The sequence below is a fragment of the Pseudomonas sp. 3B-A001-10F genome (genome assembly GCF_056313565.1).
The window spans coordinates 115344-173014 of record NZ_JBQYFW010000003.1; the positions used below are offsets into that span (position 1 = coordinate 115344).

The window sequence follows — 57671 nt, forward strand, 5'->3', positions numbered from 1 at the left end:
TCGCACAACCAGTTCCTCGACTACAACGTCGACCGCCAGGGCCTGGTGCTGAACAACGCCTTGCAGGCCGGGCAATCGCAACTGGCCGGGCAACTGGCGGCTAACCCGCAATTGCAAGGCCAGGCGGCGAGCGTGATCCTCAACGAAGTGATCAGTCGCAACCCGTCCGCGATCAACGGTGCGCAGGAAATCTTCGGCCGCGCAGCCGATTATGTGCTGGCCAACCCCAACGGCATCTCGGTCAATGGCGGCAGTTTCATCAACACGCCGAACGCTAATCTGGTGGTCGGTCGCCCGGAATTGAATGACGGCAAACTGCAAAGTCTGAGCACACGCGACGCCAGCGGTCAGTTGCAGATTCAGGGCGGTGGCCTGCGCAACGGCGAGGGCTCGATCAACCTCATCGCGCCGCGTATCGACAGTCAGGGCGCGATCACTGCACGCGATCAGTTGAATCTCACGGTGGGACGCAATCAGGTGGATTACGCCAGCGGCCAGGTGAAAACTGTTGATCCGGCGGGCAACACCGGCGATCAACGCATCGACGCCAGCCTGTTCGGCGCGATGCAGGCCGGGCGCATCAATATTGTCAGCACCGCCGAAGGCGCGGGCGTGCGGGTGGGCGCGGTGCAAGTCGCCGGGCGTGACGGCGTGCAGATTCGCTCGGCCGGTGACTTGAGTGTCAGCGGTGAAGCCGTGGCCAACAGCCTCGACGTGACCCGCGCCGGTATCCGCAGTAGTCAGGGCGACGTCGGTTTGCACAGCGGCAAGGATCTGACGTTGGCTGCTACCGATGTCGGCGGTCGCGACGTCACGCTCGACGCCAAACGCAACCTGTCTCTGTCGACGGTCGAAAGCCGCAAGCTTCAGGAAAAGCGCGAAAACTGGAACAACAGCACCATCGGCATCACCTGGGAAACCTACGACCGTACCCAGACCGATAGCGAATCCCGTCAGCACGGCAGCCAGATCATTGCCAGCCGCGACGTCAAACTTGCCTCCGGCAAAGACACCGAACTGAAAGCCGCCAAGGTCGAAGCCGCGAATAATCTGAGCGTGCAAAGCGCTGGCGATCTGCGCCTGACTGCCGCTACCGAAAGCCACACGCAAACCGATAAAGGCAACCACCGCAAACACCTGTGGAAAGCCGACTGGAACAGCAGCAACGAAGAACAGCGCAGCGTCACCAGCCAGTTGAAGGCCGGCAACATCGCCCTGCAAACCGCCGCATTATTGCGCTCCGAAGGCGCCGAATTGACCAGCGCCGGCGACTTGCAATTGGCCGGCAAACAAGTGGAAATCAGCACCGCCACACGGACCAATCGCAGCAGCGACAATAGTTACTCCGGTGACCTGGTCGGCGGTGGTTTCTTTGGCAAGACCGGCGATGCCGACAAGGGCAAAACCCAGCATCAGGGCAGCAAGGTCAACGCCAGCGGCAAACTGATCGTCAAGGCTGACGACGTGCGCATCAGCGGCAGCCAGGTGCGTGGCGGCACCGACGCCAGCGTAATTAGCGACAAGGGTTCGCTGGTGATCGACGGCGTGCAGGACACCTCGCACAGCAACAACCACGACAAGGACAGCAAATTCTTCGGCATTACCAAGGACGAGTCGCGGCAGAACAGTAAAGACAGCAGCACCGTGCACAGCGAACTGGTGTCCGATAGCAACCTCAAGCTCAAGAGCGCCAAGGACATCGAGGTGGCTGGCTCGACGGTCAAGGCTCACGGTGCGCTGACGGCCGACGCGGCAGGCAACGTCAATGTGCATTCCGCGCAGAATACTCACGACAGCAGCGACACCACGCAAACCCGTGGCTTCGATGCGTACGCCAAAGAGCAAACGCCAGAGCAGTATCGCGCCGGGATTCATTACGAGGACAAACAGCAAACGGTTACTCGCAACGACGTCACCCAGCAGGGCTCCAGCCTCAGTGGTGGCAGCGTGCAGGTGAAGGCGGGCGGTGACGTTACGCTCAAAGGCGCAGAGGTGAAATCCACCGCTGGCGACACGACATTGAGCGGCCAAAACGTGTCGTTGCTGGCCGAAGCTGACAGCCACAAAACCTCCACCGACACCTCCAGCACCGGCGGTGGTTTCTACTACACCGGCGGTCTCGACCGTGCTGGCAGCGGCGTCGATTTCGCCCACAGCACGGCGCAGGATTCCACCAGCAAAACCACCGCGCAAACCACCAGTGTGCAGAGCAGCGGCGGCTTGACCATCAATGCCGACAAACTCGCTACCGAAGGCGCACAACTCAAGGCCGGCAATGGTCTGAGCGTCGCCGCCAACGAGATCGACAACCGTGCCGCCAGCAACACTGACAGCAGCACGCACAATGACAGCAACTGGTCGGCGGACATCGGTGCCAACGTCGAGTACAAGGACATCGCCCGACCGATCGCCGGCGTGGTCAAGGATGTGCTCAACGGCAAGGTGCCGGACAAGGACTCGCTGGCCAATCTCGGTCAGCCGAATGTCGGAATCGACGTTGCGGTCGGTCACGGCAACGCCAGCAAAACCGAGCAGAGCAGCAACGCCGTGGTCAGCCGTTTTGATGGCGGCACCGTCGATGTGAAAACCACTGGCACGCTGCATGACCAAGGCACGCAATACAACGCCAGCGCCGGCCAAGTGAACATCAGCGCTGACAAACTGCTTGCCGACGCTGCGAGCAACACGCACAACAGCAGTGCCAGCGCGGTGGATGCCAAGGTCGACGTGCGCGTCTACACCAAGACCGGTGAAGACGTGAACGTCGCTGGCAGCGGCGCGGGTGGTCGCAGTGCGTCGAGCAAGGACAATTCCACCGCCGTCGTCGGCGCTTATGCCGGCAGCCAGGGTGTGAACATCAAGGTCGGTGGCGATGCGCAGTTCGAAGGCAGCCGTTTCGATGGCGGGCAGGGCGGTGTGAACATCAACACCGGTGGTGATCTGGCGCTGAATCAGGCTAACGACCGCCAGAGCAGCAACGACAGCAGCCTGCGCGGCAATGGCTCCCTGACGGTCGGCACCTTGCCGGGCACCGATGGCACCAACGTCGATCTCGGCGCCGGCTTCCAGCTCGATCACACTGGCAAGCAAAGCACTGACACCCAGGCTCACGTTGCGAGCATCAGCGGCAACGGCCCGGTGCAGTTGAGCAGCGGCGGCAATCAGTTGCAGCAAGGCATGAAAATCGACAGCGCGGGCGGCATCGATCTGCACGCCGATGGCAAACTTGATCTGCAAGCAGCCACCGACACCTACACCGCCAGCGGCAGTAATCTCGGCGGTGGTTTGAAGGGCGGCGGCAGCAAAACCAGCAGCGAGAAGAGTCGTGATCAGGGCGGCAATCTGAGTGGTAATTTCAATATCGGTCGGGTCAACGAGGATTCGAAAACCCTCAGCGGTGGCCAGATCAACAGCCAGAACGGCATCGTGTTGAGCGGTGATTCGATCCACCTGCAAGGCACTCAGGTCAGTGCATCGAACGTCAGCATCGACGCGCAGAAGGGTGGCTATGTCCAGGAATCGGCGCAGTCCACCGACCACCGCAATAACTGGAATGTCGCGCTCAACGCCGGCGGCAACCTGAGCAGCAAAACCCCGACTGCCGAGGATGAGAAGGCCAGCAGCGATCACGGCTTCAACGCCGGGGCCAAAGTCGGCGTGGATTACTTGCAGGGCAGCACGCAGCAGAACAGCCAGATCAAGGCTGACAGCGTGGTGTTGAACAGCGCCGGTGATGCACTGCTGGCGGGTGCGCGGATTGACGCGAAAACTGTCAGCGGCAAGGTCGCGGGTGATTTGACCGTCGAGAGCCGTCAAGACTCGAGCAACCACGCCAAGGTCGATGTCGATCTGGGCCTGACCGCGAAGAAAAACCCACCGAGTGACAAGGAGAAACTTGCCGGTACCGATTACAAGCCGACATTGAAAGCGCAGGGCGAGTATGCGCATAAGGACGGCGTGGCGCAGGCCTCCGGGATCAGTGCCAACCAAAGCGTGAATCTCGCGGTCGGCGGCGCCACGCAACTGACCGGCGCGCGGATTTCGGCGCCGCAAGGGAAGGTCGATCTGGGTGGTTCGAAGGTCAGCAGCACGGATCTGAGTAACCGTGACTACGGCGTGAAAGCGGGCCTGGATCTGCCGCATAAAGCTGAGGAAAACGCACCGAAGGTTTCCCTGGAAAACGGCAACCTGAAAGTCGGCCCGGTTACCCTTAGCGGGCATCTGGACACCCAGACCCTGCAAGCCGGGATCGACGAAAAAGGCTAAAACAGACGGTAGTGGATGTGCCAAATCTGCCATCCACCACCGAACAATGTGGGAGCGAGCTTGCTCGCGAAAGCGTCCATTCAGTCAATGCAGTAAGTGACTGGTGAACCGCATTCGCGAGCAAGCTCGCTCCCACATTGTTTTGCGCCAGACGTTAAATCTCGCGCATCATGCGCGACCTTAAAGACGCCAGGGAGGCAAACAATGAAAACAGCATTCGTCGCTGTACTCGGGGCTTTGTTGATCGCCCAACCATCCGTGTCCTTCGCGGATAACAGCAACGGCAAAAACCTCTATGTGCAGCGCTGCGCTGTGTGCCACGGCGCCGATATAAATGGCACCGGGCCGCTGGCGCACAAAAGCAATCCGCCCACACCTGACCTGACAACGTCCGCGTTCAAAAAACGCCTGAATGAATATCCGGGGGTGATTGTGTCGTCGATCATCCTTCGCCCGAACGGCAACCTGATACCGAAAACGCTGAAGGAAAACGGGGTAAAAATACCGCCGCATGCCTGGAGCGTTAAGGATCTGCGCGATCTGCATGAATACATGAGTGGTGTGATTTCGATAAAACGCTGAGCTGCACAGGTGACCCGGACGGTCGGTCGAGGAATCCATTGCTTCGCCTTAATAGGAAGCATTACTATTCACGCCCCTTTCCTCAGCACGCCGCCAAAACCCCCATGCGTCCCCGCAGACCCGGCTTTTTCGAGCACTACGAAGAGTTGATCGGCACCTGGACTCGTCGCCTGCGCAATCGCGCGCAGGCCGAGGATCTGGCGCACGACACCTTTGTGCGGGTGCTTGAGTCCGATTCGGCGGCGGTGCAGCAGCCACGGGCGTATTTGCACCAGACCGCGCGCAATATCGCGGTCGACGGTTATCGGCGTGAGGATCGGCGCGGCGCTATGGAGTCGCAGGACATCGATCACAGTGAGTCGTCAAGCGGCGACCCTGAGCATTACATGCATGCGATCCAGCTGGCCGATTCCATCGAACGGGCGCTCAGCGAGTTACCGATCAATTGCCGGAAGATTTTTGTCTGGCAGAAGATCGAAGGCCTGACTCAGGCGGAAATCGCCGAACGCCTGGGGCTGTCCAAGAACATGGTCGAAAAGTATATGATCCGCACCCTGCGCCATCTGCGCGATCGCCTCGACGGGTTGCAGTCATGAGCCGCTGCTCCCTTTCATCTTCAGCCCAACAGGACATTCCATGATGGAGACGCGTGCTTGCGCGTGCGGGCAAACAACGGTGCGCGATGACGCGGCCCGCTGGTTTGTGCGTTTGCAGGAGCCGGCCATTGAGGCCGACGAGCAGCAGCGCTTCGACGCCTGGCTGAATGAACATCCGCAGCATCGTGACGAATTTCAGTTGCTGCAGGGCTTGTGGTCAGCCGCCGATTTGCTTTCGGCGCCGCGCCTCAAAGCCCTCGCTGAAACCCCGCCGAACCGTCGCCAACGTCGTCCGTTGTTGCGTTATGCCGTGGCTGCGAGTGTGCTGGCGGTGGCGCTCGGGCTGGGCTTGTTCAGTGGTTTGAATCATCCGGGCGGTTACCGCGCCGAGTTCGCCACGGCGTTGGGCGAGCGTAAACATGTGGCGCTGCCGGACGGTTCGGTGATCGATTTGAACAGCCGCAGTCGCTTGCAGGTGCGCTTTGAACAGGATCGGCGGCTGATCGAGTTAAGTGAAGGTGAGGCGATGTTCAGCGTTGCGCACGACACTTCACGACCGTTCGTGGTCGAGGCCGGCAGCGGCAAGGTCACGGTCACCGGCACGCGTTTCGATGTGCGCCGCGATGTGGCGCAGACCCGCGTGGCGGTGGAGCAGGGCACGGTGAAAGTGCAGGGCCGTGATGCGTCGGATAATCAATTTATCAGCCTGACCGCCGGCCTCGGCACCCACGTCGATGCCCAAGGCCAGGTCGCCGCCGCCTATGCGGTCAACCCGGCAGAACTGACGGCATGGCGAGGCGGCAAACTGGTGTTCAACAGCGCCAGCCTCAGCGAAGTCGCGGCCGAAGTGTCGCGTTATCGTGAAAAGCCGTTGACCGTGACCAATCCGGCCGTGGCCAGTCTGCGCCTGACCAGCGTGTTCAAATCCGACAACACCGATGCCTTGCTCAAAGCCTTGCCGAGCATCTTGCCGGTGGCCGTTCGCACCCTTGCCGATGGCAGTCAGGAAATAATCGCAAAATAAAATTCAGGTTTTTTTCGAGTTCAACGTCTTCCTGTTCAACTGCAACTGGTTTGCATTAACAGCCGCACACTCTTGCGATCCACAGGACTACGTACGACGTGAAAAACACCCCTGCCAACAACAAAAAATTCCCTTGGCTGCCGCTGGCTCTTGCGCTGGCGGTCAACGCTGGCATGCCGCTGGCGTTCGCCGGTGAAGCCATCCATATCCGTGCGCAGCCACTGGGCCAGGCCCTGAGCGAACTGGGCCAGCAGACATCGCTGCAAGTGTTTTTCAGCCCGGATCTGGTCGCCGGCAAACAGGCCCCGGCGGTCGACGGCGACATCTCCCCGGAGCAGGCGTTAAGCCAATTGCTGCAGGGCAGTGGTCTGGATTATCAGATCAACGAAGGTTCGGTGACGCTGTCGCCTGCCGCAACCTCCACCGCCAGCAACGGCCCGTTGGAACTGGGCGTGACCGACATCAAAGTGGTCGGTGACTGGCTCGGCGATGCCAATGCCGCTGTGGTGCAAAACCACCCCGGCGCGCGCACGGTGATCCGCCGCGAAGCGATGGTTGAACAGGGCGCAATGAACGTCAGTGACGTGCTCAAGCGCGTACCGGGCGTGCAGGTGCAGGATTCCAACGGCACCGGCGGCAGTGACATTTCCCTCAACGTCGGTGTACGCGGCCTGACCTCGCGTCTGTCGCCGCGCTCCACAGTGTTGATCGATGGCGTGCCGGCGGCGTTTGCCCCTTACGGCCAGCCGCAACTGTCGATGGCGCCGATCTCCTCGGGCAACCTCGACAGCATCGACGTGGTACGCGGCGCCGGTTCGGTGCGTTATGGGCCGCAAAACGTCGGCGGGGTGATCAACTTCGTCACCCGGGCGATTCCGGAAAAAGCCACTGGCGAAATCGGCACCACCCTAGAAACCACTCAGTACGGTGGCTGGAAACACATCGACACCGCGTTCCTCGGCGGCACCGCCGACAATGGCATGGGCGTGGCGTTGCTGTATTCCGGCGTCAACGGTAACGGTTACCGCGAGCGCAACAACGGCAACGACATCGACGACGTGTTGCTCAAGACGCACTGGGCGCCGACCGATCAGGACGATTTCAGCCTCAACTTCCACTACTACGACGCCACGGCCGATATGCCCGGCGGTCTGACGCAGAAGCAGTACGACGCCAAACCGTACGACTCGGTGCGGGACTACGACCAATTCACCGGTCGGCGCAAAGACGTGTCGTTCAAGTGGATCCGCCAGATCGACGAACGCACCCAGGCGGAAATTCTCACCTATTACACCGACAGTTTCCGTGGCAGCACCATCGCCGCCCGCGACCAGAAAACCCTCAGCTCGTACCCGCGTTCGTATTACACGCTGGGCATCGAGCCACGGGTGTCGCGGGTTTTCGATGTCGGCCCGACCACGCAGGAAGTCAGCGTCGGTTATCGCTACCTGAAAGAGGCGATGCACGAATCGTCGAGCCGCGTGGCATTGGTCAACAATCAGCCGGTGCTCACACCGACCTCCGACGGCCATGTGTTCCAGGACCGCACGGGTGGCACCGAAGCCAACTCGGTCTACATTGACAACAAAATCGATGTCGGCAACTGGACCATCACCCCCGGCATTCGCTTCGAACACATCAGCACCGACTGGCATGACCGCGCCGTGCTCGACACCGCCGGCAGACCGGTACAGGCGAAAAACCGCAGCATCGAGAGCAACGAGCCGTTGCCGGCGCTGAGCGTGATGTATCACCTGTCTGATGCGTGGAAGCTGTTCGCCAACTACGAAACCTCGTTCGGCAGCTTGCAGTATTTCCAGCTCGGCCAGGGCGGCTCGGGTGATCAGACTGCCAATGGTCTGGAGCCGGAAAAGGCCAAGACCTACGAGATCGGCACGCGCTACAACGATGACGTGTGGGGCGGCGAAGTGACGCTGTTCTACATCGACTTCGACGACGAGCTGCAATACATCAGCAATGACGTGGGCTGGACCAACCTCGGCGCAACCAAGCACCAGGGCATCGAAGCCTCGGTGCACTACGACATGGCGGCGCTGGATCCGCGCCTCGACGGCCTGACCGCCAACGCGGGTTTCACTTACACCCGCGCTACTTATGAAGGTGAGATTCCGGGCTTCAAGGGCCGTGATCTGCCGTTCTATTCGCGGCAGGTGGCGACCGTCGGGTTGCGTTACGACATCAACCGCTGGACTTACAACATCGACGGTTTTGCCCAGTCGAAACAGCGCTCGCCGGGCACCGGTGTCAACGCCGACGGCAGTTTCAACGGCAACTACATCACCGATGGCACGGCAGATGGGCAATATGGCGACATCCCGGGTTACGTGACCTGGAACGTGCGTGGCGGCTATGACTTCGGACCGCAGGTGTCGAACCTCAAGCTTGGCGCCGGGGTGAAGAACGTCTTCGACAAGCAGTACTTCACCCGCTCCAGCGACAACAACTCGGGGATGTATGTCGGCGCGCCGCGCACGTTCTTTGTGCAGGCCAGTGTCGGTTTCTGATAGACCGCATCAGCTTCTTCGCGAGCAGGCTCGCTCCCACATGGATCACTGAAATCCTGTGGGAGCGAGCCTGCTCGCGAAGCTTTTAGACTTTAAGAACTTTCCCGCCAATGGCCACCGCGACCAACAGCACCGCCATCAAGCCAAAGGCAAAACTCAAACTGCTGGCATGGGCGACAAAGCCGATCACCGCCGGCCCCGCCAGAATCCCTGCATAACCCAGCGTGGTAATGGCCGGCACCGCGATGCTCTCCGGCATCACCGTTTGCTTGCCCACTGCCGTGTACAGCACCGGCACGATGTTCGAGCAACCAGCGCCGACCAGCGCGTAACCGACCAGCGCCGCTTCCCAGCTTGGCGCGAATGTCGCCAGAAACAGGCCGGCCGCTGCCAACAGACCACCAAACAAAATGATCCGTGTTGCACCGACCATCCGCACAATCCGGTCACCCATCAAACGTCCGGCCGTCATGGTCAATGCAAACGCCGCATAACCCAGCCCTGCGTACGCCGTGTCGATCCCGCGTTCCTGCGCCAGAAACACCGCACTCCAGTCCAGCGCCGCGCCTTCAGTCAGGAACACGATGAAGCACATTCCGCCGATAAACAGCACGATGCCATGAGGGATGGCGAATGCCGGTCCGGAACTTTCACTGCCGTAGGGCAGCATGTGCGGCACGCATTTGAACAATGCCGCGATCAGCACGACAACTACCACCAGCATGGCGGCCAGTGGCGTCAAACCCAGGCCGAGCAAGGCACTGACACCCGCCGCGCCGACAATCCCGCCGAGACTGAACAAGCCGTGAAAACCCGACATCATGTTCTTGCCGCTGGCACGCTCGACGATCACCGCTTGCAGGTTCACCGTCGAATCCACCGTGCCCAGGCCAGCGCCGAACATGAACAGCGTGGCGATCAGCGCCGGTATCGACGACACCGTGGCCAGTAACGGCAGCGCCGCGCAGATCAACAAGGTGCCGCCGGTAGCGACGCGCCGACAGCCAAACCGTGTGGCCAGAATCCCGGCCAGCGGCATCGCCAGAATCGAACCGACCCCGAGGCACAACAAAAGTAACCCCAGCGTGCCTTCATCCAGTCCGGCGCGCGCCTTGGCGTAAGGCACCAAGGGCGCCCACGCGGCGATGCCGAGCCCGGCGATGAAAAAGGCGATGCGCGTGGACATCTGTTGCAGGCGTCCGGGGACGAAGGTGTCTTGGGGGTTGAGGCTGGTCATATCGATCCTTGGCAAAAAACATCGCGTCCCCGAAGGACAGTGATTCAGCGACGAGGTTCGATCGCCGGCCATTCGGGGAAGTACAGGCAACATCCTAACCTGTGGGAGCGAGCTTGCTCGCGAAGGCGGTGCGTCGGATAAAGAAAATATCGGCTGACACACTGCATTCGCGAGCAGGCTCGCTCCCACAAGGGATTGCGTTTTACAGTGGCCTTCTTCGGCGACAGGGGCAAACACTGATGACGCAATTCTACGATGCACGGGGCAATATCTATGGCGTGATTTCGCCCACCGAATTACGCGAGGCGGGCATCGATTTGCCATCCGGCGCCACCGAATGCGCCTCGTCGCGTCAGTCCTGGAGCGAAGCAGCAATCAAACTCTGCTGTGACTGGCCCGAAGGCCAACGCCCGGCGAACAGCAAATCCCACCGTAGCGACGGCCTGCTGATCGGCCCGTTCCAGACATCGCCGCCATTCGACGTGTTGATCGTCAACACCGACGGCACTCTCGCCGAGCGCAGCGGCAATGGCCTGACGATTTTCTCGCAAGCGCTGACCGAGCAAGGCTTGATGCCGGAGGAGGGCGCGTTGTTGCGCGTGCATCACGACAAGGGTGACGCCGTGGAGACCTCGGTGAAACCGGCCGAAGTCGAAGGCGTTGAAGGTTTCTGGCTTGATCTCGGTCAACCGCGATTCGGACCGGATGCGGTCGCTGCGCAGACTGTTCAAGGCATTGAGTTCAATGCTCGGGACGTGAGCCACGTCCAGTCCTTGGCCCAACTTGATCCCGACTGGGCACACAGCCAATTCGTGCGCATTGGCAATCCGCATTGCGTCACGCTGCTCGGTGACGCCGCGGCGTTGCCAAGCAATGAGCTGATGCGTGAATCGCCGCTGAGCGAAGGCCTGACCCAGGTTGCCTACGCCATGCCTGTCGGCGCTGGTGATCCATGCGCGGCGGGCGTCAATCTGCAATGGGCGGTGCTAGAGTCGTCGCAAACAATCCTTGCCCGTGTGTTCGAACGTGGCGAAGGGCCGACGGCCTCATCCGGCACCAGCGCGAGTGCGGTAGCGTGCGCGGCATGGCGGGTGGGTTGGGTTGCCGCAGGAGAAGTGCAAGTGGTCATGCCCGGAGGTACGGCGCCGATTTTGCTCGAAGAAGCGCACGGAGAATTGCTGCGTGTCAGACTGTTCGGTACGGCGCGGTTGATGGACTGAATTCAAAACCGCCATCGCTGGCAAGCCAGACTCCCACAGGGTTTTGTGGTGAACACAAATAGTATGTTCAAACACATAACCCTGTAGGAGTGAGCCTGCTCGCGAAAGCGGTCTGTCTGACGCGATGATGCCGAATGTGCCGACCTCTTCGCGAGCAGGCTCGCTCCCACATTGGATTCAGGTGGGCACGAATAATGTGTTCACACAAAACCCTGTGGGAGCCTGGCTTACCAGCGATGAGGCCCTCAGAGTTAGCCCGTCAGTGAGCCTTGAACAAAGTCACCGACATCACCTGATCACCCTGTACCGTCAACCGCAGCAGTGCCAGTGGCGACGGTTCATCCTCAAAGCATTCAACCAGCACTGATTGCCGGGGCGCGCATGCAAATGCCCGTAAACCACACCCACTGCCAACTCGCCCAGGGCGGGCACGGTGTGAAACAGCGCATCTAGTCGAGCGCCGCCATCGGGTACAAGTTCGGTAAAGATAGGTCGGCCTTCGTGGTACAGCGTGGCCATGGGCGAAGGTTTGTTGTTCATGAAAAATCCTCAAGCAAATGAGGATGGCGGCTGATCAACTACGCACGAACTTCAGCATGAAAAAGCGTACATCCGGGAGGGGGGCGGCCCGTTGCGATGGCGGCCTTCACACCTTAGCTCAATGTTTGCGGGCGCGAACCTGTTAGTTCTTACAGTTTACGGATGCCTCAATCGCAAAGACTCCAGCTGTGTCGATGCCCGATCAGTATTCGGAGGCGAGTACCTTGCCAGCGTGTGCAGGGTGAGCGCCGACAAGTCTTAATCAAAAACGTCCGGCTGTGTCGCTGACATCGCCGCTGGTGAACGAATTGTTCGGGCCGGGTTGCCAGTAGACCGGCGAACCATTCCGTCCGCGCACAACGCATTTCCATTCGAGCGCCTGCTGCCCTGGTACTTCGATGTTCGTGCTCCAGCGATTGCCGGCGGAAGTCAGCGCAACCCCGTGCAGCGGATCCCACGCCCCCAGCTCCAGTGATGAGCCAACGGCGTAAACCCCTTCACCGGATTGGGGGTTAGCATTGTCGCAATGAAGGCTAATGTTGACTGCTGCAGACTGCACGGGTGTGCTCCAGATGCGAATATCACCGTTGTCCCAGGTCAGCGTCGGTACCCCCATGCCTTCGGGCAATCGTTGCAGGTCGGATTTGAGCGCTATCACCAGCGTGCCACGCGCTCCTGAAGTGGTCCCCACCATCCCCGAATACTGGGTGTTGAAGCGGATAGGCGAGTCGGCCCGGATAGCAGCATGTTTGCGAAGTTTGATGAGTTGCCGGATCAGCTGGTCGCGCTGCCAATCGTACATATGCGGCCAATAGACCGTCGGCGTTCCGGGGCTGCTGAGGATATAGGCGTAAGCCAGATTGACCAGCGGATCGGGCAGCGCCCAATGATGTTGGCCGCCATTGGCGCCGGGCGAATAGCCGGTGTCATGATTGTCAACGAACGTTACCGCAATCGCACGCCAGGCAGGGTCCGGATTGCCATTCAGGCCGTGGCGCCATTGGGCGATTGAGCCATTTTGCATGCGTTCCTTGAGAGCAAAATCGAACACCGCGCAGTGCGAACGATCAGACCAGTCCTTGAGTACATCCTGCCAACTGGCTGAACGGCGCCAGTCACCTTGCGGATATTCGTCGGGGCCTTTCCAGTTTTCCCCGACGCAGAACTGCTGGCTGCCAAAAGCGTTCATCCAGCGGTCGATTGTCTCCGGGGCGTAACCTCGAACGAAATCGAAGCGCAGGCCCTGGGCACCATAGTTGTCACGCAAATTGATGAATTCGTTCTTGAACGCATTGAAAACCTTGGGGTCGGCGGTATTCAGGTCTGCCGCGCCATCCATGAATGCATCGCCCTCATCACACTGGAGGCAATCATGGCGCCATTCATTGCGCCCTCGGGGAAACATGGACTGGTTGACCCTATCGTCATTCATGTGATTGGGCACCACGTCGTACACGACTTTAACACCGGCAGTGTTGAGTGCCGCCGCGGCCTGTTTGAGTTGTTGATCGCTGCCATAACGGCTGTTTTTGTCGAAGCTGCTCCAAAAATAGCCCTCGCCACCACCGGATTTGCCAGTCGGTTCGCTCCAACTGGAGGTGTCGGTCCAGACGGGTGGCAACCAGATCAGCGTGAACCCGTCGCCGCTGATCGTGGACGCGTGTTGTGCAAGAACGGAGTACCACGCTACGGCATTACGGCTGGAATTCCAGTGAAAGCCCTGGAGCATGATTTCTTCGCCGCTGCCATTTCGCATCGTGGCGTTCGTCGTGAAGGTCACACTTAGCGTCAGGCAAAGCCATAAAACCTGGGTGAACAGTAAAAGGCGTTTCATGGTTGTCCTCCTGAATCTGTTGATTCCAGAGGACACTGTGAGTCTGTTCGTAGCGTGTGTCGCCTGTCAGATCTGACAGGTTTGCTCGATTATTTGGCGATAAAAGTCTCGCCAACCATAACCTTGCACACGATCGATCAAGTGTTCTTTATTGAAGAGTGCCAGTCGGCGCCCGAGGGACGCCGATGCCGGGACCTCAGGCAAACTCCACCACCGGCATCTGCCGCTTCATCAACACCTTGCCGCCACGAATCGAATACAGCGGCAAGCCCTGACTGCGGATCACCTCGTAATCGCTGTCCGCCGACAGAATCAACAGATTCGCCGGCCGCCCCTGTTCCAGACCATAACGCTCGCCCAAGTGCATGGCTTTGGCACTGTTATCGGTGACCAGATCCAGCGCACTTTGCAGGTTGCGATAACCGAGCATGTGGCAAATATGCAGCCCCGCCTCAAGCACTCGCAGAATGTTGCCGTTGCCCAGTGGATACCACGGGTCGACGATGGAGTCCTGACCGAAACACACGTTCATGCCGGCTTCGAGTAGCTCATTCACGCGGGTCACGCCACGGCGTTTGGGAAAGTTGTCGAAGCGCCCTTGCAGGTGAATGCTCTCGGTCGGGCAGGAGACAAAACTGATCCCGGAGTGGCCGAGTAAACGGAACAGTTTCGCGCAGTAGGCGTTGTCGTAGGAGCCCATCGCCGTGGTGTGGCTAGCGGTGACCAGCGCGCCCATGTCGCGACTGCGCGCCTCTTCGGCGAGCACTTCAAGGAAGCGCGAATGCGGGTCGTCGGTTTCGTCGCAATGCACGTCGACCAGACAACCGGTGCGCTCGGCCAGGTCCATCAGAAACTTCACCGAACTGACGCCCTGATCGCGGGTGTACTCGAAATGCGGAATGCCGCCGACCACGTCAGCGCCCATGCGGATTGCTTCTTCCATCAGCTCGCGGCCATTGCGGAACGACTCGATGCCTTCCTGCGGGAACGCGACGATTTGCAGGTCGATGAGGTGGCTGCTTTCCTCACGCACTTCGAGCATGGCTTTCAGTGCGGTGAGTTGCGGGTCGGTGACGTCGACGTGAGTGCGCACATGCTGAATGCCGTGTGCCGCCAGCGTCTGAATGGTCTTCTTGGCGCGGGTTTTGGTGTCTTCTTCGGTGATGGTGACCTTGCGCTCGCCCCAGCATTCGATGCCTTCGAACAGTGTGCCGCTCATGTTCCAGCGTGGCTCGCCAGCGGTCAGCGTGGCATCGAGGTGGATGTGTGGTTCGACGAAGGGTGGCACCACCAGATTGCCGCCGGCATCGAGGTCATTCGGGCCAAGGGTCGGTGCTTCGGTCTGCCGGGCGATGCTGCGGATCAGACCGTCTTCAAGGTGCAATTCGTGCAAACCTTCCTGGTTGCGCAAACGGGCGTTGATGATGTGCATCAGGCGAATCCTTTTTTATAGGTCTTGTAGTGGCGCGGTCGCGCTGCGAGCGCCGAGCACGCCAGTGACGATGACATACGTTAGCGCGGCAGCGGCGATCCCTACCAGCGGCGCGACCCACGGCGAGCTGAACGCGGCAACGGTACCCACCGCATAGGCCCCGAGTCCCGGCCAGTTGAACGCCGGCAACCGTGCGTCGGCCAGGCGCGGATAACGCCCGCGCCAACGGAAGAAGAAGTCCGCCATGATCACCCCGCCAATCGGCGGAATCACCGTGCCGAGCAGAATCAGATACGGCACCAGCATGTCGTACATGCCCAGCAGAGCGAGCAGGGTGCCGATCACCGCACCGGCGAGGGTCACGGTTTTACGTCGGCCGGTGCGCAGCAGATTGCAACCAGCGACGGCGAAGTTGTAGATGGTGTTGTCCTGGGTGCTCCAGATGTTCAGCAACAGCATGGCCATTGCGGCCATGGCGAAACCTTGCAACAGCAGCACTTCAACCACGTCCGGTTGTTGGTAGACGATGGCGCCATACGCACCGATCAGCACCATCAGGCCGTTGCCGATGAAGAATCCGATCAGGCTGGCCAGCACCGCCACCCGCGCCGAGCGCGAGAAGCGTGTCCAGTTGGTCGCCTGCGTGGCGCCGCTGACGAAGGTGCCGAACACCAGAGTAATCGCCGTCGACCAGTCCAGCGAGCCCGTCGGCACTACGCTGAGCAAGCCTTCGAACCCGCCAACTTTCACCGTCGCCACCCACATCGACAGCAGGAGCAACAACATCATCGCCGGCACGGCGATGTACGAGAGGATTTCCAGCCCGCGATAACCGACGTAGGCCGTGGCGCAGAACAGCAGACCGAACAGCACCATCAGGCCGAGTACCGTGCTTTCGTCGAGATTGAAATATTTACCGATCACCACGGCAGCCGTCGCCGTGCCCCAGGCGTACCAGCCGATCTGGGTGAAACCGAGGATCAGGTCGCTGAGCTTGCTGCCTACTTCGCCGAAGCAGAAGCGGCCCATCAGCACTGAGTTGAGGCCGCTTTTGAAGGCGATATAACCAAGGCCCGCCGCATACAGGCCGAGCAGCAGGTTGCCGACGACGATCACCGCCATCATCTCGGCGAAACTGAACGCCACGCCGAGCTTGCCGCCGGCAAACATGGTTGCGGTGAAAAACGTGAAACCGAGCAGCACCATCGCCGTCGAGGCCAGGCCTTTGCGTGCATGCATGGGGACTTCGCTGAGGGGGTAATCGTTGCCGATATCGTTCTGCGTCATGGGGCGGTCCTTGCTGGAAAGGGAAGACGCGGGGGAGGGTTGCAGTGGTCGTGCCAAATGCCGGATGGCGCGGGTTATGTATAGACGAGTCGCGCGGATTGGCGCGAAAGCGGTGCACCTGAATACACCCAAGCCCAATGTGGGAGCGAGCCTGCTCGCGAAGGCGGCGTGTCAGGCGACATCTGCAGTGGCTGATATTCCGCTTTCGCGAGCAGGATCGCTCCCACAAGGGATAGGTGTTGGCTCAGAGGAAGCGCTGCAGGGCGGCGACGATGGCTTCGGGGGCGTCTTCCTGGACGAGGTGTCCGGCGTTGGCAATCGGGTGGAATCGTGACCCCGGGATCATTTGATGTAACGCTCGGCCACGCTCGATGGGAATCCACTGGTCTTCTTCGCCCCAGAGTATCTGCACCGGGCAACGGATTGTCGGGTACAGGCTTTCTGCTTCTCGGGTATAGCGCTCATCCATCTGCGCAATCTGCCGATAGAACGCCGCTTGCCCCGGATCGCCAAGCCACGGCTGCACGTAGGGTGCGAGTTCGTCGTCGGGGATATCCCGGTGAATCGCCCCGCGAATATAGGTCGGCACGATGGCGCGTTGAATGTAGTCGGGGATGCCACTAAACGCTGCTTCATGCTGACGCACATGCTGCACGAACGGCGAACCCCAAGGCGTCAGCGCGACCGGATCAATCAGGGTCAGGCTGCGGTAATCCTTGCCGTCGAGCAGATGTGCGCGCAGCACGGTGGCGCCGCCGAAGTCGTGGGCGACGACGTCCGGGCGTTGCAGATTCCAGTGATCGAGCAGTTGCGTCAGCAGGTGATTTTGCACGCCGAGGGAGACATCGGCGTCCGGTTGCTCGGAGCGCCCGTAGCCCAGCAGATCGAAGTAATGCACCCGATGCGTGGCGAAAAAGTGCGGCGCAATCCGATGCCACACGTACGACGAAAACGGCGTGCCATGCACCAACACCAGCGGCGGGCCATCGCCGCGCACGGCGTAGCGGACCTGTCGGCCGTTGAAGTCAAAGACCTGATCCAGCAGCCAGTCTGTCATGGGCCTGTCCTCTTGGCGGGTGGGAGCCAAAAAGCATAGGCGTAAAAAAACAGCCGTGAAGGCTGTTTATTCATTCACTGACACGCCGCTTATCCCTGTGGGAGCGAGCTTGCTCGCGAAGGCATTGTGTCAGTCAATATTTATTTCACTGGCAAACCGCATTCGTCGGAACGCCGCCCGGAGCAAGCTCGCTCCCACAGGGTTATGCAGTGATTTCTGGATCGGATTACTCACCGCGATAGATGCAACCGCTGGTGCACGTTTCGTGGATACGGATCGCGCTCAGTTCCGGCAGCAGTGGTTTCATTTCATTCCAGATGAATTTGGCCAGCACTTCACTGGTCGGGTTTTCCAGGCCGGGAATGTCGTTCAGGTAGTTGTGGTCGAGACGCTCGTACAGCGGTTTGAAAATCGCTTTGATCTCGGAGAAATCGCGGATCCAGCCGGTGTGCGGATCGAGATCGCCGCTGAGGTGAAGCGCCACTTTGAACGAGTGACCGTGCAGACGCCCGCACTTGTGGCCGTCCGGGACGTGCGGCAGGCGGTGGGCGGATTCGAAAGTAAACTCTTTGAAGATTTCCACGGTATTTTCGGCTCTGTTCAGATGGCGTTCGCCGCAGCGATTCGGGCAGGCGGCGAGTTTATCAGCTTGTGTTTGAGCGTGCTGACTAAAGGGTCAGCAAGCGCTCGGCGAGGCGACCATTGGCAGTCAGTTCAAGGAATTCATCGCCCAAGCGGCGGCTCTCGTCCATCGCTGCGTGCCAGTATTTCTGCCGGCTCGGTGCATCGCCCATAAAGCGCTTGAAGTCGTTGCGGTCAGGCAATTTGCCGTAGGGCAGGCGCGCCAGATATTCCTTCGACGGCGCGAGCAGCAGCACGTCCTGCAAGCGCTCCACCGAGGCCTTGCGCCATGGCAGGGTCTTGTCGAACCAGCCGGGAATCACCCGATCAGTGAAGTGCGGATAGAGCACAATGCCGTCGCCGCTGTAGGGCAGGTCGAGGTGATAATCGAGCAGACCACCATCGCGGAAAGTGCCAGCACCGGCGCCCGGCAAATCCCGTACACCTTCCATGACCATCGGGATCGAACCCGAGGCGAGCAGGGCCTGACGCAGATTGCTGGTATTCAGGGCGACGAAGCGCGACGGGAAGTCGTTCAGCGCATTCACCGGCGGGGCCAGGCGTGGGTCGTGGATGATCAAGCGTTCGAAGTGTCGCGACAGACGCGCGCGGCCGCGCAAGTTGTCGGCGATCACCGAACCCAGCGCCAGACCCAGGCGACCGCGATGGTCATCAGCCAGGCGCCCCTGACTTTTCACCACCATGATGTTCAGGCGGTAATGCGCGTTGTCGAGGATGCTCGCGTCGCGGCCGTCGAGCAGGTCATGGAGCATGCGCTGCGAGCTCTGACTGATCTCGGCCATGGTCACGCCTTTGTTGAAGTTCTGCTCGGCGTACAGATGACCGAGGCGCCGGATACCTTCGGCGGCGTCCGGCAGGCAAGCGCTGGCGAAACGCCAGGAACCGACCGAGGCGCCGATCAGCGAACGCTCGCGCGGCGCGCTGGGCAGCCATTCACCGAACAGCGCCAGATCCAGCCCCTGAATTCCCAACGCCTTCGGTCCACCGGCGGCGCCGGGCAGGGTGCCGACGTCGGCAGCGTTCAGGCCTTGCGCACGAATCCGCCCCATGGCCCGTGGGCCAGCCTTGAGGGTGAGGGCGGGGAATTTGATGTGGATGGCGGTCATACCGGTCTCGATCGTTAGCAAGCGAAGGATTATAGAACGATGATGTCCCCTGTGGGAGCGAGCTTGCTCGCGAAAGCGTAGGGTCAGTCAACGATGATGTGTCTGATACACCGCATTCGCGAGCAAGCTCGCTCCCACAGGGGGGCATATGTTGAGCTGGGGCAATGATGGCAATTCAGTTTCAGTTAAGTTCATCCCGCTAAGGTGCCCACCGTATGCAACACATAAAAATATGGAGACACCATGAAAACCCTGACTGCCCTGTCCATTGCCTCGATTATCGGTTTCACTGCCAGCCTCGCCCATGCCCGCGATCTCGGCCCTGACGAAGCCCTGCGTCTGCGCGACGCTGGTACTATCGTCTCCTTCGAGAAGCTCAACGCCACCGCGTTGGCCAAACACCCGGGTTCGACGATCACTGAAACCGAGCTGGAAGAAGAGTACGGCAAGTACAGCTACCAGATCGAAATGCGCGATCCGCAGGGCGTCGATTGGGATCTGGAATTAGACGCGGTGACTGGGCAGGTTCTCAAGGATCATCAGGATAAGTAATGAAGGTTAATGTTCGCGCCACCAGCCGTACGGCATTGGCGCTGGTGATTTTCTGCTCGGCCGCGATGGCGCGTGACCTCGATCAGGACGAAGCCCTGAGTCTGCGTGAGAAGGGCGTGATCCTGCCGCTGGAGCAAGTGCTGCAGCAGGCGCTGGATCGCTATCCCGGCGCAAAACTGCTGGAAGTCGAGCTGGAAGAAAAACACGACGTCTACATTTATGAAGTCGAGTTGCTCACCCTTGAAGGTGTCGCCCGTGAGCTGCACTTGAAGGCCGATACCGGCGAACTTGTGAAAGACAAGGAAGATTGATCGATGCGTTTGCTTTTGGTGGAAGACCACGTACCGCTGGCCGACGAATTGCTCGCCGGCCTGCAACGGCAAGGTTACGCGGTCGATTGGCTGGCGGACGGTCGTGATGCGTTGTATCAGGGCAGTAGCGAGCCCTATGACCTGATCATTCTCGACCTCGGCCTGCCCGGCGTGCCGGGGCTTGAGGTGCTGGCGCAGTGGCGCGCCGGCGGTCTGGCGATTCCGGTGCTGATTCTCACGGCGCGCGATTCCTGGGCCGAGCGCATCGAAGGCCTGAAGGCCGGTGCCGACGATTACCTGACCAAACCGTTCCACCCCGAAGAGCTGCAACTGCGCATTCAATCGCTGCTGCGCCGCTCCAAAGGCCAGGCCAATCAGCCGACATTGCAGGCGGCCGGCCTGCATCTGGACGAGGGTCGGCAATGCGTGGTTCGCGACGGCGCCGATATTCAACTGACCGCCGCCGAGTTCCGTCTGCTGCGTTATTTCATGCTGCACCCGGAGCAGATCCTCTCCAAAAGCCACCTCGCCGAACACCTCTACGACGGTGAAACCGAGCGCGATTCCAACGTCCTCGAAGTGCACGTCAACCACCTGCGGCGCAAGCTCGGCAAAAGCGTGATCGAAACCCGTCGCGGCCAGGGTTACCTGTTCGGCGGGCAGGCTTCGTGAGGTCGATCCAGCGCCGCTTGAGCCTGGGTCTGATCAGCGTGATGGTGGTCGTCGGTGTGGTGGTGGCGCAAACCAGTCTGTGGTTGTTCGAAGTGGGTTTGCAGCGCTACCTCGAAGCCGGCCTGCGCAACGACAGCGAGAGCCTGTTGGTGGCGCTGGTCCGTGGCCCGCAAGGGCTGCAACTGGATGAAAGACATCTGTCCCCAGCCTATCAGCGGCCGTTTTCCGGGCACTACTTCCGTATCGATTTTGCCGACAGCCATTGGCGTTCGCGCTCGTTGTGGGATCAGGACCTGCCGCTGCTCGACCATCCCGGGCTGCACAGCAATCTGCAACTGGGGCCGGACGGTCAGCAGTTGCTGGTGCTGCGCTCGGATTATCGGCGCCTGGGCCAATCGATTTCGATCAGCGTCGCGCAGGATTACACCCCCGTGCGCGAGAGCTTTCAGCGCATGCGCCAGATCGGCCTCGGCCTTGGTCTGGCGGCATTGTTGCTGATTCTGTTCTTGCAGCGATTGACCGTGCGCCGCGCGCTGAAACCGCTGGAAAGGGCTCGTGAGCAGATCGCGCAATTGCAGCAAGGCCAGCGTTCGCAACTCGATGATCAGGTGCCGGTGGAACTGGAACCGCTGGTGGCGCAGATCAACCATTTGCTCGCGCACACCGAAGACAGCCTCAAGCGCTCGCGCAATGCCTTGGGTAATCTCGGGCATGCATTGAAAACGCCTTTGGCGGTGTTGTTGAGCCTGGCTTCCAGCGAAAAACTCGATGCGCATCCCGAGTTACGCAAGGTGCTCAAGGAGCAGCTGGAGCAAGTGCAGCAGCGGCTCAACCGCGAACTGAACCGTGCGCGGCTGTCCGGTGATGCGCTGCCGGGGGCGCTGTTTGATTGTGATGCGGAACTGCCGGGGTTGTTGGCGACGTTGAACATGATTCATGGCGAGCATTTGGCGCTGAGTTATGTCGCGCCGGCGGGGTTGCAACTGCCGTGGGATCGCGAGGATTTGCTCGAACTGTTGGGGAATCTTCTGGATAACGCCTGCAAGTGGGCGGACGCCGAGGTGCGTCTGAGTGTGATCGAACGTTCGGACGGTTTTGCACTGAGCGTGGAAGATGACGGCCCGGGGATTCCCCAAGAACAGCGCGCTCAGGTATTCAGTCGCGGTACGCGGCTGGATGAGCAGACCCACGGGCATGGGTTGGGGCTGGGGATTGTGCGCGACATCGTCGATACGTGGGGCGGGTTGCTGGTGTTGGGCGAGAGTGAGTGGGGCGGGTTGAAAGTGGTGATTGAGTTGCCTCGGCGGTGAGCCTCTAAAAGCCCCTCACCCTAGCCCTCTCCCAGAGGGAGAGGGGACTGACCGAGGTGTTTGTTCGAGATACACCGACCTGAGATATCGTGCCGAACTCAGGTTTTGAAAGCTTTCCCGTGACCTGAAATATCGAGACGGACTCAAGTTTTGAATGGCACGAAGATCGGCTCCCTTTCCCCCTCGCCCCCTTGGGGGAGAGGGCTGGGGTGAGGGGGTAAGGATCTACCTGACACCCCACAACCTTCAAATCAAACGCGAAACTGATCCATCAAACTCTGCTGCTGATTCGCCAGGCTATTGAGCGACTGGCTCACCCGCGCCGACTCATTCGCCTGCCCGGACAACGACTCTGTCACATCGCGGATCGTCGCCACGTTGTTATTGATCTCCTCGGCCACCGCACTCTGCTCCTCAGCGGCGCTGGCAATCTGCAGGTTCATGTCGCTGATCACCGTCACCGCATCGCCAATCTGGCGCAGCGCAGTCACAGCCTGGCCCACCTGCTCGACACTGCCCTGAGCCTGACGATGGCTGTTGCCCATCGAACCGACCACATCCTGCGTACCGCTCTGCAACTGCTCAATCACCTGGCGGGTTTCTTCCACCGACTCTTGCGTGCGGCGGGCGAGGTTGCGGACTTCATCGGCGACCACGGCAAATCCACGTCCGGCTTCACCAGCACGCGCCGCTTCGATCGCGGCGTTGAGCGCGAGCAGGTTGGTCTGCTCGGCGATGGCGCGAATGGTTTCCAGCACCGCGCCGATCTTCTCGCTGTTGGCCGCCAGCCCTTCGACTTGCACCATCGCCGCACTCATGTCGGCGGCGAGGGTGTCGATGCTCGCCGTGGTGCGATCGATCACGGTCAGGCCCTGACGGGTAGCGCGATCAGCATCCTTGGCAGCCTCGGCAGCCTGCGCAGCGCTACGGGCGACGTCTTGCGCAGTGGCGCTCATCTCGTGGGACGCGGTGGCGACCTGATCGACCTGACGGTATTGCTGTTCCATGCCAGCACTAGTCTGGGTGGCGATGGCCGAGGACTGGTCGGCGGTGTTGCGCGCGTCCTGCACCGAGCGTTTCACCTCGGCAATGATCGGCTGCAACTTGTCGAGGAACTTGTTGAACCAACCGGCCAATTGACCGAGTTCGTCCTTTTTGTCATAGGCCAGACGGCGGGTCAGATCACCTTCGCCACTGGCGATGTCTTCAAGCATGTGCGCCACACCGAGGATCGGTTTGGTCACGCTGCGTGCCATCAGCCACACCAGCAGCAGGCCGATCAACGCGGCCAGCACGCCGAGGCTCAGTTCGATCAACGTGCCGGAATTATTGCTCGCGTCCAGCTGTTGCTTGAGCGCTTCGGCGCGGCTGACCAGGACTTTTTCCGGCACATCCAGCAGCACGCCCCACGACGGGCCGCCGGGAATCGGCTGGAACGGCGACAGCACTTTCAGCTGGCCGTTGCTGTGCAGGCTGCTGACGCTGGTGCTGGAAGCCAGTTTGCTCAGCAGTTCGGCGCCGCTGATCTTGTCCACGGCATCCAGACGCTGGCTGAGTTTGCCGGCATCCCGGCTGTAACCGGCGAGGAGGCCGGCGGGGCTGATGATGCTCACGGCGGTCTGGCCGTCATAGAGCTTTTTGCTCGCGGCCTGACTGATCGCTTGCAGGCTGTTGAGGTTGATGTCGACCGACAGCGAGGCGATGACTTTGCCGTTGACCATCAGCGGGAAGACGATGCTGGTCATCAGCACGTTTTGCCCGTCGATCACGTAGAAGTACGGTTCGATTACACACGGCTTGAGTGTGGCGCGCGGGCAGGTGAACCAGGCGTTGGCCGCTTGACCGCTGGGGCCGGTGCTGGTGTCGGCCATGTCGCTTTCCGGCAGGGCCATCGAGGTGACTTTGCCCGGGGTCGGTTGCGACCAGTACAGGGCGAAACGGCCCTTGTCGTTGCTGCCGAGTTCAGCCTGACCGGCAAACAGTTCGTCCTTGCCGTCCAGCGCGTTGGCTTCGAATACCAGCGACAGGCCGAGCAGGTCAGGGTTGGCTTGCAGCGCGGATTTGACCTGACGGGTCATGTCTTCGCGCAGGTCGAAGGCATCGAGGAAACGCTTCTCGGCCTGCTCGCGCAGAAACAGTACCTGCCGCGAGAAGCCGTGACCGTACTGATAGGCGTCCATGAACTGCTGGCGAATGCCGGCCGCCTGCACTTCCCCTTGCGATTCGATGCGCGCCTGCGCCGACTCGGTGAGCATTTCCATGCTCGAAGCTTTCACCAGTTCAGAACTGTGCTCCATGCGATACAGCGAAAGACCTACCAACAGGGTCACGATACCGGCCAGGCAGAGGCCGGCGAGCAGGGTGATTTTCCATTGGATGGAAAGTTGTCTGAGCGACATGGAGACGTCCTTATTCGATAAATATCTGAGACTTTGCACTGTAACGGCCGCGTTTCGGCTTTCTTTATCGTTGAAACACAATATGGCGGATTGACGCACCCGGGAGCGCTCGCTTTGACACCGCCGCCACTCTGCGGCACAGTGCGCGCCCTTCTAATAAGACCCTCTTTGCAAATCCGCCGGTTAAGCTTTGGCGGACTCATTCTGTCTGGCGGTCGGTTTTCCACCGCAGTGTTTTTCGAGGAAGTGAAATGAATGCAGTCATAGCGGCGGTCGGCGTCATGCTGGTGCTCAGCCTGTCCCGCGTGCATGTGGTGATCGCTCTGATCGTTGGGGCGCTGGTCGGCGGCCTGACCGGTGGTCTGGGCATCGACGCCACGCTCAAGGCGTTCAACAGCGGCTTGGGCGGCGGCGCGACCGTGGCGTTGTCCTACGCCTTGCTCGGCGCTTTCGCCGTGGCGATTGCCAAGTCCGGTCTGGCTCATGCGCTGGCCGACAAGGCGCTGGCAATGGTTGATCGCCAGCACTCGACCGGCGGTGGCAGCGTCAAATGGCTGCTGATTGGCCTGTTGTGGGTGGTGGCGATTGCCTCGCAGAACATTCTGCCGATCCACATTGCGTTCATTCCGCTCTTGGTGCCGCCGCTGCTCTATGTGCTGACCAAGCTGCAACTCGACCGCCGCTTGATCGCCTGTGTCATGACATTCGGTCTGATCACGCCGTACATGTTCCTGCCGGTGGGCTTCGGCAACATCTTCCTCAATGAAATCCTGCTGGCCAACGTTGCCCGTAGCGGTGTCGACATCAGCGGTATCAATGTCACCCACGCCATGGGCATTCCGGCGTTGGGCATGGTCTTCGGCCTGGCGATGGCGTTCATCACCTATCGCAAGCGGCGCGTATACGACCTGGCGAAGATCGAGCAGGTCGAGCAAGTGGCGGTGCAGTACAACCCGCTGAGCCTGATGATTGCCGGTGTGGCGATTGCTGCTGCGTTCATCGTGCAACTGCTGCTGGACTCGATGATTATCGGGGCGCTGGTCGGTTTCCTGATCTTCTCGGTGTCGGGCATTGTGAAATGGCGCGAGACCGATGACCTCTTCACCGAGGGCATGAAGATGATGGCGATGATCGGCTTCATCATGATCGCCGCCTCCGGGTTTGCCGAGGTGATGAAGGCCACCGGTGAGGTACAGACCCTGGTCGAGTCGTCGGCGTCGTGGATCAATCACAGCAAGGGCGTCGGCGCGTTGCTGATGCTGCTGGTCGGGTTGCTGGTAACCATGGGCATCGGTTCGTCGTTTTCCACGGTGCCGATTCTGGCGGCGATCTTCGTGCCGCTGTGCGTGCAACTGGGCTTCAGCCCGATCGCCATTGTCTGCATCGTCGGCACCGCCGGTGCGTTGGGCGACGCCGGTTCGCCAGCGTCGGATTCGACCCTCGGCCCGACCTCCGGCCTGAACATCGACGGCCAGCATCACCATATCTGGGACACCGTCGTGCCGACGTTCCTGCACTACAACCTGCCGTTGCTGGCGTTCGGCTGGGTGGCCGCGATGGTCCTCTGAACCCTCTCCGGTGTCGTTCCCACGCTCTGCGTGGGAATGCCTCTTGTGACGCTCTGCGTCACGTTGTTGGACGCGGAGCGTCCGGGGCTGCATTCCCACGCAGAGCGTGGGAACGATCCTCAACGATCCTCATACCGAAGCTCAACTTTTGCTTGCGCGTGCCGTTAAAGCCTTTAACCACGCCAATAAAACCAAAAGAGTGAGCCCCCACAATGCGCCTGAGCCTCAAGGCTAAAGTCCTCTCCCTCGCCGTTCTCCCGGTGTTGCTCTTTGCCCTGGTCATCAGCCTGACCACGCTGTTCATCCTCCAGGAGCAAGCGCACAAAGAGGTCGACCAGACCCGCGAGCGTCTGCTCGGCGATGCCAAAGCCACTCTGCAAAGCTACGTCGCCGTGGCCATGACCACGATCAAGCCGCTGTACGACGCGGCCGCGCCGGGTGACGTTGAGGCGCGGGCGCAGGCGATCAAATTGCTCTCGGGCATTCGCTACGGCAAGGACGGCTACTTCTTCGGCTACGACTCCGAGACCGTGCGCCTGTTCAAAGCCAACGACCCCGAAGGCGTGGGCAAAAGTTTCAAGGACAACCGCGACCCGAACGGCGTCTACGTCAATCGTGGTCTGGTGAGTGTGGCGAAGGACGGCACCCACTATCTGCAATACAGCTCGCCACTGCCGGGCAACGCCAACGTGCTGGTGCCAAAGCTCGGTTACACCGAATACCTGGCGAAGTGGGACATGGCGGTCGGTACGTCGGTCAACCTCGACGGCATCGAAGCGCAAGTGGCGCTGGTCGAAGCGCAGGTGCAGGAACGTATGCAAGGCGTGGTGCTGAGCATCGTCGGCGTCGCGGTGGTGGTGCTGTTGGTCATCGCGGCGGCGGGGATGCTGTTGGCCAATACCATTTTGCGTCCGTTGACCCTGATGAAAGCCAACCTCGACGACATTGCAGCGGGTGAGGGCGACCTTACGCGTCGCCTGAACATCACCAGCCAGGATGAACTTGGCGAACTGGCGGGCTCGTTCAACCGTTTCGTCGACAAGATTCATGGCCTGGTGCGGCAGATCACCGAGATGACCACGCAACTGACCGGTCTGGTGACGCAAGTGTCCGATCAGGCCCAGCGTTCGGATCAGGCGATGGAGCGTCAGCGCCACGAGACCGATCAGGTTGCCACGGCGATCAACGAGATGTCTGCCGCCGCGCAGGAAGTGGCCAAAAGCGCACAGAACGCCGCCGTCGCCGCTCAGCAGACCGACGAAGAAGGCCAGAGCGCCAAACGCGTGGTGGCCGGCAGCATCAAGCAGATTCATGCGCTGGTCGATGACATCCGCAGCAGCGGCGTGTCGCTGGACAGCCTGCAGCAAGACGTGACGTCGATTGTCGGCGTGCTCGGGGTGATTCGTTCGATCGCCGAGCAGACCAACCTGCTGGCGCTCAACGCCGCAATTGAAGCGGCGCGGGCCGGTGAGGCCGGACGTGGTTTTGCCGTGGTGGCGGATGAGGTGCGGGCGCTGGCCAGCCGTACGCAGATCAGCACGCAGGAAATTCAGGGGATGATCGATCGTTTGCAGGCGGGTACGCAGCAAGCGGTTGAAGCCATGCGTCGTTCCAGTGAGGCGGGCGACGGCACTTCACAGCAGGCCAATCAGGCCGGGGCTTCGCTGGATGCCATGGCCGAGTTGATCGCGACGATCAACTCGATGAACGCGCAGATTGCCAGTGCGGCGGAAGAGCAGACGGCGGTGGCGGAGGAGATCAACCGCAGCGTGCATCAGATTGCGGTGGCGGTGGACAGCGTGGCCGATGAGACGCAGTTGGGTGCGCAGACTTCGCGTAGTTTGGCGGAGCTGGGGCAGCGCCTGGGCAAACTGGTTGGGCAGTTCCGGATCTGACAGCCTGAAAAGCCCCTCACCCTAGCCCTCCCGAAACGTCGGACCGCCCATAGGGAGAGGGGACTGACCGAGTTGTCTTGCGTCATACGTCGACCTGAAAGATTCAGTCGATTTTGGATTCGGTAAAGCTGTTTCAGGTCGGCGTAATTCCATAGCATCCCCCAATCAGTTCCCTCTCCCTCAGGGAGAGGGCTAGGGTGAGGGGCTTTTGATTTTCAGTTTTCAGGGACGATCCCAATAGGGCACTTCACCAAAGCACTCGACGAAGAAATCAATCACCGTCCGCACCTTCACCGACAACCTGCGGCTCCCCGGCCACAACACCGCAATCTGCTGCGGCTCCAGGCTGTTCGACACCTGATACTTCCCCAGCACCGGCACCAGCGTGCCGTCGCGCACCGCTTCGCCAATCAGCCATGACGGAAACATCACCAGCCCCAGGCCTTGCTCGGCGGCTTGGGTGAGGGTGTCGGCGTGGTTGCCGGTGATCGGGCCTTTCACCGAGTACGGCGTCCAGTCCTCACCATCACGACGGAAAAACCAGCGCTGCTGGCCGGCCGCGCCTTTGTAGGCGAGGCAATGGTGTTGCGCCAGATCTTCAGGTTTCTGCGGCGTGCCGTGGCGCTTGAGATACGCCGGGCTGGCCGCGACCTGAAAGCGGTGCGGCGCCAGAATCCGTGCCTGCATACTCGAATCGTGCAGCGGGCCGATGCGAAACAGCAGGTCGGCGCCTTCTTGCAGCGGGTCGACGTAATGGTCGGTCTGCTGGATATCCAGTTGCAGCTTCGGATAACGCGCGCACAACTTCCCCAACCACGGCGTCAGATGCCGCTGACCGAATACTACCGGGGCGTTGATGCGCACCAGGCCGGTGGGTTCGCTTTGCTGTTCCTGCAGCGCCTGTTCGGCTTCCTCCAGTTGCACCAGCACCAGCCGCGCATGGTGACCGAGCATGCGCCCGGCTTCGGTTGGCGTCACCGCTCGGGTGTGGCGATAGAGCAATTGCTGATTGAGCGCCTGCTCCATCAACTGGATCTGCCGGGAGATCGAGGAGGGTGCCACGCCTTCCCGGCGGGCGACTTCGGAAAAGCTGCCGTGATCGAGCACCGCCACAAACAGCCTTAGCGCTTTGAATCCGAGTTCGTTAAGCCCGTGCATATCATCCTGCTGTGCGAATTACGCAAAAGTGTTGTCCGGATGCTCCCATTTATCGCACAGCTTCGCCAGCCGATAATCCGCGCCATCGTTTACTTGAGTGGAATGTTGTTTATGCAGACGTTGGATGAGGTGAGTGTCAGCGCTCCGGCGACGAAATCAGGGTTGCGCTTGTTGCTGCTGCCGCTGGTGATTCTCGCGGGCATGGGGTTGTCGGTGGAGGCGGGGTTGCTCGGTCCTTTGGGTGTGCAGGTCGGGCATCTGTGGGCGACTTTGAGCATCTTTGGCGTCGGCTCGGCGATTCTGTTTTTACTGCTGTTGTTCGCCGGTCCGCAAAAAGGCCCGGCACTGACGGATCTGCCGCGTTGGCAGTTGATTGGCGGTTTTCTGGGGCCGATGTATGTGGTGGTGCTGACGTTGGCCACGCCGCACATCGGTATCGCCATGACGATGATTGCGATTCTGTCCGGGCAGGTTGGCAAGAGTGTGTTGATCGACCATTTCGGCTGGTTCGGCGCGACGCGCAAGAAGGTCAATGCTGAGCGGTGGCTGGCGTTGGGGTTGATTGTGGCGGCACTTGTTTTGATTGCGCGGGGGTGAGTGATGAGTCTGGTTATTTTGTTGGCGGTGGTGGTGTTGGCCGGTGCGGTGTTGAGTGTGCAGGCGGCGATCAACGGGCGTTTGGGTGAGAGCGTCGGGGTGTTGCGCAGTAGTTTGCTGACATTCGTTGTCGGTGCGGTGTCGACCGGGTTGTTGATTTTGTTTTTTGAGCCGGCGCATGCGGTGAGTCTTTTGGATGTGCCGAAGTGGCAGTTGACCGGGGCGCTGTTTGGTGTGGTCTACATGATGGTGATGGTCGGGGCGGTGCCGGTGGTGGGGACGGCTGTGGCGACGGTGGCGGTGATTGTCGGGCAGCTGGGCATGGGGATGTTGATTGATAATTTTGGCTGGCTGGGGAATCCGGCGATTGAGCTTTCTTCCAGTCGGATTTTGGCGATGGGGTGTTTGGGGTTGGCTTTGGTGTTTATGTATCGGAGTTCGCGTCAGGCTGGGTGACCTGGGTTGCGTACATATCCATTGCTGCGGTTAAGCCCACTTAGGATTTCGCCCTTACGGCGACTCACTTTTTTTACAAACGCCTAAAAAAAGTAAGCAAAAAAACGCTTGCTCCTACGTGCGGCCCGCTCGCTGGGGCTCGGGGTTCCTTCGCTGCGGGATCGATCCGGGCGCAGCGTCTCCGGTTTGCTTCGCTGCACCTACTCCCGCTGTGTTTGGCTGCGCCAAACGGTCGCTGCGCTTCCACGCCCGGATCAATCCCTCCACTCAGCCTTCCGACGTCGCTTTACAGATCAAAAGCTGCAGCCGAGCTAACGCTCATCCTGTTGAGTGGTGAGGAGCAACAGCGTGTTCGGCTTTGGATTGGTGTTGGATTCACCCCTCACCCCAGCCCTCTCCCGAGGGAGAGGGAGCCGATTTGTGGGCTTTTCAAAATCTGAGTTCGACTCGGTATTTCACTTCGATGTAGCTCTCCCAAACATCTCAGTCAGTCCCCTCTTTCTCGGAGGGTGAGAGGCTGATTTCTTTGCTTTTTAGAGCCTGAGTTCAGCGCGGTATCGCACGTCGGCGTAGCTCGCCCAATCACCTCGATTAGTCCCCTTTTCCTCATGGCGAGGGGCTGATTTTTTTGCTTTTTAGAGCCAGAGTTCAACACGGCAATCGCACGTCGGCGTAACTCTCCCAAACACCACGGTCAGTCCCCTCTCCCTCTGGGAGAGGGCTAGGGTGAGGGGCTCTTGATCTGGCTCTTGATCTGGCTCTTGATCTGGCTCTTGATCTGGCTTTTGATCTTGCTTCGGCTTTTAATCTTTTGCCCCATCGGCAGGCCGAGCGGAGGTGTTCATCCGGGGGTTAGGCGCGCAGCGCCGTGCGGCGTAGCCGCATACATCGAGAGGAGGTGCAGCGAAGCAAACCGTAGGCGATGCCCCCGGATGGACACCGTAGCGAGGGAACACTGAGCCTCAGCGAAGTGCCGTACGCCGGGGCAAAGCCTTTTGCTTACTTTTCGGCGTCTGGAAAAGTGAGTCGCTGTAAGAGCGAAACCGCCAGCGGCAACACCCGCAGCAACGGATATGCCCCCAATCCCAATCCCAATCCCAATCCCCCAAACACAAAAAAAGGCGCGATCCTCTCGAATCGCGCCTTTCTCAAGTACCGCTATCTATCAACTACCCAACGCCTTCGACGCCAGCCAGAACAACCCGGCCGACAGCGCAACCGTCGCCGGCAAGGTCAACACCCAAGCCAACAGAATGGTGCGAACCGTGCCGCCCTGCAGGCCGCTCTTGTTAGCAACCATGGTGCCCGCCACGCCCGAAGACAGAACGTGAGTGGTCGATACCGGCAGGCTGAAGATATTGGCCATGCCGATCAAACTGGCAGTGGTGATCTGCGCCGACATGCCCTGGGAATAGGTCATGCCCTGCTTGCCGATCTTCTCACCGATGGTCAGTACCACGCGTTTCCAGCCAACCATGGTGCCCAGGCCCAAGGCCAGTGCAACCGCCAGAATCACCCAGAACGGCGCGTATTCGGTGGTGGTGGTCAGGTCTTTGCGCAGCTTGTCGAGGTCAGCCTTTTCACGGGCTTCCAGGCCAGGCAGCTTGCCAACCTTCTTCGCGGTGTCGTCCAGGCAGAGCAGGTAACGACGCACTTCGATGCGGCTGTCGGACGACAGCGAATGGTAGTCCGCTACGCCTTTAAGCGTGTGCAGCAGGGCGCTGATGGTCGGTTCGGTCTGCTGCGGGTTGCAGCGGAATTTCTCCGGCAGGTCGCCTTCCACGCTTTTGCCCAAGGCCAGGAATTCACCCAGTGAATCGGCGTTGCGCTGGTAGAACTGACTCAAGTGCAGGGTCGCATCGCGAGTGCGTTCGATCTGGTACGTGGTGCTGTTCAGGTCGAGAACGAACTGTGCAGGCACGATACCGATCAGTACCAGCATGATCAGGCCGATGCCTTTCTGGCCATCGTTGGAACCGTGTACGAAGCTCACGGCCATGGCCGAGATCACCAGAACGAGACGGTTCCAGAACGGCGGGTGCTTCTTGTCGTCGATCTTGCGGCGTTGTTCCGGTGTCTTGTGCATCTTCGACAGCGGACGCCACCACTTCAGGCCAATCAGGATCAGCGCGGCGATCAGGAAGCCGGCCATTGGCGAGAACACCAGCGAGGCGCCGATGTCGATCGCTTTTTGCCAGTTCACGCCGTCGGCCAACGGAATGTCGTTGATCAGGGCGTTGGCCAGGCCGACACCGAGGATCGAGCCGATCAGGGTGTGCGAGCTGGAAGCCGGGATACCGAAGTACCAGGTGCCCAGGTTCCAGGCGATTGCCGCGGCGAGCAACGAGAACACCATCGCCAGGCCATGGCCGGTGTTCACATTGATCAGCAGCTCAACCGGCAGCAAATGGACAATGGCATACGCCACGCCAACGCCGCCCAGCAGCACGCCGAGGAAATTGAACACACCGGAGAAGAACACCGCCAGGTGGGGCGGCATGGCTTTGGTGTAGATAACAGTGGCTACCGCGTTAGCGGTGTCATGAAATCCATTGATGAACTCGAAGGCGAGGACAAACGTCAGGGCGAGCAAGAGGCTCACAAGCACCCAAGCATCCAGTCCGCTGAATAAATCGATCATGAAGGTTTTCTGACCCGGTCGTAAGGGGGCGCGATTATGCCAGAAAAGACTGGGAATCGATCCCCTCCCTGCTCATCGGTTACACACTTCTTCGATTTAATTTGTTGCAACGCATGAAAACCAAGCGTGCTGCAGGGTTTTTCAAGTGCTTGATTTACTTGATAAAAAGCTTGTTTTGCAAGCGAATTTACCGATGCGCGAACGTCTCAAACGCTTGTCTGAAATATCTCTGAAACCTGTAGGACGCCCGTTCTCAGTCAGTCAGACCGGATGATGGCCGCTGCCCGCGGGTAGCGGGCGCGCAAGGCATCGTCGTTCCACCGCGCTTGTAACCGGTGTGGACGCAAACCTTCAGAAAATCCGAAAACCGTGGCTCAAGGCTCTTCGGCTTTGAGTTCCTTTTCGATCTTTTCGATTTCTTGCTTGAAGACCTGATCCTGAACGGTAGGGCGTTTACGCCATGCTTTGCGTTCCGGTTCGGGCTGAGCGGCGTAGGTGGTGACTTCCCCGCCGTAAACTTCCTTGTAACGTTGTTCCTGGCGCTCAAGTTCCGCGCGCAGTTCGTCTTTCGTCACAGTGCTACCTGTATGAGTTGAGTTAAGTGTCTGGTGAAACGCACTGCAACGAATCGGTTGAACGGAGCCACCGCGAGTTCAACGCCCGGACAGGCATTGGTGTAAACGGTGGGGCGATCAAGACTTCCGTGTTACAGGCGGCTACGGCACCAGATAAAAACTGACGCAGCATCAGTTTCCTGTTTCAGCGAGCGCAGGCGTTGCATGAGTGATTCGCGTCAGGCGCTGGCCGGGCTGTTGGCGATGGACATCGCCGCAGCGGGTGACGACCTCCGCGATTAAAAACGAGGTGCCACTGAGCTGCATTATAGCGGTCGATTCAGGAATGACTATCTTTGCCAAGTTAAAAACGGTTCCGGATGTGTGATTGTTTTGTGACTCGCAACTTTTGTTACTAGTTGAAGTGCGTGTTGGCCCTTATTGGGTGGGTGATCTGTTTTTGGCGCCATTTAGTCGGACAACTAAAGCTGTGATTCTGATAATCGCAAAGTTTGGCTTGCCCTATAAATAGCTAGACGCCATCCCAACAGTTGATTGCGATTATCGGTCGACGGTTCGATAATCGCCCAATCTTGCAGCCCGACGCTTGTGCATTTGTCGGCGAGCCGCTTGTATAGCCCATTGATCCGTGCCGGATAAAAGGACAAGAAATGAACGATCAAATGCGCAACTCCTTCACCTCTGTGGCGCCGCCGATCGTCGCCTCGCCGGCCAAACGTATCCAGGCGCTGACCGGTGATCCGGACTTCATGACTTCGCTGGCTCGTGGTCTGGCGGTGGTGCAGGCGTTTCAGGAGCGCAAGCGCCATCTGACTATCGCCCAAATCAGCCACCGCACCGAGATTCCCCGCGCCGCCGTGCGTCGTTGCCTGCATACGCTGATCAAACTCGGCTACGCCACCACGGACGGTCGCACCTATTCCTTGCTGCCCAAAGTGCTGACCCTCGGCCACGCCTATCTGTCGTCGACGCCACTGGCGGTATCCGCCCAGCCGTACCTTGACCGCATGAGCGAGCAACTGCATGAAGCCTGCAACATGGCCACGCTGGAGGGCGACGACATCCTCTACATCGCGCGCTCGGCGACCACCCAGCGGCTGATTTCGGTAGACCTGTCGGTGGGCGGTCGCCTGCCAGCGTATTGCACGTCGATGGGCCGGATTCTGCTCGCAGCACTTGATGACACCTCGCTGCGTGAATACCTCGATCACGCCGAACTGGTCGCCAAGACCAGCCGCACGATTCACACCCCCGACGCGTTGCTCGAATGCCTGCAGGAAGTGCGGCAGCAAGGCTGGTGCATCGTCGATCAGGAACTGGAACAAGGCCTGCGTTCGATTGCCGTGCCGGTCTACGATGCTTCCGGTCAGGTCGTTGCGGCGCTCAACGTCAGCACCCACGCCGGTCGCGTCAGTCGTACCGAGCTGGAGCAGCGCTTCCTGCCGGGCCTGCTCAGCGCCAGTCGCGACCTCAGTGCGCAGTTGTTTGCCTGATGAAGTGTTCGATAAACGCACAGTGTTGCGTTTATCGAATTGACGCTAAAACCCTCGGATCATTAATGTCGCGGCAGCGTCATCCGGCGCTGATGTGAATGAGCCCGCCGGACTGCCGATTCCCATAATAATGACAAGAGGCAACTCACCATGCGCATGCTCTCCGACTGTCTCCGCCCCATCCGCTGTTGCCGGGTTCACCGCAACGCCTGATCCAGACCTTCTATTCTTGTGACCGTGCCGCTCTCTGGCCGGCCGCCGTTCGACTGCGTTTTTTGCGTGGAATAAAAATAATGAACCAGCCTCAGTCCGCTGTGGGTAACTGCCTCGACGTGCAGACCTTCATCAATGCCCAACCGATCTCGCGCTATCAGTGGCGCGTGGTGATCCTGTGTTTCCTGATTGTCTTTCTCGATGGCCTCGACACCGCCGCGATGGGTTTTATTGCCCCGGCGCTGTCGCAGGATTGGGGCATCGACCGGGCCAGCCTTGGCCCGGTGATGAGTGCCGCGCTGATTGGCATGGTCTTCGGTGCACTCGGCTCTGGCCCTTTGGCTGACCGCTTCGGGCGCAAAGTCGTCCTCGTCGGCGCTGTGGTGCTGTTTGGCGCCTTCAGCCTGGCGTCGGCGTACAGCAGCAACGTTGAACAGCTGCTGGTGCTGCGCTTCCTGACCGGTCTGGGACTGGGGGCGGGGATGCCGAATGCCACCACACTGCTCTCGGAATACACCCCGGAGCGCAAGAAGTCGCTGCTGGTAACCAGCATGTTCTGCGGTTTCAACCTCGGCATGGCCGGTGGCGGGTTTATTTCTGCCAAGCTGATTCCGGCGTTCGGCTGGCACAGTCTGCTGCTGATCGGCGGGATCCTGCCGCTGATCCTCGCCGTGGTGCTGCTGTTCTGGCTGCCGGAGTCGGCGCGTTATCTGGTGGTGCGCAATCGTGGCACGGACAAAGTGCGCAAGACCCTGGCGCCGATCGACCCGGTCACCGTCGCTCAGGCCTCGAGCTTCAGCGTACCGGAACAGAAAACCGTCAAGGCGCGCAACGTGTTCGCGGTGATCTTCTCGGGCACTTACAGCACCGGCACCTTGCTGCTGTGGCTAACCTACTTCATGGGTCTGGTGATTGTTTATCTGCTGACCAGTTGGTTGCCGACGCTGATGCGTGACAGCGGCGCGAGCATGGAGCAAGCCGCATTTATTGGCGCGTTGTTCCAGTTCGGCGGGGTGTTGAGCGCGGTCGCTGTGGGATGGGCGATGGACCGCTTCAATCCGCACAAGGTCATCGGCATTTTCTACCTGTTGGCCGGGGTGTTTGCCTATGCGGTCGGACAGAGCCTGGGCAACATTACGTTGCTGGCGACTTTGGTGCTGGTGGCGGGGATGTGCGTGAACGGCGCGCAATCGGCGATGCCGTCACTGGCGGCGCGGTTTTATCCGACCCAAGGGCGGGCGACCGGGGTCTCGTGGATGCTGGGCATCGGCCGCTTTGGCGCGATTCTCGGGGCGTGGATGGGCGCAACGTTGCTGGGCCTGGGCTGGAATTTCGAGCAGGTGTTGACGGCGTTGGTAATTCCGGCGGCGTTGGCCACCACGGCGGTGGTGATTAAAGGCATGGTCAGTCATGCGGATGCGACCTGAGTATCAGCGCATGATCGTTCCCACGCTCTGCGTGGGAACGCCTCAATAGACGCTCTGCGTCTGCTTTGGGACGCGGAGCGTCCCGGGCTGTATTCCCACGCTCCGCGTGGGAACGATCAATCAAAACACGAACCGATAGGCTGACAACAATCTGTTCGATAAACGAACACTCAGTCGATTATCGGATTGTTTGGCCATTTCCCCAGGCTTAATCTGCAGTGACTCCGGCGCTGAACCTCGCGCCTTTTTATCACTGGCGATTCATTACAAAAACAGGAGCCCGCTCCATGGCTGAGATCCTTTCGCTGCACGACGCGGTGAAGCAGTTCGTCAACGACGGTGACACCGTCGCGCTCGAAGGCTTCACTCACCTGATCCCTACGGCCGCAGGTCATGAAATCATTCGTCAGGGCAAGAAAGATCTGACGCTGGTGCGGATGACGCCTGACTTGATCTACGACCAACTGATCGGTGCCGGTTGCGCACGCAAACTGATTTTCTCCTGGGGCGGCAACCCGGGCGTCGGTTCGCTGCACCGCCTGCGTGACGCGGTCGAGAAACAATGGCCGCATGCTCTCGAAATCGAAGAGCACAGCCATGCCGACCTGGCCAATGCCTACGTCGCTGGCGCATCCGGCCTGCCGTTCGCGGTGCTGCGTGCCTATGCCGGTTCCGACCTGCCGAAGGTCAACCCGCTGATCAAAACCGTGACCTGCCCGTTTACCGGTGAAGTGCTGGCGGCGGTGCCGTCGGTGCGCCCGGACGTGACCGTGATCCACGCACAGAAAGCCGACCGCCAGGGCAACGTGCTGCTGTGGGGCATCCTCGGTGTGCAGAAAGAAGCAGCACTGGCGGCCAAACGCTGCATCGTCACCGTGGAAGAGATTGTCGACAACCTCAACGCGCCAATGAATGCCTGCGTCCTGCCGACCTGGGCCTTGAGCGCAGTCTGCCACGTACCCGGCGGCGCGCACCCGTCCTACGCCCACGGTTACACCGAGCGTGACAATCGTTTCTACCAGGCGTGGGATCCGATCGCCCGTGACCGTGAGACGTTTACCGCGTGGATCAACGAATACATCCATGGCTGCGCTGACTTCAGCGCGTTCCAGGCCAAGCTGGCCGCTGCTTCGGAGGCCAAGTAATGACTTACACCACCAATGAAATGATGACCGTCGCGGCGGCCCGTCGCCTGAAGAACGGCTCGGTGTGCTTCGTCGGTATCGGCCTGCCGTCGAAAGCCGCCAACCTCGCGCGCCTGACCTCGTCGCCGGACGTGGTACTGATCTACGAGTCGGGCCCGATTGGCGCCAAGCCAAGCGTATTGCCGCTGTCGATCGGCGATGGCGAGTTGGCGGAAACCGCTGACACTGTCGTGCCGACCGGTGAGATTTTTCGCTATTGGTTGCAGGGCGGGCGCATCGACGTCGGTTTTCTCGGCGCCGCGCAGGTCGACCGTTTCGGCAACATCAACACCACCGTGGTTGGCGATTACTTCTCGCCGAAAGTGCGTCTGCCGGGTGCCGGTGGCGCGCCGGAAATTGCCGGTTCGGCAAAAAGCGTGTTGATCATCCTTAAACAGTCGGCGCGCTCGTTTGTCGACAAGCTCGACTTCATCACCTCGGTCGGTCACGGCGAAGGCGGCGACTCGCGTAAACGTCTGGGCCTGCCGGGCGCCGGGCCGGTCGGGATCATCACCGACCTGTGCATCATGGAACCGGAAGAAGGCACCCACGAATTCGTGGTCACCGCACTGCACCCGGGCGTGACCCGCGAGCAAGTCATCGCGGCCACCGGTTGGGCGATTCGTTTTGCCGAGCAGGTTGAAGCGACGGCCGAGCCGACCGAAGTCGAACTGAGCGCGCTGCGCGATCTCGAAGCACGTACTGCCGCCGCCCACGGCCAGGCACCGGGAGAAGCATGATGCGTGACGTTTATATCTGCGACGCGATTCGCACCCCGATCGGCCGTTTCGGCGGCGGTTTGTCCGCCGTCCGCGCCGATGACCTGGCCGCTGTGCCGATCAAGGCCCTGATGGAACGCAATCCATCGGTGGACTGGAATGCCATCGACGAAGTCTTCCTCGGTTGCGCCAACCAGGCCGGTGAAGACAACCGCAACGTCGCGCGCATGGCGCTGCTGCTGGCGGGCCTGCCGGAAAGCGTACCGGGCGTGACCCTCAATCGTCTTTGCGCTTCGGGCATGGACGCGATCGGCACCGCATTCCGCGCCATCGCCAGCGGCGAGATGGAGTTGGCGATTGCCGGCGGCGTCGAGTCGATGTCCCGCGCGCCGTTCGTGATGGGCAAGGCTGACGCAGGTTTTTCGCGCAACATGAAACTGGAAGACACTACCATCGGCTGGCGTTTCATCAACCCGTTGATGAAGGCGCAGTACGGCGTCGACGCGATGCCGCAGACCGCTGACAACGTCGCCGACGACTATAAAGTGTCGCGCGCCGATCAGGACGCGTTCGCTCTACGCAGTCAGCAACGCACTGCTGTCGCGCAGGCTGCTGGTTACTTCGCCGAAGAAATTGTTGAAGTACGGATTGCCCACAAGAAGGGCGAAACCGTAGTCAGCCAGGACGAACATCCTCGTGCCGATACCACGATCGAAGCACTGACCAAGCTGAAGCCAGTCAACGGCCCGGACAAAACCGTCACCGCCGGCAATGCTTCCGGGGTCAACGACGGTGCTGCGGCACTGATTCTGGCTTCCGCCGACGCGGTAAAAAAACATGGCCTGACCGCCCGCGCCAAAGTGCTCGGCATGGCCAGCGCTGGTGTCGCACCTCGGGTGATGGGCATCGGCCCGGTGCCGGCGGTGCGCAAATTGATCGAGCGCCTGGGCGTCGCGGTCAGCGATTTCGACGTGATCGAACTCAACGAAGCGTTTGCCAGCCAGGGTTTGGCGGTGCTGCGCGAACTGGGTCTTGCCGATGACGCTGCGCAGGTCAACCCGAATGGCGGCGCGATTGCACTCGGTCACCCGTTGGGCATGAGCGGTGCGCGTTTGGTGTTGACCGCGCTGCATCAGCTGGAAAAGACCGGTGGCAAGAAAGGTCTGGCGACCATGTGTGTCGGTGTCGGCCAAGGTTTGGCCCTGGCCATCGAACGCGTCTGACGCAAGCCGTGACGAAATAGAACAGAGGAAAGCGACATGTCTGACAAGCCTGGTTACCGTCGTCCGCAGGAAGGCACTCAGCCTGAGTACCTGCACCCGACGTATCAATCCACCAACCTGCGCTCACCGTCCAAGCCATTGGTGTTTCTGCCGCACTCGCTGTCGGAAATCACCGGGCCGACCATCGGCGCCGAGCGCGTGGGCGACACCGATAACGACCTGACCGCCCAGCATGAAGGCGAGCCGCAGGGCGAACGCATCATCATTCACGGCCGCGTGCTCGACGAAAACGGTCTGCCGGTGCCGGGGATTCTGGTGGAGATCTGGCAGGCCAACGCCGCCGGCCGCTATAACCACAAGCGCGACCTGCACGACGCGCCGCTGGACCCGAACTTCACCGGTACTGGCCGCACCGTCACCGACGCCGATGGCTGGTATCAGTTCCAGACCATCAAGCCCGGCGCCTACCCTTGGGGTAACCATCACAACGCCTGGCGCCCGGCGCATATCCACTTCTCGCTGTTCGGGCCGAGCATCCTCACGCGTCTGGTCACGCAAATGTATTTCCCGGGCGATCCGCTGCTGGCGTACGACCCGATCTACAACTGCGTGCCGGACACTTCGGCCAAGGAGCGCCTGATCGCCAGTTTCGATCTGGAAAAAACCATTCCGTCCTACGCCCTCGGTTATCGCTGGGACATCGTGCTGCGCGGGCGTGAAGCCACGCCGATGGAGAAATAAGATGACGCTGACTGCGACCACGTCCCACACCGTCGGGCCGTACTACCACATCGGCCTGACCTGGCTGAACCGTGAAGACCTCACTGTTGAGCAAACCCTCGGTGAGCGCGTGGCGATCACCGGGCAGGTGGTGGATGGCAATGGCGATGTCGTCAACGACGCCATGCTCGAAGTCTGGCAGGCCAACGCTGCCGGCAAATACGACCATCCGGAAGACGAGCAGGACAAACCGCTCGATCCGCACTTTGAAGGTTTTGGCCGGGTGCCGGTGGACGCTGAAGGGCGCTTCCGATTCACCACGATCAAACCGGGCACGGTTGAGGGCCTGAAAGGTTCGACCCAGGCGCCGCATCTGGTGGTGCTGGTGTTTGCCCGCGGGTTGGTGAAGCACTTGCTGACGCGGATCTACTTTGAGGGCGAGCCGGCCAACGTTGATGATCCGTTACTCGATTGTGTGCCGGCCGAGCGTCGCAGCACGTTGCTGGCCAAGCAGGACGCCTCGGGTGTTTACCAGTGGAATGTGATTCTGCAGGGCACTGATGCCGAGACGGTGTTCTTCGATTATTAAAATCAAAAGATCGCAGCCTTCGGCAGCACCTACATGATCGTTCCCACGCTCTGCGTGGGAATGCCGCCATGGACGCTCCGCGTCCACTGTGACGCGGAGCGTCACCGGATGCGTTACCACGCGGAGCGTGGGAACGATCGATGTAGGATGTGGAACGGGACTGTTGCAAAGTATGTCTAGACTCTCACTGTCCCTATCGAGTGAAAAACAATGACAACGACCACCTCCCATTACACCGGTGAAGAGCGCAGCAAGCGCATCTTTGCCATTGTCGGCGCCTCGTCTGGCAACCTCGTCGAATGGTTCGACTTCTACGTCTACGCCTTCTGCGCGATCTATTTCGCCCCGGCGTTCTTCCCCTCCGACAACCCGACGGTGCAACTGGTCAATACCGCTGGCGTGTTCGCCGCCGGCTTCCTGATGCGCCCGATTGGTGGCTGGATTTTCGGCCGGGTCGCCGACAAGCACGGGCGCAAGAACTCGATGCTCATCTCGATTCTGATGATGTGCTTCGGCTCGTTGCTGATCGCCTGCTTGCCAACCTATAAGGACATCGGCGTCTGGGCACCGGTCCTGCTGTTGTTCGCTCGCTTGCTGCAAGGCCTGTCGGTCGGCGGCGAGTACGGCACCACCGCCACCTACATGAGCGAAGTTGCCCTCAAGGGCCAGCGCGGATTTTTCGCCTCGTTCCAGTACGTGACGCTGATCGGCGGGCAATTGCTGGCCGTGTCGCTGGTAGTAGTGCTGCAGCAATTTCTCACTGAAGACGATTTGCGTGCCTACGGCTGGCGGATTCCGTTTGTGGTCGGTGCGGTAGCGGCATTGATTTCGCTGTTCCTGCGTCGCAGCTTGAAAGAAACCACCAACAAGGAAACCCGCGCGCACAAAGACGCCGGCAGCATCAGCGCACTGTTCCGCGATCACAAAGCCGCGTTCATCACCGTGCTCGGTTACACCGCCGGTGGTTCGCTGATTTTCTACACCTTCACTACCTACATGCAGAAGTACCTGGTCAACACCGCCGGCATGCACGCCAAGACCGCCAGCTACATCATGACCGGTGCGCTGTTCCTGTATATGTGCATGCAGCCGCTGTTCGGCATGCTTGCCGACAAGATCGGCCGACGTAACTCGATGCTCTGGTTCGGCGCGCTCGGTACGCTGTTCACCGTGCCGATTCTGTTGAGCCTGAAAAGCGTCAGCAGCCCGTTCCTCGCGTTTGTATTGATCACCGTGGCGCTGGCGATTGTCAGTTTCTACACCTCGATCAGCGGCCTGGTAAAAGCCGAAATGTTCCCGCCGGAAGTCCGCGCCCTCGGCGTCGGTCTCGCCTATGCGGTGGCGAACGCGATCTTCGGCGGTTCGGCGGAATTCGTCGCACTGAGCCTGAAGAACATCGGCATGGAAAACTCCTTCTACTGGTACGTTACGGCCATGATGGCGATCGCCTTCCTGTTCAGTCTGCGCTTGCCGAAACAGGCGGCGTATTTGCACCACGATCTCTAACCCGAAGCGCGCGGGCCGTGATGGCCCGCGCCGGCAAGGACTGTTTATGACTCAGCGACCGGGCAATCAATTGTTCGATGCCTATTTCACTGCCCGCGATATGCGCGAAGTGTTCTGCGATCAGGGCCGCGTGCAGGCCATGCTCGACTTCGAAGCCGCGTTGGCCCGGGCCGAGGCGCGGGTCGGGTTGATTCCAGCCTCCGCTGTGGCACCGATTGCGGCGGCATGCAGCGCTGGTCTGTATGACTTCGCGGCGCTGGGCGAGGCGATCGCCACGGCGGGCAATTCGGCGATTCCGCTGGTCAAGGCATTGGGCAAGCAGATTGCTGCCTGCGACGCTGAAGCCGAACGTTATGTGCATTTGGGCGCGACCAGTCAGGACGTGATGGATTCCGGACTGGTGTTGCAATTGCGTCAGGCGCTGGCGTTGATCGAGAACGATCTCGCGCAACTCGCTGATTCCCTCGCGATCCAGGCGCAACGCCATGCGGCGACGCCTTTGGCCGGGCGCACGTGGCTGCAACACGCGACACCGGTAACCCTCGGCATGAAAATCGCCGGATGGCTGGGCGCGGTGACTCGCAGCCGTCAGCGCTTGCGTGAACTCAAGCCGCGTTTGCTGGTGATGCAATTCGGTGGCGCTTCCGGGACCCTCGCCGCGTTGGGCGAACAGGCCTTGCCGATTGCCGAAGCGCTGGCTGAAGAACTGCAACTGACCTTGCCGGAACAGCCGTGGCACACCCAGCGTGATCGCGTGGTGGAGTTCGGCGCGGTGCTGGGTTTGATCGCCGGCAGCCTGGGCAAATTCGGCCGCGACATCAGCCTGTTGATGCAGACTGAAGCGGCCGAGGTGTTCGAACCATCGGCACCGGGCAAGGGCGGTTCGTCAACCATGCCGCACAAGCGCAATCCGGTCGGCGCGGCGGTGTTGATCGGCGCAGCGACGCGGGTGCCGGGTCTGGTCTCGACGCTGTTCAGCGCGATGCCCCAGGAGCACGAACGCAGTCTGGGTCTGTGGCATGCCGAATGGGAAACGTTGCCGGAAATCTGCTGCCTCGTTTCCGGTTCGCTGCAACAGGCGCGATTGCTTGCCGACGGTCTGGAAGTCGACGCCGCACGCATGGCCCGCAACCTCGAATTGACTCAGGGGCTGGTGTTGGCCGAAGCCGTCAGCATTGTCCTCGCCCAGCGTGTCGGCCGCGACGCCGCGCATCACCTGCTCGAACAATGCTGCAAACGCGCGGTGGCCGAGCAGCGCCATTTGCGCGCCGTGCTCGGTGACGAACCGCAAGTCACCGCCGAGTTGAGCAGCGCTGAACTCGATCAACTTTTGAACCCCGCCCATTACCTCGGCCAGGCGAAAACCTGGGTCGAGCGTGCGGTGGCCGAACACAACGCATTGTCTGTCTGAAAGGAGAGGGCTGTGGCTTTCGTTCAACTCGCCGATGGCGAACTGCATTATCAAATCGAGGGCCCGGTCGATGCGCCGGTGCTGGTGCTCTCCAACTCGCTAGGCACTGATCTGCACATGTGGGACGCGCAGATGCCGGCGTTTACCGAGCATTTTCGCGTGCTGCGTTTCGATACCCGGGGCCACGGCAAATCGCTGGTGACGCCGGGTCCTTACAGCATCGAGCAACTCGGTCATGACGTGCTCGGTTTGCTGGATGCACTGCACATTGAGCGTGCGCATTTCTGCGGGTTGTCGATGGGTGGCCTGATCGGCCAGTGGCTGGGGATCAATGCCGGGCATCGTCTGCACAAGCTGATCGTCTGCAACACCGCGGCAAAGATCGGCGATCCGTCGGTGTGGAATCCACGCATCGAAACCGTGCTGCGTGACGGTGCGGCAGCGATGGTGGCCCTGCGTGATGCATCGATTGCCCGCTGGTTCACCCCGGACTTTTCGGCTGCTCATCCGGCAGCGGCCAAGCAGATTACCGACATGCTCGCGGCCACCTCGCCGCAAGGTTATGCGGCTAACTGCGCAGCGGTGCGTGATGCCGATTTCCGCGAGCAACTGGTTTCGATCAACGTGCCGTTGCTGGTGATCGCCGGCACTGAAGATGCGGTGACGCCGCCGGCCGGTGGGCATTTCATTCAGGAACATGTACGCGGCGCCGAATACGCCGAGTTCTATGCGGCGCATCTGTCAAACGTGCAGGCTGGCGCGGACTTCAGTGATCGTGTGTTAGCGTTTTTGCAGGCTAAGTGAGGAAGTTTTTGTGGACGAGAAACAACGTTACGACGACGGCATGCAAGTGCGCCGCGCGGTGCTGGGCGATGCCCATGTCGATCGCAGCCTGACCACGCTGACCGAGTTCAACTCGGAGTTTCAGGAAATGATCACGCGGCATGCGTGGGGCGATATCTGGACACGACCGGGCTTGCCTCGGCACACGCGAAGTCTGATCACCATCGCCATGCTGATCGGCATGAACCGCGAGGGCGAGCTGAAACTGCACCTGCGTGCGGCGGCCAATAACGGCGTGAGCCGGGGTGAGATCAAGGAAGTGATCATGCAGAGCGCGATCTATTGCGGGATTCCGGCGGCGAATGCGACGTTTCATCTGGCCGAGTCGGTGTGGGATGAGCTGGGTGTTGAATCCAGGGATTGATGGCGCCAGAAATTACGCCTTCGCGAGCAAGCTCGCTCCCACAGGGAAATGCATTCCAATGTGGGAGTGAGCTTGCTCGCGAAGGGGGCAGACGCCGTTGCGCATCAATCAGCACAACTCATTCAAACCGTGGCAACGATGAATATCCGCTTGAACGCAAACAACGTATGCCCGTCCGCCTCCTGCGGATAATGCTTATGCACCCGCATCAGGTAGTGATAGATAAACCGCGTCTGTTCCGCTGAATCCAGCGCCTGCATCACCGGCCGCAGCGCCGAGACCTTCACCCAGTCATAAATTGGCGATTTGCCGTCAACCACCTGCAACTGCTCGGTCTCCCAGATATCCAGCGACGTGGTCATGGGCGCGAGCAAACGGTAGTAATTCTCCAGCGCCAACAACGGCCGCGCGGCCATGCGCTGGCGCAGTTCAGGTGTGCCCATTGGCGTGCCATCGGGGCCGCCATTTTCGAGAGTGTCGAGCATCAGCCGATACCACAGCGCATCGCGCCAGTCCGGCATGTGCGCCGCCAGACAGCCGCCCGGGTTGAGATAACCCAGCAGATGCGGCAGCAGCGTTTCATGGCCCTCGATAAAGTGCAGCACGGCGGCTGCGAGCAGCAGGTCCGCCGGCTGCTCCGGTTGCCAATCGAGCAAATCGCAGTGTTTCCACGATGCCCTGAGCGGCAGACAGCGCGCTTCTGCGAGCATCTGCGCGGAGCTGTCGATCCCCTGCAACTGCGCGCGCGGCCAGCGTTTGGCCAACAACTGCGTGGCAATGCCGGTGCCGCAGCCCAGGTCGTAAATGCGTTGAGGATTTGGCAGGTCAACACGGTCGAGCAATTCATTGACCGGGCGTTGCCTGAGACGGGAAAACTGCTGGTACGCCTTGGCGTCCCAGTCGGGTGTTGCAAGACGAGAGATCATTGAGGTGGTCCTCCGGTGATCGTTGGTGTCTTCCGATGACAACCTGGCTCCCAGCTTGAGGACCGACTACGACGACGGAAGCGGAAAGGTGAAGCACCTGACTCCTTCAGGTTTTGTCACTTTATCTGTCGGCCGGCAAAGTGCCACTTCTCCTGACCAATGGCGAGAATTCCAATGTAGGAGCTGCCGAAGGCTGCGATCTTTTGATCTTGTTTTTAAGATCAAAAGATCGCAGCCTGCGGCAGCTCCTACAGGGTTGGATCGGTGTTTAGAGGAGGCTGATCGGGTAGCTGACGATCAAGCGGTTCTCATCGAACTCGTTATTGCTGAAGTCCCGGCGCATGGTCGAGTTGCGCCATCTGACGTTCAGATCCTTCAGCGCGCCGCTCTGCACGGTGTAGCCCAGTTCCGATTCGCGGCCCCATTCCTTGCCGTCGGTGATCGTCCCGGTGTGCACGTTGTCGCCGCTGATATAGCGGTTCATCAGGGTCAGGCCGGGGATGCCCAGCGCGACGAAGTTGTAGTCATGGCGTACTTGCCAGGAGCGTTCCTGCGCATTGTCGTAGCTGGCGTTGTAGCTGTCGTTGGCCAGCGTGCCGCCGCTGGTGCCGTTGACGCGCATCCAGGCGCTGTCGCCGGTGAGTTTCTGCAGGCCGACGTAGAAGGTGTTGCCGCCGTACTTCGCCGAGAACATCCCTGACCAGGTTTTGTTGTCGAGGTCGCCGGCGCGGGCGCTGCCGTCGTCCTTGCCGTAGAAGAAGCCGAGGTTGGCGCCCAGCGTCCAGTCGCCCAGCGGCTGGCTGTGGATCAGGTTGACGTATTGCTGGCTGTAGATGTCCTTGAGTTCGGCGTTCCACAGGCCGATCTGTGTGCGTTTTTCGTTGAAAACGTATTCACCGCCCTGAAAGTTGAAGCGATCAGAGGTGAACGCCGCTTTGCCGGTCATCGACATGTCGCTCATGCTGCTGTCATCGCGCGGGCTGTTGGCGCGGAACTGGCCGCCGTAGAGGGTCAGGCCGTCGATTTCTTTGGACGTGATCTGCCCGCCACGGAAGGTCTGTGGCAATGAGCGGCCATCGTCCGAACGCAGGATCGGCAGCACCGGCATCCACTCGCCGACCTTCACTTCGGTCTGCGAAAGCTTGGCTTTGAAAGCGACGTTGGTGCGGCCGAAGTTGTCCGCCGGACGACCGTCATGGTCCAGCGGCAGCAACTGGGTGCCGCCCGTGCCTTTACCGCCATCAAGCTTTACCGAATACAGGCCCAGCACGTCCATGCCGAAGCCGACGGTGCCTTGGGTGAAGCCGGACTTGGCGTCGAGGATAAAGCTCTGCGTCCACTCTTCAGCCTTGCCCTGAGCCTTGGTCGGGTTGGTGAAGTTACGGTTGATATAGAAGTTGCGCAGGTTGAGATTGACCTTGGCGCCCTCGATGAAGCCGGCTTCTTCAGCCGCTGCGGGCAGCGCCGCGCCGGCCAGGGCCAGGGCGATCAGGCCGGGAATTGCGTAAGGCGCAGGGGAGGTTGTCATGGGCTCGGGTCTCTCTTGTTTTTTTTAAGGCGAACAGGTGCGCTGACACCGGTTTTCGGGGTGCAGACATGAAAAGTGTTCAGAGGTGAAACGACGGCAATCAGCCGGACGGGGCAGGGCGCGGGAGCATGGTGTCGAACCTGTTGTTATTGGTTTTGTGGAGCGAATGGTGCGGGGGGCGGATGTTCGGATTCAATTGGGTAAAGCGGGTTTTGGGCGATTATCGAACGCAAGATTGAGCCGGGATTTTTGGGTGAATGTCAGGGCCTCTTCGCGAGCAAGCTCGCTCCCACATTTGGAATGCGTTCCCCTGTGGGAGCGAGCTTGCTCGTGAATAGGCCAGCCCAGACAACACACCTTTCTGCCAGGCAACAAAAAGCCCACCAATCGGTGGGCTCCTTGTATTCAGCCGATGATCAGAACAACTTCATCTTCGGTGCTTCTTCTTTCAGCGGTTCGTTCTGCGCGGTTTGCGCATTCCAGCCACCGCCCAAGGCCTTGTACAGGTTGACCGCACTGGTCAGCTGCGCGAGGCGGTCGGTGATCAGCGCTTGTTGTGCGCTGAACAGCTGACGCTGGGCATCGAGGAACGTCAGGTTGCTGTCGACGCCGATGCGGTAGCGACGTTCGGCCAGGCGGTAGTAGTCCTGGTTGGCCGCGACGAAGTCACGCTGCGCTTGCAGCTGCTCGGTGTAGGTCTGGCGGGCGGCGAGGCCGTCGGCGACTTCCTGGAAGGCCGTTTGAATGGACTTCTCGTAGTTCGCCACGCCAATGTCCTTCTGGATCTTGGCGTAGTCGAGGCTGGCGCGCAGGCTGCCGGCGTTGAAGATCGGCAGGTTGATCTGCGGCTGGAACAACCACGTCCCCGAACCACCCTTGAACAGGCCGGACAGGTCCGGACTCAGGCTGCCCGCGTTGGCGGTCAGGCTGATGCTCGGGAAGAATGCGGCACGGGCTGCGCCAATGTTGGCGTTGGCCGCTTTCAGGTTGTACTCGGCTTGCAGAATGTCCGGACGACGTTGCAGCAGATCCGAAGGCAGCCCCGGCGGTACGTCGCTGAGCAGGTCATCGGACAGCGGTTTGGCCGCTTGCAGGTTGGCCGGAATACCAGTGCCGAGCAGCAGGGTCAGGCTGTTTTCGTCCTGCGCGACCTGGCGGGTGTAACGCGCCAGTTGTGCACGAGCGTTCTCGACCGAGGTGCGCGACTGGGCCAGGTCCAGTGCCGAAGCCACACCGACTTCGTTGCTGCGGCTGGTCAGCTTGTAGCTTTCTTCGAAGGCACCGAGGGTGTCCTGAGTCAGCTTGAGCAGTTCCTTGTCCGCTTGCCAGGTCAGATAAGCATTGGCGACGCTGGCGACCAGACTGATCTGGGTGCTGCGGCGTGCTTCTTCGGTGGCGAAGTATTGTTGCAGCGCTTGTTCGCTCAGGCTGCGAACGCGACCGAACAGGTCGAGTTCGTAGGCGCTGATGCCGACAGTGGCGGAGTAGGAGCTGGTGATGCTCGACTCGCCGGTTTGCGAGGCACGGGCCGGAACACGCTGACGGCTGCCGCTGGCATTGGCCGATACCGCCGGGAACAGGTCGGCGCGCTGGATGCGGTATTGAGCCGCATAGGCGTCGATGTTCAGCGCCGCGACACGCAGGTCGCGGTTGTTTTCCAGGGACACCTGGATCAGCTGTTGCAGCGCCGGGTCATGGAAAAACTGCTTCCAGCCTTGCTCGGCAGCGGCTTGTGCCGGTGCCTGGGCCGGCGAATAGGCCGGCCCCTGCGGGTACTGACCTGCGACCGGAGCCTCAGGCTGCTGATAATCAGGTATCAGCGAGCAACCGCTCAGCACGAAGGCAGCGACTGCGATGGAGAGTAGCGACTTGCTCATTGGCCAGCCTCTTTAGGAGTTTCTTTAGTGTCATCCGGGTCGGTGATTTTACGCTGGCCCATGGACGAAACCGTAACGAAGAACAGGGGTACCCAGAAAATCGCGAGTACGGTGGCGGTGATCATACCGCCAATTACCACGGTGCCAATGGCGTGCTGGCTGCCTGAGCCGGCGCCTGTGGAAATTGCCAGAGGCACTACGCCGAGGATGAACGCCAGGGACGTCATGATGATCGGACGCAGACGCATGCGGCAAGCTTCGATGGCGGCGTCGCGCAGACTGGCGCCCTGTTCATGCAATTCCTTGGCGAACTCGACGATCAGAATGGCGTTTTTCGCTGCCAGACCGATGGTCGTCAACAGCCCCACCAGGAAGTACACGTCGTTGGACAGCCCGCGCAGACTGGTCGCCAGCAAGGCACCGATGATCCCCAGCGGAACCACGAGCACCACGGCAATCGGAATCGACCAGCTCTCATAGAGAGCCGCCAGACACAGAAATACCATCAGCAGCGACAGCGCAAACAATGCCGGCGCCTGCGAACCCGCCAGACGTTCTTCATAGGACAGCCCCGTCCAGGAGATGCCTACGCCTTTCGGCAGTTTTGCGGCAATGGCTTCGACCTCGGCCATGGCTTCACCCGTGGAGTAACCTGGAGCCGGGGCACCGAGGATTTCCACCGCTTCCACACCGTTGTAGCGCGAGAGCTTCGGCGAACCGTAGATCCACTCGCCCTTGGCGAATGCCGAGAACGGAACCATGGTGCCGGTGGCGTTGCGTACGTACCACTTCTTCAAGTCTTCCGGTTTCATGCGCGAATCCGGCTGGCCTTGCACGTACACCTTCTTCACCCGACCACGGTCGATGAAGTCGTTGACGTAGCTACTGCCCAAAGCAATCGACAAGGTGTTGTTGATGTCGCTGATGGTAACGCCCAAGGCACTGGCCTTCTCGTCATCGATTTCGAGCTGGAATTGCGGCTCGTCATTCAGACCGTTCGGACGTACCTGCGACAACACTTTGCTTTGCGCCGCCATGCCGAGGAACTGGTTGCGTGCCTCCATCAGTTTTTCATGACCGATACCGGCGCGGTCCTGCAGGAACACGTCGAAACCCGTGGCGTTACCCAACTCCAGCACTGCCGGCGGGGCGAAGGCGAACACCATCGCGTCGCGGAAGGTAAAGAAGTGCTGCTGGGCGCGAGCCGCCAGCTTGAACACGCTGTTGTCGGCGTTACGCTCATCCCATGGCTTGAGCATGATGAATGCCATACCCGAGCTCTGACCACGGCCGGCGAAGTTGAAACCGGTCACGGTGAACACCGAGGCGACGGTGTCACCTTCACCGCCATCCTTGGTCGGACGCAGCAGGTATTCACGCATTTCATCCACGACTACTTGGGTGCGCTGGGCGCTGGAACCGGCCGGGGTCTGCACTTGAGCGAACAGTACGCCCTGGTCTTCTTCCGGCAGGAAGGAGGAGGGGATGCGCATGAACAACCAGATCATGCCGATCAGAATCAGCGCGTAGGCCAGCAGGTAAGGCACCTTCTGGCGCAGGATATTGCCGACGCCGCGCTCGTAGCTTTTGACGCTGCGATCGAAGTTGCGGTTGAACCAGCCGAAGAAGCCTTTTTTCGGAACGCCGTGCTCACCATGGGGAATAGGCTTGAGCATGGTCGCGCAGAGTGCTGGGGTGAAGATCAGCGCGACCAGCACCGACAGGGCCATGGCCGAGACGATGGTGATCGAGAACTGCTTGTAGATCACACCGGTCGAGCCACCGAAGAACGCCATTGGCAGCAGAACCGCCGACAGTACCAAGGCGATACCGACCAGTGCGCCCTGGATCTGGCCCATGGATTTCTTGGTCGCTTCCTTCGGAGACAGGCCCTCCTCAGCCATGACTCGCTCGACGTTTTCCACCACGACGATGGCATCGTCCACCAGCAAACCGATGGCCAGTACCATGCCGAACATGGTCAGGGTGTTGATGCTGAAACCGGCGGCGGCGAGGATGCCGAACGTACCGAGCAATACCACCGGCACGGTCATCGTGGTGATGACGGTGGCGCGGAAGTTCTGCAGGAACAGGAACATCACCAGGAACACCAGCGCGATCGCTTCGACCAGCGTGTGAACCACACCTTTGATCGACTCGGTCACTACGGGGGTCGTGTCGTACGGGAACACCACTTCCATGCCAGGCGGGAAGAACGGCTTGAGGCTGTCGATAGTGGTGCGCAAGGCTTTGGCAGTATCGAGGGCGTTGGCGCCGTTGGCCAGTTTCACTGCCAGACCGGATGCCGGGCTGCCGTTGAACTGGGCACTGATGGCGTAGTTTTCGCCACCCAGGCCAACATCAGCCACGTCTTTGAGGCGAACCTGCGAACCGTCCTTGTTGACCTTGAGCAGGATTTCCTTGAACTGCTCGGCCGTCTGCAGACGGGTCTTGCCGATGATCGTCGCGTTCAACTGCTGGCCCTGTACGGCCGGCAAGCCGCCGAGCTGGCCGGACGAGACCTGGACGTTTTGCGCCGCGATGGCAGTCTTCACGTCGATCGGGGTCAGGTTGAAATTGTTCAGCTTGGCCGGGTCGAGCCAGATGCGCATCGCATACTGGGCACCGAAGACCTGGAAGTCACCGACACCGGCGGTCCGCGAGATCGGGTCCTGCATGTTCGACACGATGTAGTTGGACAAGTCGTCCTTGGTCATGCTGCCGTCACGCGAGACCACGCCGATGACCAACAGGAAGTTTTTCACTGCCTTGGTCACGCGGATACCTTGTTGCTGCACTTCCTGCGGCAACAGCGGGGTGGCGAGGTTCAGCTTGTTCTGAACCTGCACCTGCGCGGTGTCGGAGTTGGTGCCTTGCTCGAAGGTCGCGGTAATGGTCATGCTGCCGTCGGAGTTACTTTCCGAGGACACATAACGCAAGTTGTCGATACCGTTGAGCTGCTGCTCGATCACCTGGACCACGGTGTCCTGCACGGTTTGCGCCGAAGCGCCCGGGTAGGTCACGGAGATCGCAATGGCCGGTGGCGCAATGCTCGGGTACTGGTTGATCGGCAATTTCAGGATCGAAAGTGCCCCGACCAGCATGATCACCAGGGCAATTACCCAGGCGAAAATCGGACGGTCGATGAAGAATTTTGACATGGATTACTCCCCTTTGCCGCCGGCGGCTTTGTCAGCTGCCTGAGCGGGGGCCGGGTTCTTGGTGCCGACGTTGGTCGCTTCGGTCGGTTTGACCTCGACGCCCGGTTTGACGAATTGCAGCCCTTCGGTGATCAGGCGATCGCCGGCCTTCAAGCCGTCTTCGATCAGCCATTGGCTGCCGACGGTGCGGCTGGCCTTCAACTGACGCAACTCGACTTTGTTGTCCGGGCCGACGACCAGTGCGGTCGGCGTGCCTTTGAGGTCACGGGTCACGCCTTGCTGCGGGGCGAGGATCGCGGCGCTGTTGACGCCGGCCTGCAGCTGCGCGTGGACGAACATGCCTGGCAACAGGGTGTGATCCGGGTTCGGGAACACGGCGCGCAGGGTTACCGAACCGGTGGTCTGGTCGACCGACACTTCGGAGAATTCCAGCTTACCGTCGAGCTTGTATTGGCTGCCGTCTTCCAGGGTCAGCTTGACTGCGGCGGCGTTGTCGCCAGCTTTCTGCAGACGACCGCTTTCCAGTTCGCGGCGCAGCTCCAGCAGTTCCACCGAGGACTGGGTGACATCAACGTAGATCGGGTCCAGTTGCTGGATCACGGCCATGGCGTCGGTTTGACCATTGCTCACCAAGGCACCTTCGGTGACCGAAGAGCGGCCGATACGCCCGGAGATCGGCGCGTACACCTTGGTGTAACGCACGTTGATCTGCGCGCTCTGCAGCGACGCTTCCGATTCCATGCGGTTGGCCACGGCGGTGTCGTATTCCTGACGGCTCACGGCCTGCTCGTCGACCAGTTGCTTGTAGCGGTCGGAGATCGACTTGGTCGAACGCAGGTTGGCTTCGGCGCTTTTCAGGGTCGCTTCATAGACCGATGGATCGATCTGATACAGCTGCTGGCCGGCTTTGACATCGCCGCCTTCCTTGAACAGACGCTTGAGAATGATGCCGTTGACCTGCGGTCGAACTTCCGCGATGCGGTACGCACTGGTGCGGCCCGGCAGTTCGGAGGTGAGGGTAAATGCTTGTGGTTGCAGGGTGACGACGCCGACCTGAGGCGGTGGAGCGGCCGGTGCCGCTTCTTCCTTTTTACATCCGCTGAGCAGCGATGCCAGGGCGACGGCAGTGACCAGAGCGGTAACAGCTGGCTTGAATTGCATGAAGATCCTCGGGTCAGGCGCGCGAAAAGCGCACAAGAAGTGTGGAAGGGTAAAAATTGGGTACCGGGTGGATAAGTAGCTTGCTAAGGAATATACTTACGTTCATGGTTGTTTGTAAATACCTTTGCCTTGTACCCACCCTGTTACAAAACTCGTCGCAAGGTTTGAAATTGTAGGCCGGGGAGCAGATCCGTGAGAGATCGCCCCCTCTTTATTCAGCGGATATTCAGCCATCCCTGAAACATCCTGTTTGAGGTTTTACTGTCATGGTCCGTCGTACCAAAGAGGAAGCTCAAGAAACCCGTAGCCAGATCCTGGAAGCGGCGGAGAAAGCCTTTTATGAAAGGGGTGTCGCTCGTACGACGCTGGCCGATATCGCGACAATGGCCGGCGTCACACGCGGTGCTATTTACTGGCATTTCAGTAACAAGGCCGATCTGGTCCAGGCCATGCTGGATTCGCTGCGTGAGCCGCTGGATGAATTGGCCAGGGCCAGCGAAAGTGAAGATGAACTCGATCCGTTGGGCTGCATGCGCCAACTGCTGATTCATTTGTTTCATCAAGTTGCGCTGGACCCGAAAACCCGGCGGATCAACGAAATTCTGTTTCATAAGTGCGAGTTCACCGATGAAATGTGCGATTTGCGCCAGCAGCGCCGGGACGTCAGTCTCGATTGCAACGAGCGCATCGCTCTGACGTTGCGTAATGCGGTCAATCGCGGCCAGTTGCCGGAAGATCTCGACACCGCCCGCGCGGCCATCAGTATTCACAGCTATATCGATGGCCTTCTGTATGGATGGCTTCTGGCGCCGGACAGCTTTGAGCTGCATGCCGAGGCTGAGCGTTGGGTCGATACAGGGTTGGACATGCTGCGCCTGAGCCCCAGCCTGCGCAAATGAAACAAAATGCGTAATTGACAGCGCTTATGTCAATTGGCCTGCCTTTATATAGCTTCGCAGCGGGGGGAGTTTAAACGTAGCGAGCTACGCATTTTGTAGGGAATTTGTGTCTTCTGTGTGAATGAGTGTGAGCCGCTTGCCCTCACCCTAACCCTCTCCCAGAGGTAGAGGGGACTGACCGAGGTGTTCTTTCGAGTTACACCGACCTGAGATATCAGGTCGAACTCCAGATTTGAAACGCACACAGATCGGCTCCCTCTCCCCTGGGAGAGGGCTGGGCGGGCGGCGTTCCGATGAGGGGCTACGTACTCAGACGCGCAATCATTCTCCAGGCGAGCACAAAAAAGCCCCCGACTCTCAAAAGTCGGGGGCTTTGTGTTCCTACTGCTTATAGCGCTGGATAGTCGATGTAACCGACCGGCCCCTTACCGTAGAACAACTCCGGACGCGCATCATTCAACGGCGCATCCGCCTTCAAACGAGCCGGCAGATCCGGGTTGGCAATGAACGGCACACCAAATGCCACGGCATCAGCCTTGCCGCTGGCCAGCCACTCATTAGCGCTGTCCTTGGTGAAGCGTTCGTTGGCGATGTAAGGGCCGCCGAACGCTTCTTTCAATTGCGGGCCGAGGCTGTCGGCGCCTTCTTTCTCACGGGAGCAGATGAACGCGATGCCGCGCTTGCCCAGTTCACGTGCGACGTAGGTGAAGGTTTCCGCCAGGTTGTCATCGCCCATGTCATGGGAGTCAGCGCGCGGTGCCAAGTGCACACCAACGCGACCAGCGCCCCAGACTTCGATCGCGGCGTCAGTCACTTCCAGCAGCAGACGTGCACGGTTTTCCAGTGAGCCACCGTAGTTGTCGGTGCGCTGGTTGGTGCTGCTTTGCAGGAACTGGTCGAGCAGGTAACCGTTGGCGCCGTGGATTTCCACGCCGTCGAAACCGGCGGCTTTGGCGTTCTCGGCACCGGTGCGGTAAGCGTCGACGATGTCGGCGATTTCAGCGGTTTCCAGGGCGCGTGGGGTTGGGTAGTCGGCCAGTGGGCGCACCAGGCTGACGTGACCTTTAGGCTGGATCGCGCTCGGTGCCACCGGCGCTTCACCGTTGAGGTACGACTCGTGGGAGATACGGCCCACGTGCCACAGTTGCAGGAAGATCTTGCCGCCGGCAGCGTGAATCGCTTTGGTCACGTTGGCCCAGCCACGCACTTGATCGTTGGACCAGATGCCCGGGGTGTCCGGGTAGCCGACGCCCATTGGCGTTACCGAAGTGGCTTCGCTGAGGATCAGGCCAGCGGACGCGCGCTGTACGTAGTATTCAGCCATCAGCGCGTTCGGTACGCGGCCTTCGTCGGCGCGGCAGCGGGTCAGTGGGGCCATGATGATGCGGTTGGCCAGCTCGACGTCGCCGAGTTTGATCGGATCAAAAATAGTTGCCATGTCTACAACCCTCGTAGTGAAAGTTAATCAGTTGGTAGCAGGGGCCAGATCGGCATTGCCGTTCTGGCGGAAAGTAATCAGGGTCACCAGCAGGGCGAGCACGGCCAGAGCCGCCGCCGCGAGTGGCACGCTGGTCAGGCCATAGCCGTGGGCGATGACGCTGCCGCCGACCCAGGCGCCGAGGGCGTTGCCGACGTTGAAGGCGCCGATGTTCAGGGTCGAAACCAGGTTCGGTGCGGCTTTGCCGAAGGTCACCACGTTGACTTGCAGCGCCGGCACGGCGGCGAAACACGCGGTGGCCCAGAGGAACAAGGTGATTTCAGTCGGGATCAGCGCAACGCTGGTCCAGGTCAGCACGGTGGAAACCACGGCCATGGCGATGAACACGCCGATCAGCGTGGCGGCCATGCCCTTGTCGGCGAGTTTGCCGCCGATGATGTTGCCAACGGTCAGGCCCAGGCCGATCAGCATCAGCGTCCAGGTCACGCCACGCGGTGACACGCCGGTGACTTCGCCGAGCAGCGGGGCGACGTAGGTGAACAGGGTGAAGACGGAGGCGGCGAACAGCGCGGTCATGCTCAGCGACAGCCAGATCCCGGCACCTTTGAGGGCGGCGAGTTCGGCGCGCATGTCGAGTTTTTCTTCGTCACGCTTGGCCGGCAGGAAGCGGATCAGGCCGATCAGCGCAATCACACCGATGACGGTCACCGCCCAGAAGGTCGAGCGCCAGCCGTATTGCTGACCCAGCGCAGTGCCCAGCGGCACACCGAGGACGTTGGCCAGGGTCAGACCGGTGAACATCAACGCCACCGCCGACGCTCGCTTGTTGGCGGGCACCAGATTGGCCGCCACCACCGAACCGATGCCGAAGAACGCACCGTGGCACAGCGCGGTGATCACACGGGCAAACATCAGCACGTTGTAATCACTGGCAATCGCACACAGCAGGTTGCCGACAATAAAAATGCCCATCAACGCGACCAGTGCCGCTTTTCGCGGCAGTCTGGCGGTGGCCATGGCCATGAACGGCGCACCGATGGCCACGCCGAGGGCGTATCCGGTCACCAGCCAACCGGCGCCGGGGATCGACACACCGAGGTCGGCCGCCACATTGGGCAGCAGGCCCATGATGACGAACTCGGTGGTGCCGATGGCGAAGGCGCTCAAGGCGAGAATGAGTAGCGAGAGGGGCATGCAGGTTTCCTTGTCGGCTGGCTGACGTTAAGGGTCAGAGCTCTTTACTGAGGGTGCTGAGGAACGCCTGGATCACGTCCTCGTTACGTTTGAAAAAGTGCCATTGACCGGCCTTCTGGCTGCTGATCAGGCCGGCGCGTTGCAACGTTGCGAGGTGTGCCGAAACAGTCGACTGCGACAGGCCGCAGCGCTGATCGATCTGCCCGGCGCAAATGCCGTACTCGTGGTTGTGCAACTGTTCCGGAAATTCGTTCTTCGGGTCTTTCAGCCAGTTGAGGATGTCTCGCCGTACTGGGTGCGCCAGGGCTTTTAT

44 protein-coding genes and 4 pseudogenes (2 of these 48 cut by a window edge) are annotated in these 57671 nt (G+C 60.4%); 27 read left to right on the forward strand and 21 right to left on the reverse strand.

Going from position 1 to position 57671, the window contains the following annotated elements:
* The 5 genes from AC0ZWN_RS04625 to AC0ZWN_RS04645 form a co-directional block, all read left to right on the forward strand.
* A protein-coding gene (locus AC0ZWN_RS04625; RefSeq protein ID WP_476334196.1) for a hemagglutinin repeat-containing protein crosses the window boundary here: on the forward strand, positions 1 to 4266 show its 3' portion. It extends 204 nt beyond the left edge of the window; 4266 of the gene's 4470 nt are visible here — the last part of the coding sequence; its start codon lies beyond the left edge, outside the window; the stop codon is at positions 4264 to 4266.
* Between the two features lie 204 nt (positions 4267 to 4470).
* On the forward strand, positions 4471 to 4848 hold the full coding sequence (locus AC0ZWN_RS04630) for a c-type cytochrome (RefSeq protein WP_476334197.1): 378 nt from the start codon (positions 4471 to 4473) through the stop codon (positions 4846 to 4848).
* Between the two features lie 104 nt (positions 4849 to 4952).
* Positions 4953 to 5444 (forward strand): sigma-70 family RNA polymerase sigma factor, encoded by a 492-nt coding sequence (locus AC0ZWN_RS04635; protein WP_476334198.1) that lies wholly within the window; start codon positions 4953 to 4955, stop codon positions 5442 to 5444.
* A 40-nt stretch (positions 5445 to 5484) separates the two neighbouring features.
* The gene (locus AC0ZWN_RS04640) at positions 5485 to 6468 is read left to right on the forward strand and encodes a FecR family protein (protein ID WP_476334199.1); all 984 of its coding nucleotides are present in this window, start codon (positions 5485 to 5487) and stop codon (positions 6466 to 6468) included.
* 98 nt (positions 6469 to 6566) lie between these two features.
* Complete coding sequence (locus AC0ZWN_RS04645; protein WP_476334200.1) at positions 6567 to 8993, forward strand: TonB-dependent siderophore receptor; 2427 nt, start codon at positions 6567 to 6569, stop codon at positions 8991 to 8993.
* Between the two features lie 85 nt (positions 8994 to 9078).
* On the opposite strand, the gene AC0ZWN_RS04650 is transcribed toward AC0ZWN_RS04645, so the two are convergent.
* Positions 9079 to 10230, reverse strand: a complete 1152-nt coding sequence (locus tag AC0ZWN_RS04650) for an MFS transporter (protein ID WP_093433835.1) — start codon at positions 10228 to 10230, stop codon at positions 9079 to 9081.
* A 239-nt stretch (positions 10231 to 10469) separates the two neighbouring features.
* Here AC0ZWN_RS04650 and AC0ZWN_RS04655 point away from each other — a divergent pair, with 239 nt between their 5' ends.
* Positions 10470 to 11450: a diaminopimelate epimerase gene (locus tag AC0ZWN_RS04655; RefSeq protein WP_476334201.1), complete on the forward strand. Its 981-nt coding sequence runs from the start codon at positions 10470 to 10472 to the stop codon at positions 11448 to 11450.
* Between the two features lie 369 nt (positions 11451 to 11819).
* Here the strand turns inward: AC0ZWN_RS04655 and AC0ZWN_RS04660 are convergent.
* The 7 genes and pseudogenes from AC0ZWN_RS04660 to AC0ZWN_RS04690 form a co-directional block, all read right to left on the reverse strand.
* Positions 11820 to 11990 (reverse strand): annotated as a pseudogene (locus tag AC0ZWN_RS04660) (carboxymuconolactone decarboxylase family protein); the annotation flags it as partial.
* 262 nt (positions 11991 to 12252) lie between these two features.
* Positions 12253 to 13824 carry a glucan 1,4-alpha-maltotetraohydrolase domain-containing protein gene (locus AC0ZWN_RS04665; RefSeq protein ID WP_476334203.1) on the reverse strand — a complete coding sequence of 524 codons (1572 nt, stop codon included), beginning with the start codon at positions 13822 to 13824 and terminating at the stop codon, positions 12253 to 12255.
* Positions 13825 to 14020: 196 nt separating this feature from the next.
* A complete protein-coding gene (gene codA / locus AC0ZWN_RS04670) occupies positions 14021 to 15256 on the reverse strand; it encodes a cytosine deaminase (protein ID WP_476334205.1) in 1236 nt (411 codons plus the stop codon).
* A gap of 15 nt (positions 15257 to 15271) precedes the next feature.
* Positions 15272 to 16543, reverse strand: a complete 1272-nt coding sequence (gene codB / locus AC0ZWN_RS04675) for a cytosine permease (protein WP_093433843.1) — start codon at positions 16541 to 16543, stop codon at positions 15272 to 15274.
* A gap of 244 nt (positions 16544 to 16787) precedes the next feature.
* Positions 16788 to 17600 carry an alpha/beta fold hydrolase gene (locus tag AC0ZWN_RS04680; protein WP_476334207.1) on the reverse strand — a complete coding sequence of 271 codons (813 nt, stop codon included), beginning with the start codon at positions 17598 to 17600 and terminating at the stop codon, positions 16788 to 16790.
* A 226-nt stretch (positions 17601 to 17826) separates the two neighbouring features.
* Positions 17827 to 18183 (reverse strand): 6-carboxytetrahydropterin synthase QueD, encoded by a 357-nt coding sequence (gene queD / locus AC0ZWN_RS04685; RefSeq protein ID WP_007915588.1) that lies wholly within the window; start codon positions 18181 to 18183, stop codon positions 17827 to 17829.
* 85 nt (positions 18184 to 18268) lie between these two features.
* A complete protein-coding gene (locus tag AC0ZWN_RS04690) occupies positions 18269 to 19348 on the reverse strand; it encodes a patatin-like phospholipase family protein (protein ID WP_476334209.1) in 1080 nt (359 codons plus the stop codon).
* Between the two features lie 243 nt (positions 19349 to 19591).
* Here AC0ZWN_RS04690 and AC0ZWN_RS04695 point away from each other — a divergent pair, with 243 nt between their 5' ends.
* From AC0ZWN_RS04695 to AC0ZWN_RS04710, 4 genes are read left to right on the forward strand one after another with little or no spacing between them, the layout of a single operon-like run.
* Positions 19592 to 19900, forward strand: coding sequence for a PepSY domain-containing protein (locus AC0ZWN_RS04695; protein WP_095050576.1), 309 nt, complete (start codon positions 19592 to 19594; stop codon positions 19898 to 19900).
* Positions 19900 to 20211: a PepSY domain-containing protein gene (locus AC0ZWN_RS04700; RefSeq protein WP_186624105.1), complete on the forward strand. Its 312-nt coding sequence runs from the start codon at positions 19900 to 19902 to the stop codon at positions 20209 to 20211. The genes AC0ZWN_RS04695 and AC0ZWN_RS04700 overlap by 1 nt, the downstream gene beginning before the upstream one ends.
* A gap of 3 nt (positions 20212 to 20214) precedes the next feature.
* Positions 20215 to 20883, forward strand: a complete 669-nt coding sequence (locus AC0ZWN_RS04705) for a response regulator transcription factor (protein WP_007915592.1) — start codon at positions 20215 to 20217, stop codon at positions 20881 to 20883.
* On the forward strand, positions 20880 to 22193 hold the full coding sequence (locus AC0ZWN_RS04710) for a sensor histidine kinase (protein ID WP_460091554.1): 1314 nt from the start codon (positions 20880 to 20882) through the stop codon (positions 22191 to 22193). Before AC0ZWN_RS04705 ends, AC0ZWN_RS04710 begins: the two co-directional genes overlap by 4 nt.
* A 251-nt stretch (positions 22194 to 22444) precedes the next feature.
* Here AC0ZWN_RS04710 and AC0ZWN_RS04715 read toward each other — a convergent pair whose 3' ends face one another.
* A complete protein-coding gene (locus tag AC0ZWN_RS04715) occupies positions 22445 to 23200 on the reverse strand; it encodes a methyl-accepting chemotaxis protein (protein WP_371044236.1) in 756 nt (251 codons plus the stop codon).
* 102 nt (positions 23201 to 23302) lie between these two features.
* A pseudogene (locus tag AC0ZWN_RS04720) lies at positions 23303 to 24592 on the reverse strand (PDC sensor domain-containing protein); the annotation flags it as partial.
* Between the two features lie 251 nt (positions 24593 to 24843).
* Between AC0ZWN_RS04720 and AC0ZWN_RS04725 the strand changes: the two are divergent.
* From AC0ZWN_RS04725 to AC0ZWN_RS04735, 3 genes and pseudogenes are all read left to right on the forward strand, one after another.
* On the forward strand, positions 24844 to 26160 hold the full coding sequence (locus AC0ZWN_RS04725; RefSeq protein WP_093433861.1) for a Na+/H+ antiporter family protein: 1317 nt from the start codon (positions 24844 to 24846) through the stop codon (positions 26158 to 26160).
* 212 nt (positions 26161 to 26372) lie between these two features.
* Positions 26373 to 27149, forward strand: a pseudogene (locus tag AC0ZWN_RS04730) (cache domain-containing protein); the annotation flags it as partial.
* Between the two features lie 312 nt (positions 27150 to 27461).
* Positions 27462 to 28055 (forward strand): annotated as a pseudogene (locus tag AC0ZWN_RS04735) (methyl-accepting chemotaxis protein); the annotation flags it as partial.
* Positions 28056 to 28277: 222 nt separating this feature from the next.
* Here the strand turns inward: AC0ZWN_RS04735 and AC0ZWN_RS04740 are convergent.
* Positions 28278 to 29213: a LysR family transcriptional regulator gene (locus AC0ZWN_RS04740; RefSeq protein ID WP_476334211.1), complete on the reverse strand. Its 936-nt coding sequence runs from the start codon at positions 29211 to 29213 to the stop codon at positions 28278 to 28280.
* A gap of 111 nt (positions 29214 to 29324) precedes the next feature.
* Here AC0ZWN_RS04740 and AC0ZWN_RS04745 point away from each other — a divergent pair, with 111 nt between their 5' ends.
* Positions 29325 to 29810, forward strand: a complete 486-nt coding sequence (locus AC0ZWN_RS04745) for a DMT family transporter (RefSeq protein ID WP_095051024.1) — start codon at positions 29325 to 29327, stop codon at positions 29808 to 29810.
* A 3-nt stretch (positions 29811 to 29813) separates the two neighbouring features.
* The gene (locus AC0ZWN_RS04750; RefSeq protein WP_093433867.1) at positions 29814 to 30266 is read left to right on the forward strand and encodes a DMT family transporter; all 453 of its coding nucleotides are present in this window, start codon (positions 29814 to 29816) and stop codon (positions 30264 to 30266) included.
* Positions 30267 to 31431: 1165 nt separating this feature from the next.
* On the opposite strand, the gene AC0ZWN_RS04755 is transcribed toward AC0ZWN_RS04750, so the two are convergent.
* Together AC0ZWN_RS04755 and AC0ZWN_RS04760 are read right to left on the reverse strand one after the other, a co-directional pair.
* A complete protein-coding gene (locus AC0ZWN_RS04755; RefSeq protein WP_064119763.1) occupies positions 31432 to 32907 on the reverse strand; it encodes an inorganic phosphate transporter in 1476 nt (491 codons plus the stop codon).
* A 374-nt stretch (positions 32908 to 33281) separates the two neighbouring features.
* Complete coding sequence (locus AC0ZWN_RS04760) at positions 33282 to 33482, reverse strand: hypothetical protein (protein WP_008080067.1); 201 nt, start codon at positions 33480 to 33482, stop codon at positions 33282 to 33284.
* A 650-nt stretch (positions 33483 to 34132) separates the two neighbouring features.
* Here AC0ZWN_RS04760 and pcaR point away from each other — a divergent pair.
* The 11 genes from pcaR (at position 34133) to pcaC (ending at position 45174) form a co-directional block, all read left to right on the forward strand.
* On the forward strand, positions 34133 to 34975 hold the full coding sequence (pcaR, locus tag AC0ZWN_RS04765) for a pca regulon transcriptional regulator PcaR (RefSeq protein WP_007917109.1): 843 nt from the start codon (positions 34133 to 34135) through the stop codon (positions 34973 to 34975).
* A 293-nt stretch (positions 34976 to 35268) separates the two neighbouring features.
* Positions 35269 to 36615 (forward strand): 4-hydroxybenzoate transporter PcaK, encoded by a 1347-nt coding sequence (gene pcaK / locus AC0ZWN_RS04770; protein ID WP_093438668.1) that lies wholly within the window; start codon positions 35269 to 35271, stop codon positions 36613 to 36615.
* A 287-nt stretch (positions 36616 to 36902) separates the two neighbouring features.
* On the forward strand, positions 36903 to 37760 hold the full coding sequence (locus tag AC0ZWN_RS04775) for a CoA transferase subunit A (protein ID WP_077571457.1): 858 nt from the start codon (positions 36903 to 36905) through the stop codon (positions 37758 to 37760).
* Positions 37760 to 38539: a CoA-transferase subunit beta gene (locus AC0ZWN_RS04780; protein WP_476334214.1), complete on the forward strand. Its 780-nt coding sequence runs from the start codon at positions 37760 to 37762 to the stop codon at positions 38537 to 38539. The genes AC0ZWN_RS04775 and AC0ZWN_RS04780 overlap by 1 nt, the downstream gene beginning before the upstream one ends.
* A complete protein-coding gene (gene pcaF / locus AC0ZWN_RS04785) occupies positions 38536 to 39741 on the forward strand; it encodes a 3-oxoadipyl-CoA thiolase (RefSeq protein ID WP_177413065.1) in 1206 nt (401 codons plus the stop codon). Before AC0ZWN_RS04780 ends, pcaF begins: the two co-directional genes overlap by 4 nt.
* 36 nt (positions 39742 to 39777) lie before the next feature.
* Positions 39778 to 40482, forward strand: a complete 705-nt coding sequence (gene pcaH, locus AC0ZWN_RS04790; RefSeq protein ID WP_008080089.1) for a protocatechuate 3,4-dioxygenase subunit beta — start codon at positions 39778 to 39780, stop codon at positions 40480 to 40482.
* A 1-nt stretch (position 40483) separates the two neighbouring features.
* Positions 40484 to 41050 (forward strand): protocatechuate 3,4-dioxygenase subunit alpha, encoded by a 567-nt coding sequence (pcaG, locus tag AC0ZWN_RS04795; RefSeq protein ID WP_095049153.1) that lies wholly within the window; start codon positions 40484 to 40486, stop codon positions 41048 to 41050.
* Between the two features lie 210 nt (positions 41051 to 41260).
* Entirely contained in the window at positions 41261 to 42556 is a 1296-nt protein-coding gene (locus AC0ZWN_RS04800; protein WP_034153075.1) for an MFS family transporter, read from the forward strand.
* Between the two features lie 46 nt (positions 42557 to 42602).
* Positions 42603 to 43967: a 3-carboxy-cis,cis-muconate cycloisomerase gene (locus tag AC0ZWN_RS04805; protein WP_476334217.1), complete on the forward strand. Its 1365-nt coding sequence runs from the start codon at positions 42603 to 42605 to the stop codon at positions 43965 to 43967.
* A gap of 12 nt (positions 43968 to 43979) precedes the next feature.
* Positions 43980 to 44771, forward strand: a complete 792-nt coding sequence (pcaD, locus tag AC0ZWN_RS04810; protein ID WP_476334219.1) for a 3-oxoadipate enol-lactonase — start codon at positions 43980 to 43982, stop codon at positions 44769 to 44771.
* 10 nt (positions 44772 to 44781) lie between these two features.
* On the forward strand, positions 44782 to 45174 hold the full coding sequence (gene pcaC, locus AC0ZWN_RS04815; protein WP_007957838.1) for a 4-carboxymuconolactone decarboxylase: 393 nt from the start codon (positions 44782 to 44784) through the stop codon (positions 45172 to 45174).
* A gap of 122 nt (positions 45175 to 45296) precedes the next feature.
* Here the strand turns inward: pcaC and AC0ZWN_RS04820 are convergent, their stop codons facing one another.
* The 5 genes from AC0ZWN_RS04820 to emhA form a co-directional block, all read right to left on the reverse strand.
* Positions 45297 to 46100 (reverse strand): methyltransferase domain-containing protein, encoded by an 804-nt coding sequence (locus AC0ZWN_RS04820; protein ID WP_476334221.1) that lies wholly within the window; start codon positions 46098 to 46100, stop codon positions 45297 to 45299.
* Between the two features lie 268 nt (positions 46101 to 46368).
* Positions 46369 to 47628, reverse strand: coding sequence for an OprD family porin (locus AC0ZWN_RS04825; protein WP_099758209.1), 1260 nt, complete (start codon positions 47626 to 47628; stop codon positions 46369 to 46371).
* Between the two features lie 416 nt (positions 47629 to 48044).
* The gene (gene emhC, locus AC0ZWN_RS04830) at positions 48045 to 49505 is read right to left on the reverse strand and encodes an efflux RND transporter outer membrane subunit EmhC (RefSeq protein ID WP_476334222.1); all 1461 of its coding nucleotides are present in this window, start codon (positions 49503 to 49505) and stop codon (positions 48045 to 48047) included.
* Complete coding sequence (emhB, locus tag AC0ZWN_RS04835) at positions 49502 to 52666, reverse strand: efflux RND transporter permease subunit EmhB (protein ID WP_116254502.1); 3165 nt, start codon at positions 52664 to 52666, stop codon at positions 49502 to 49504. Before emhB ends, emhC begins: the two co-directional genes overlap by 4 nt.
* Positions 52667 to 52669: 3 nt before the next feature.
* Positions 52670 to 53827, reverse strand: coding sequence for an efflux RND transporter periplasmic adaptor subunit EmhA (emhA, locus tag AC0ZWN_RS04840; RefSeq protein ID WP_099758210.1), 1158 nt, complete (start codon positions 53825 to 53827; stop codon positions 52670 to 52672).
* Between the two features lie 266 nt (positions 53828 to 54093).
* Here emhA and emhR point away from each other — a divergent pair, with 266 nt between their 5' ends.
* Positions 54094 to 54726, forward strand: a complete 633-nt coding sequence (gene emhR, locus AC0ZWN_RS04845) for an efflux system transcriptional repressor EmhR (protein WP_016982806.1) — start codon at positions 54094 to 54096, stop codon at positions 54724 to 54726.
* A gap of 388 nt (positions 54727 to 55114) precedes the next feature.
* On the opposite strand, the gene AC0ZWN_RS04850 is transcribed toward emhR, so the two are convergent.
* The 3 genes in view from AC0ZWN_RS04850 to AC0ZWN_RS04860 are tightly spaced (at most 34 nt apart) and all read right to left on the reverse strand, a layout consistent with a single transcriptional unit that may run on beyond the window.
* Complete coding sequence (locus AC0ZWN_RS04850) at positions 55115 to 56164, reverse strand: alkene reductase (protein WP_460098004.1); 1050 nt, start codon at positions 56162 to 56164, stop codon at positions 55115 to 55117.
* Positions 56165 to 56191: 27 nt separating this feature from the next.
* Positions 56192 to 57358, reverse strand: a complete 1167-nt coding sequence (locus tag AC0ZWN_RS04855; RefSeq protein ID WP_095049162.1) for an MFS transporter — start codon at positions 57356 to 57358, stop codon at positions 56192 to 56194.
* A gap of 34 nt (positions 57359 to 57392) precedes the next feature.
* Positions 57393 to 57671 carry the 3' portion of an ArsR/SmtB family transcription factor gene (locus AC0ZWN_RS04860; RefSeq protein WP_007917068.1) on the reverse strand. 24 nt of this gene lie beyond the right edge of the window, so only the last 279 of its 303 coding nucleotides appear in the window; its start codon lies beyond the right edge, outside the window; the stop codon is at positions 57393 to 57395.

Bases quoted from the DNA above. Each gene is read 5' to 3' on its own strand.
- pcaH (WP_008080089.1), top strand. From the start codon at position 39,778: ATGTCTGACAAGCCTGGTTACCGTCGTCCGCAGGAAGGCACTCAGCCT.
- codA (WP_476334205.1), bottom strand. From the start codon at position 15,256: ATGCACATCATCAACGCCCGTTTGCGCAACCAGGAAGGTTTGCACGAA.
- pcaF (WP_177413065.1), top strand. From the start codon at position 38,536: ATGATGCGTGACGTTTATATCTGCGACGCGATTCGCACCCCGATCGGC.
- AC0ZWN_RS04700 (WP_186624105.1), top strand. From the start codon at position 19,900: ATGAAGGTTAATGTTCGCGCCACCAGCCGTACGGCATTGGCGCTGGTG.
- AC0ZWN_RS04740 (WP_476334211.1), bottom strand. From the start codon at position 29,213: ATGCACGGGCTTAACGAACTCGGATTCAAAGCGCTAAGGCTGTTTGTG.
- emhB (WP_116254502.1), bottom strand. From the start codon at position 52,666: ATGTCAAAATTCTTCATCGACCGTCCGATTTTCGCCTGGGTAATTGCC.
- AC0ZWN_RS04655 (WP_476334201.1), top strand. From the start codon at position 10,470: ATGACGCAATTCTACGATGCACGGGGCAATATCTATGGCGTGATTTCG.
- pcaG (WP_095049153.1), top strand. From the start codon at position 40,484: ATGACGCTGACTGCGACCACGTCCCACACCGTCGGGCCGTACTACCAC.
- emhC (WP_476334222.1), bottom strand. From the start codon at position 49,505: ATGAGCAAGTCGCTACTCTCCATCGCAGTCGCTGCCTTCGTGCTGAGC.
- AC0ZWN_RS04635 (WP_476334198.1), top strand. From the start codon at position 4,953: ATGCGTCCCCGCAGACCCGGCTTTTTCGAGCACTACGAAGAGTTGATC.
- pcaR (WP_007917109.1), top strand. From the start codon at position 34,133: ATGAACGATCAAATGCGCAACTCCTTCACCTCTGTGGCGCCGCCGATC.
- AC0ZWN_RS04855 (WP_095049162.1), bottom strand. From the start codon at position 57,358: ATGCCCCTCTCGCTACTCATTCTCGCCTTGAGCGCCTTCGCCATCGGC.
- AC0ZWN_RS04755 (WP_064119763.1), bottom strand. From the start codon at position 32,907: ATGATCGATTTATTCAGCGGACTGGATGCTTGGGTGCTTGTGAGCCTC.
- AC0ZWN_RS04780 (WP_476334214.1), top strand. From the start codon at position 37,760: ATGACTTACACCACCAATGAAATGATGACCGTCGCGGCGGCCCGTCGC.
- AC0ZWN_RS04775 (WP_077571457.1), top strand. From the start codon at position 36,903: ATGGCTGAGATCCTTTCGCTGCACGACGCGGTGAAGCAGTTCGTCAAC.
- AC0ZWN_RS04695 (WP_095050576.1), top strand. From the start codon at position 19,592: ATGAAAACCCTGACTGCCCTGTCCATTGCCTCGATTATCGGTTTCACT.
- AC0ZWN_RS04745 (WP_095051024.1), top strand. From the start codon at position 29,325: ATGCAGACGTTGGATGAGGTGAGTGTCAGCGCTCCGGCGACGAAATCA.
- AC0ZWN_RS04680 (WP_476334207.1), bottom strand. From the start codon at position 17,600: ATGACAGACTGGCTGCTGGATCAGGTCTTTGACTTCAACGGCCGACAG.
- AC0ZWN_RS04825 (WP_099758209.1), bottom strand. From the start codon at position 47,628: ATGACAACCTCCCCTGCGCCTTACGCAATTCCCGGCCTGATCGCCCTG.
- AC0ZWN_RS04800 (WP_034153075.1), top strand. From the start codon at position 41,261: ATGACAACGACCACCTCCCATTACACCGGTGAAGAGCGCAGCAAGCGC.
- AC0ZWN_RS04640 (WP_476334199.1), top strand. From the start codon at position 5,485: ATGATGGAGACGCGTGCTTGCGCGTGCGGGCAAACAACGGTGCGCGAT.
- AC0ZWN_RS04630 (WP_476334197.1), top strand. From the start codon at position 4,471: ATGAAAACAGCATTCGTCGCTGTACTCGGGGCTTTGTTGATCGCCCAA.
- AC0ZWN_RS04650 (WP_093433835.1), bottom strand. From the start codon at position 10,230: ATGACCAGCCTCAACCCCCAAGACACCTTCGTCCCCGGACGCCTGCAA.
- pcaK (WP_093438668.1), top strand. From the start codon at position 35,269: ATGAACCAGCCTCAGTCCGCTGTGGGTAACTGCCTCGACGTGCAGACC.
- AC0ZWN_RS04690 (WP_476334209.1), bottom strand. From the start codon at position 19,348: ATGACCGCCATCCACATCAAATTCCCCGCCCTCACCCTCAAGGCTGGC.
- emhA (WP_099758210.1), bottom strand. From the start codon at position 53,827: ATGCAATTCAAGCCAGCTGTTACCGCTCTGGTCACTGCCGTCGCCCTG.
- AC0ZWN_RS04665 (WP_476334203.1), bottom strand. From the start codon at position 13,824: ATGAAACGCCTTTTACTGTTCACCCAGGTTTTATGGCTTTGCCTGACG.
- AC0ZWN_RS04725 (WP_093433861.1), top strand. From the start codon at position 24,844: ATGAATGCAGTCATAGCGGCGGTCGGCGTCATGCTGGTGCTCAGCCTG.
- AC0ZWN_RS04850 (WP_460098004.1), bottom strand. From the start codon at position 56,164: ATGGCAACTATTTTTGATCCGATCAAACTCGGCGACGTCGAGCTGGCC.
- AC0ZWN_RS04805 (WP_476334217.1), top strand. From the start codon at position 42,603: ATGACTCAGCGACCGGGCAATCAATTGTTCGATGCCTATTTCACTGCC.
- AC0ZWN_RS04750 (WP_093433867.1), top strand. From the start codon at position 29,814: ATGAGTCTGGTTATTTTGTTGGCGGTGGTGGTGTTGGCCGGTGCGGTG.
- AC0ZWN_RS04820 (WP_476334221.1), bottom strand. From the start codon at position 46,100: ATGATCTCTCGTCTTGCAACACCCGACTGGGACGCCAAGGCGTACCAG.
- codB (WP_093433843.1), bottom strand. From the start codon at position 16,543: ATGACGCAGAACGATATCGGCAACGATTACCCCCTCAGCGAAGTCCCC.
- AC0ZWN_RS04715 (WP_371044236.1), bottom strand. From the start codon at position 23,200: ATGGAACAGCAATACCGTCAGGTCGATCAGGTCGCCACCGCGTCCCAC.
- emhR (WP_016982806.1), top strand. From the start codon at position 54,094: ATGGTCCGTCGTACCAAAGAGGAAGCTCAAGAAACCCGTAGCCAGATC.
- AC0ZWN_RS04705 (WP_007915592.1), top strand. From the start codon at position 20,215: ATGCGTTTGCTTTTGGTGGAAGACCACGTACCGCTGGCCGACGAATTG.